This is a genomic window from Paenarthrobacter sp. YJN-D (assembly GCF_015040335.1).
Classification (GTDB): domain Bacteria; phylum Actinomycetota; class Actinomycetes; order Actinomycetales; family Micrococcaceae; genus Arthrobacter; species Arthrobacter nicotinovorans.
Genome location: NZ_CP053549.1, coordinates 2918171 through 2975564, shown reverse-complemented (window position 1 = coordinate 2975564; position 57394 = coordinate 2918171). Strand labels below are relative to the sequence as shown.

Here is a 57394-nt window from a genome sequence, read left to right as displayed (position 1 = left end):
ACTTAGCATCAGTTGTTTCTTGGCTGCACGCAGGAGCGACATAGCTTTCCTGACGCCAGCTTGTCGGTGTCGGGTGATGTCAGTTCCGGCGTTATATATGGAAGGGCTGAATCGAATCACCGAGAAGTCCGAATAGAGGGGTGAGTCTTGACCAACAAGGGTGCGGAGTACCACCCCGGTTTCATCTTTCCAGTCAGAGAAGTTTGTCGGGGTGCCGTCATTGGCTGCGGTGATCTGCTCGTCTAGGAGCTCTAACTTGCGAGATAATTCCATTAGAAGAGACTATCCAACCTCTTGGCTGCGTGGTGCCAGGAAGTTGGACGACCTTGTCAGCTGGGAGAGGCAAAGAACGGCGTATAAGATTGGAATCCGGCGATTATGGGCGTCGCACCTGCGCCGTCGATGACCAGTCTCGCTCCTCAGTCGTGCAGCTATCAAGGCAGGGAGCTACATCTACCTGGACGCACTGCGTGTTCCGTCCTGGGAAACCGCCCCCACTTGGCTGGATGCCAGCAGTTGAAGGGCTCCTTCGGCGGAAGAACCAGGATCAGTCGCATACATGAGAATCCGGTGCCCTGATTCGTCCGGAGGGGTAAGAACCTCGAAATTGAGCACCAGATCCCCAACGTCCGGGTGATGAAGATGTTTCAGCCCGGACATGCAGTTCTCGACCGGATGCCGGGCCCACAGGGCTGCGAATTCTTCGCTTTTCATGGTCAGCTCTCCAACCAGGGAGGCCAGTTCGGGATCGTCCGCGGATTGGCCGGCAACCAGGCGCAGCGACGAAACAGCCCGCTTGGCTTCCTCGCCCCAATGTGTGTACAGCTCACGGGTGTGGGGGTCGAGGAACAGCATCCGGGTCAGGTTCGGCCTTGTCGCCGGCGTTGAATGCGCAGAGAAGTCCAGATGGCCGGCAACAAGCCTGTGGCCAAGGGCATTCCATGCCAGCACTTCGCTCCGGCGGCCCAAGACAACAGCCGGCGTGGTCGGCATCGAATGAATCAGCCGCAAGGTGCCGGGCCTGGCTTTGTCCGGCTTCATGGTTGTTCGCCGTTTGGTGGTCGTTGCCCGGGCAAGGTTGAACAGGTGCGTGCGTTCATCGCTGTTCAGGTTCAGGGCCCGGGAGATTGATTCGATGACAGCCTCGGAGGCGTTGCTGCTCTGGCCCTGCTCAAGGCGCGTGTAGTACGTGCTGCTGACTCCGGCAAGCATCGCCAGTTCTTCCCGGCGGAGCCCCGGTACGCGGCGGATGCCGTAGTTGAGGAGGCCGACATCCTCCGGCTGCAGGGAAGCGCGCCGGATACGAAGGAACTCCCCAAGTTCGCTTTGACTGGTCATGAACCCATTCTGCCGGTCCTGCCTGAAACTGTCCTGTCCCTGCCAGGGGTAGGCAAGAGGGGGTGTGGTTGATGCGCTGGCATTCGGTGAAGGTGGAGATCCGAGACACTGCCGACGGACGCAGCAAGTACTCCACGGAAGGAAACACCCATGACCTCGCACCAGGACTTAGCCACAGGATCGGCTCCACCCCCATCAGAGGCCCGCCGGATTACCACGCCGTCTGCCCGGATGGCAGGCAGGCAACGACTCGCCCTCATCATCCTGCTCGCGGCCAGCTTCACCCTCGCCGTTGATTTCTCCATCCTCAACGTCGCCCTCCCCGCCATCGGTGCCGACGTCGGGTTCAGTTTGGAGAACCTCCAATGGATTGCGACGGCGTTCGCCTTGTGCGCCGCCGGACTGACCTTACTGTTCGGACGTGTTGCCGACATCGTTGGCCGCCGCACGATGTTCCTCATAGGGATGGCCCTGCTCGGTGCAGCCTCCCTGGCCGGTGGTATGGCAGTCGACCCAGCCGTACTGCTGATCGCCCGTGTGGGCCAAGGCACCGCCACAGCCATCGTCGTGCCCGCTGCCTGGTCACTATTGCTGGCTTCGTTCCCGGAAGGACCGCTCAGGGACAAAGCCCTGGGACTCAACGGTTCCCTTATGGCCGCTGGATTCACCACCGGCGCCATCCTGGGAGGCCTTCTGACAGACCTTCTCAGCTGGCGGTGGGCCTTCTTCCTGAACGTTCCCGTGGCCGTTGGAGTGCTTGCCATCGCTCCGATCGTCCTGGCCGAAAGCAAGCCCGCTGCCAAGCTGCGGTTGGACGTACCGGGGGCAATGACCGTAACTCTGGGCCTTCTGGCCTTGGTTTTCGGACTCACCAACGCTGCCGAGCATTCGTGGACCGATCCGCTGACCTTGGGTGCCCTGGGGGCCGCCGTCGTGTTCTTCCTTGCGTTCGCAGCCGTCGAGCGGCGTGCTGCGTCGCCGTTGGTGCCGCTGGAGATACTGAAGCGGTCGACCGTGGCCTGGGCGAACATCGCAGGCATTCTTGCGTTTGTCACGGAGACGTCCCTGGTTTTCCTCCTGACCCTGTATCTCCAGCAGGTCCTCGGCTACACACCTTTCGGTGCAGGTCTGGCCTTTGCAGTATTGGGTCTTGGTACTGTCCTGGGCGGCGTCCTCGGGCCGAAGATCATCGGCATGATCGGGACCAAGATGGCGATCGTTTATGGATTCCTCGTTCAGGCAACGGCCACTGGCCTGCTTGTGTTGCTCAGTGCAGACCCTGCTTCCATCGGCCTGCTGCTGACTGCAACGTTCATCGGGGGAGTCGCGAACCTTGTGGTCATTGTCGGGTTCATGGTCACGGCAACCTCGGGCCTGCCTGAATCCGAGCAGGGTTTGGCCACGGGACTGGCAACCATGAGCCAGCAGATCGGCATCACCCTGGGCATTCCGGTCATGAGCGCTGTCTTCACCGCGCATATTCTGGCCATCGGCCGCCAGGATGCCCTTTCGGTGCTCAGCGGCGTGACAGCCGCCGTCTGGGTCAATGCCGGGCTGTGCCTCCTGGCGGCACTTCTTGTGGCTGTGTTCCTGCGGAGACCGATGCCGGTCACCCCGCAGTCGCTACCGGCGGTCAGCTGACTGCCGGCGGCGCCTGACGTTTCGAATAACGAGCCATCCCAGAAAAACCGCCAACGCTGCGTACACGGCGTAGTTGAGGAACCGCGAGTACTGGTCGATCAGGTGGTACTGCTTGCCAAGCAGTGACCCCAGGCCGATCAGTACTGCGTTCCATAGTCCCGCGCCGGCGATCGTGAAGATGGAGAACGTCATGAGGTTCATCCGTTCGGCGCCTGCGGGCAAGGAAATGAGGCTCCGCACGCCGGGGAGTAGCCTGCCGAAGAAAATCGCGGACTTGCCGTGGCGTTCGAACCAGCCGGAGGCTTTCTCGAAGTCCTCCCTGTCCACCAGCGGAAGTTTCGAAAGCAGCGAGATGGACCTCTCCAAACCAACCTTGTATCCGAGCCAATACAGGAACAACGCCCCTGCGTATGCGCCAAGGGTGCTTGTGACGAAGACCAGAACAATGTTCATGCTTCCCTGCTGGGTCAGGAACCCCGCGAGGGGGAGTATCACCTCGCTGGGGATGGGAGGGAACACGGTCTCCAGGAACGTCATCAGGCCGACGCCCCATTCGCCCAGGGCATCAATCACCTGGGCGGCGACCCCCACAATGCCGGTCAAGTCTTCGGTGGAACCTTGGGCTCTCGGTACACTGATCAACTCTTTGCCCTTTCATGGACTTCGCCACAGTAAACGCTATTGCCACGAATGCTTTTGGGCAAAGTTGCCTGCTTGGACGCGCGGATGCCTCTCTGATCCCGGCAGGGTGTCGTGCCCTTTACGGGCCCCGGAGGATCGGCAAGGATGACGAGATTACCCAGCCGTGCCTGAAGTAGCATCGCAATGACCAAGTACCTGATCTCTTTTCCCAGTGCTGCCATGGACATCACTGAGGAAGAACTCCCTGCAGTGGCTGCAGCGGCCCACGCCGTAGTGCAGGAGGCCAAAGACGCAGGAGTGTGGGTGTTCGGCGGGGGTATCGATGAAAGCATCCCGCCGGTCATGGTCGACGGCGGCGGCTCGGTTCGGGAGGGAACGTACCCGCAAACGTCGCAGCTCGAAGGTGGCTATTCCATCCTGGAGTTGCCCTCCTACGAGGCCGCACTGGAATGGGCCGCAAGGATGGGGCGGCGTGCCGCTGTGCCCAGGAAGTCAGGGCTTTCCAGTACGATCCTGCCAGCTGATGCCCATTGTTTTGGACCCCCGTCACCTATATCGTTGACTATATCGTTCAGTATCGTTCGCGAATCTCAGAGGTGAGCTTGATGCACAATTCATTCCCTTCAAATGGCTTTATGGGCAACAACCTGGATGGCATGTGGCAGGCCGTGGAAGAGTTCCGGTCACGCTTCGAGAAGCGCTCCGGGGGCCGGGCCGGGCGCGGCGAACTAAGGACCGCGATTTTGGCCCTCCTGGCTGAGCGTCCCATGCACGGTTACCAGATCATCCGGGAAATCGAGGAACGCAGCGGCGGAAGCTGGAAGCCCAGCGCGGGTTCCGTATACCCAACGCTTCAGCTGCTCTCTGATGAGGGATTCGTCAGTTCCGAGGAATCCAGCGGGCGCAAGATCTACGCCCTGACCGAAGCAGGCAGGGAAGATGTAGCAAGCTCCGAGACGTCCGCACCCTGGGGCTCCGTGGGTGCTGCATCGGGTCCCGGGTTCGCTGCATTGCCCAAAGCCGGGGTCGAGCTCGCCCAGGCCGCAGCGCAAGTGGGCCGGACAGGCACGCCACAACAGGTTCGGGAAGCGGTGACGGTGCTCGAAGAGGCTCGCCGCCGTCTGTACTCGATCCTCGCCCAGGACTGAAGGGGTGACGTCGGTTCGACCGGATCAGGCAGAGCACGTCCCGGGCGCTGTGAGTGCACGTGCCCGTTACCGTCGCATCCTGCGGTTCGCTGCCTGGCATCTTGCGGTGACGTGGTGGTTCGAGCTTTTCCTGCCAAGGTTGGGCCTGCGCCGGCTGACTGAACGCAATCGTGCCCGGCGAATGACGCGTTTCGCTCAACGGTTCCACCAACTCGCGGTGGAACTTGGCGGCCTGATGATCAAAGTGGGACAGTTCATGTCCTCGAGGCTCGACGTCCTGCCGCCCGAGATCACCGCCGAGTTGGAGGGCCTGCAGGACGAAGTGCCGCCCGTCCCGTTCCAAGCCATCCGCCAACTCGCGGAGGCCGAACTCGGCGCACCCTTGGAGTCGGTGTTCGCCTCCGTTGAGGAGGTGCCCATCGCGGCGGCCTCACTCGGACAAGCCCACCGCGCCAAACTCTTGGCAGGCAACGCGGAGGACACTGGGCTGAGCAGCGTGGTTTTCAAAGTCCAGCGGCCCGGGATCCAGACCATCGTCGATATCGATCTTGCCGCACTGCGCAGGGTGGGAGGCTGGCTAAGCCGGATCCGCATTGTGTCCGACCGTGCCGATGTTCCCGCGTTGATCAAGGAATTTGCCCAGACCAGCCTTGAGGAGATCGACTACCTGAACGAGGCCGCGAATTCGGAGCGGTTCGCCGCTGACTTTGCCCATGACCCACGCGTGACGGTGCCGGGAGTGGTGTGGGAGCGGACCACCCGCCGTGTGCTCACCCTTGAAGACGTGACCGCCATCAAAATCACGGATACCGAGGCACTGCGGTTGGCGGGAATTGATCCCGCGACTGTCGCGCCCGTTTTCGCGTCAGTGATGTTTGACCAACTGTTCACCAATGGCTTCTTTCACGCCGACCCGCACCCCGGAAACATCTTCGTCACCCCGAACACCGGCACCTCGGAACATCCGTGGAAGTTGACGTTCATCGATTTCGGCATGATGGGCGAGGTTCCGGCGAAGACAAGGTCCGGCCTTCGGAAGCTCCTGATCGCAGCAGCCTCACGGGACGGCAAGGGGCTGGTGGCCGCCATCAGCGACGTCGGCGTGCTGATGCCCTCTGCGGATACGGTCGAATTGGAGCGGGCCATGACACAGCTCTTTGCCCGCTTTGGAGGCATGGGTTTCGCCGAACTGCGTGACGTGGATCCGCGGGAGTTCCGCGATTTCGGCGCAGAGTTCGGAAGCGTCATCCGTTCACTGCCGTTTCAGTTGCCGGAGAACTTCCTGCTTGTTATCCGGGCGATGTCCCTGACGTCCGGGGTTTGCAGTTCCTTGGATGCCCGATTCAATCTGTGGGATTCGGTCGAGCCCTACGCGGCACAGCTCCTTCGTGATGAACGCGGCAATTTGGTAAATGACATTGCCTCCCAGGCGATGGAGGCCGCGACGCTGGCCTTGCGCCTACCGAAACGCCTTGACAGCTTGATCACCCGGGTCGAAGACGGGTCGCTGCAGGTTTCGAACCGCAAGCTGGAACGCCAGCTGGCGCGGCTCATACGTTTGGCCCGTTACGGGGTGGCTGCTGTGCTCTTCGCTGCGTTGCTCATTGCCGGTTCCGTGGTCAGGGGAGGGGATGCGGTTCTTGGCGACGTGCTGATGTTTTCGTCAGTGATCCCGTTGCTGGGTGCGCTGCTGACGGGGCGCCGACACAGATCCTGAGGGCACGGCCAGTGCTGCGCCGCGCCGTAGAATTGCCCTGTGACTGAGACCCCTGCCCGTCGTCGTGAGGTATCCGGCGGCATGAACGGACCCATTCTGGTGGGCGTCATGCCTGGGCAGCATCCGTCGGTGGTGGAGCAGGCAGCCGTGGTTGCCGGCGGCACAGGCCTTCCGTTGGTGTTCGCCTACGCCGATGTCACCGTCTATCCCGTGGACGGAACCACAGGAGGACCGGCGGCACCCATTGATCCCGATGGCGTGGACGGCGATTCCCGCAACGCCATCGAAGCGCTGAAGAAGACCATCGCGGATCAACTGTCCGGACTTGATATCCAATGGTCGATCACGCCGCTGGCGGGGGAACCTGCGCGTGCCCTGGCCCGCGAGGCGGAGGCCATCGGAGCGTCGATGATTGTGGTGGGTACACGCGAACACCGCCTGACCGCGGCACTCAAGGACGCAACTGCCGGTTCCGTGGCCCGCCATCTGTCTCACCGGCAGAACCGCCCTGTGCTGGTGGTGCCTGTGAACCCGCGGGTCCCGGACGACGATGACGACGAGTAAAGCCACACGCCCGGTACATCTGCACTGGCGGTTCATGGGGATAGTGGCCGCCGGAGGGGTGCTGGGGGCAGTGACACGCTATGGCCTGGGAATGGTGATCCCCGCGCCCGGAGCGTGGCCCCTTCCCACCCTGATCATCAACCTTTCCGGGGCTTTGGCCCTTGGTGCCCTTCTGGAGGGGCTCTCCCGCAGGGGTCCCGACGTCGGAAACCGCCGGGTCTTGCGGCTTGCGCTGGGAACGGGGTTCTTGGGCGCCTACACCACCTACAGCACCCTGGCCGTGGACGCCGTGCATTTGCTGAACGCTGACGCAGTTCCCGCAGCTGCGGGCTACCTGACGGCAAGCCTGCTGGGCGGGGCCGCCGCTACGACTGCGGGCATATGGCTCGGCGCCTGGCATCACAGACTGACGGAGCGGGCCCGATCATGACGGTCCTTCTGCTTGGCTTGGCTGGAGGAGTGGGCGCGGTCGCCAGATTCATGGTCGATGGCCTCATTCGCGCAAGGCTGAAGACCGCCCTCCCTTGGGGCACCATCCTGATCAACGTTTCGGGCTCTTTAGTGCTCGGATTTTTAGCTGGGTTGATGATGCGCGGCGAGGCGTCCGACACCCTGTACCTTGTCCTGGGCACTGGTTTCCTGGGAGGCTATACGACATTCAGCACGGCAAGCCTGGAGACCATCAGGCTTATCCAGAGCGGCAGGGCAGGGCTGGCCCTGATCAACGGTGTGGGCTCCATGGCCGCCTGTGTCCTGGCTGCCGCGGCCGGTGTCGGACTCACTTTTCTCCTGCCCTAAGCCGTGTGTGTCCGCCCGTCTAGGACGCAGTCGCGCGGCTGTAGGATCTAGCCATGGCTAACAAGACTTTCAATGAACTGTTGTCCGCCCAGGTTGCCAATGAGTTTGCAGCCTCCCAGCAGTACATCGCTGTGGCTGTGTACTTCGACGGTGAGGATTTGCCACAGCTTGCCCGGCATTTCTACCGCCAGTCCCTGGAAGAACGCAACCACGCCATGATGATGGTCCAGTACATGCTGGACCGTAACGTCCACGTCGAGATTCCGGGCATTGCCCCCGTGCGGAACAACTTCACCAACGCCAAGGAACCCATCGCCCTTGCCCTGGAACAGGAGAGGGAAGTCACCCGCAACATTGAGGAGATGTTCCGTGCTGCCCGTGCCGAAGGCGACGCCCTGGGCGAGCAGTTCATGTTGTGGTTCCTCAAGGAGCAGGTTGAAGAGGTCGCATCGATGACCACGCTGCTCAACATCACAGAACGCGCCGAGAATCTCTTCGACATTGAGAACTACGTCGCCCGCGAAGCAGTGGGCGACGGCGGTCACGACGCCAGCGCGCCCTCCGCTGCCGGTGGCGCCCTTTAGGAACCGGCAACAGCCCGACGCAACGCGCATGACGGGGAAGGTCGCCGGAAGCTCAGCTTCCGGCGGCCTCTTCGCGTGCAGCGTCGTCGTCCGCGTGGGACCGTCCGAGCAAGGACAGGCGGCTCGCGATGCGGGCGAAGTCCATCGGAAGGCCGCTGCGGCCGGCCCTGACGTCCCAGTCCAGCGGGCCGGGGCCGATCAGGAACAACGTGATGTCCTGATCGTGCAGCACGTCCACCACGTTGCTGAACCTTTGCCAGGCCGGCGCGGATGCCGCATCGGCGGCCGCAGGTGAGGGGACGCCGTCGATCACCCAGGTGGTGAACGTTTCGGCCAGTGCCAGATAGTCGGACGTGGAGGTCAACCCGCCGCACAACTCCTCGAATCCAACCCATAGGAGGTCGGGATCGGAGTTCTTGACGACGATCGGCTGGGTGGTGGGGGTCAGCACCCGGCTCTGCGACGGTGACGGGATGAACAGGCCCAGCCGGCCCAGCTGGCGGGACGTACCGGGTGTCACGATGCGTCCTGCCCGGAAGGACTCCCTGCCTTGGGGCTCTGCGGACCCGGCTGCGGGGAAGCGTCGAAAATCTGAAGAACCATCGATTGTCACTATGTCCATCATCTCCTTGATGGCCTCAATGGTGGGCAGGAAATGGTCGTGCCAAAGAGGGTTGGGCAGCAACTCGTCCGGCGCGTAGTTGGACGTGACCGCCAAGGGGATGCGGCGCTGCGCGGCAGTTCGCAGCAGACGCGCAATGAACATGCCATCGCCGACGTCGTGGACGTGAAATTCGTCAAAGAAGAGCACCTCAATGCCGTCCAGCAGCGAGTCCACCGAATGCTGGATGGCCGTCGAGCTGCCGGCATGGGAACCGTGGGTTCCGGCGTGGAGGCTGCGGAAGAAGTCGTGGAAATGCACCCGCCGTTTGCGCACATCGAGCTGCCCAAAGAAGCTGTCCATCAGCCAGGTCTTTCCCCGTCCCACAGGTCCGTGCAGGTAAAGGCTCCGTGGCATCTTCCGCGAAAGAGTCCGACGCCGGACCGTCACCTCCGCGCCCATGGCCGCCAACCGCCCGGCTGCACGCTGCTGGCTGCCTTCGAGCGCAAAGCCGGACTGTCCGGCGTCGAGGTTTATTCCTTCGAGCAACCTCCGGGCGATGTCCCGGGTTGCTCGTGGAGTTGGCCTCAAGAGTGGCGTCACAGCCATCCTTTGCGCTTGAAGATGACGTACATGAGCAGTGCCACGCCCACCATGAGGCCGATCGCCATGGGGTAACCAAGGTCCCAGTGGAGCTCGGGCATGTGGTCGAAGTTCATTCCGTAGATTCCTGCCACGAACGATGGCGCGAAGAGGATGGCAGCCCAGGAGGAGATCTTCTTGACCTGCTCGTTCTGGGCCGCGCTGGCTTCGTTCTGCCGGTTTGCGGTCAGTGTGCCGTCCAGGGTCAACGCGTTCTGGAGGAGGTCCCGGAACGAGTTCACACGGGAAATGACGCGTTGCACGTGGTCTTCGACGTCCCGGAGGGAACGCTGCAACTCGATGTCCACGCCATATTTCTCAAAACCCTTCTCCAGAAGCGACATGATGTCCGGCAGGGGTTGGATCGCCCTCTGGAACTGGATCACTTCGCGGGCGAGTTCGTAGATCCTCCGGGAAACGGCGCTGTCACCGCTGAAGAGCTGGTCTTCGATTTCGTCGATGTCGTTCTCCAGGCCGGCAACCACGGGCGCATAATCATCCACCACCTGGTCCAGCAGCGCGTACAGCACCGCTTCCGGGCCGTGGCAGAGAAGATCCGGCCGTGCTTCCAGGCGGTGGCGGACACGGGCAACCCCGCCGGTTTCGGCATGGCGGATGGTCACCACAAAGTTGACGCCGGTAAAGATATGGAGTTCCCCGAACTCCACGGACTCGGAGTCATCCAGATACCTCGCCGGTCGGAGAACCGTGAAGAGGTTGCTGTCGTAGCGCTCAATCTTGGGCCGCTGGTGCGCCGAGACGGCATCCTCCACAGCCAGCCGGTGGAGGCCGAACTCCCGGGCCACCGCGGCCATTTCTTCCTGCGTGGGGCGGTAGAGGCCGATCCAGGCCATGCCGCCGTGCTTGGCCAATGTCTCAAAGGTTTGCTCGAGGCTGTGGGGGGTGGCAGTGCGGACGCCGTCCACGTACACGGCGTTGTCGATAATGGTCACAGGTTGAACGCTACTGCATGGCCCCGATGATCGCCCCGGCAACAGTCATGGCAAGAATGTCGTGGCCGGAATCGATCACGGTAACCGTCGAGGGGCGTCCCGCAAAGCCGTTGTGGATCACGTGGCCACCTGCACGGAAGACCACGGCGATGACCAGGGCGAAGACGGCACCTGCCCAGAAAGTGTTGATGTCAAGCGCGCTGAGCAGGATCGCCAGGAGGATGCTGGTCACGGCCGCTGCGAGCATCATGGGTACCCAGATCCCGGCTCCGCCGTCGATGTTCTTCAGATCGTCCTCGGTCTTGCCGATGGCCTGCATCCACCTGCGTCCAAGAACGGCCGGCATGTACCAGACAAAGCCGATCACCATGCTTGAAACGAAGGCCAGGAGAACGGCGAGCCAGTTGATCTGGGAGATATGTGAGAGCCAATCCATGCCTAAGATCCTAGTTCGTTCAGGCCTCCGCGCCCGGGCTCTGGTTCTCGTTCCTGCTGCGTGTTGGTACTGAGGCCATCCGGCCGATGAGCGGTTCCGTGCGGTAAGGGATGTGCGTGTGGAGCGCCAGCACCGTTTCCGTCCTGATCACTCCTTTCGTGCGGAGGACCGAGCGCAGCGCGGACTGCAGATTATGGGTGTCGGTTGCCACCACCCGGCACCACAAATCTCCCCGGCCGGAGATCTCGTGCACTTCGAGGACCTGGGGGATGAGGCGCAGGGCGCCGATGACGCCGTCGAGTTCGCGGTGGGTGACTTCGATCGTGACGAAAGCGACGACGTCGTATCCCACCTTCTCCAGGTCGACCTCCCGTCCCGCGGCCTGAAGGACGCCGGTGCGGAGCAGACGCTTAAGGCGGCTTTGGGCGGTGTTCCTCGCGATGCCCAGACCGTCGCTTAGTTCGGCGATCTGGATGCGCGGATCCTTGATCAGTTCCAGAAGGATCCGCAGGTCCATGGGGTCGAGGGTGTTCAAATGGTCACTCCAGATCACTCGGCTGCTAGGTCTTTGAGTATTTTGCTCAATCCTTGCATGTTTACAGCTCCCAAAGTTCAGTCCTCCTGCATTCTATTGCCATCAATACTTAGCCGGCCTGCGTTTCCCACAAGGAGGCCAAAACCGGCAACCGAGTCCGAAGGCATGGAAATGACTGTCTTGAGCGAACTCCGCATGCGTCCGGCCACCGCCGAGCGCTGGGGATGGGATGCCTCCACCACGGCCAGGCTGGTCCTGGCAGGGGTCGTGATCTTCACGTTGCTGGTTGGCGCGAACCTCGCCACACCCCTGTACCCCTTGCTCCAGGCCAGGATCGGTTTGTCATCGCTTGACGTGACCGTGGCCTTTTCCAGCTATGTGCTGGCGTTGGTGGCTGTCCTCATGGTGGCAGGGCACTGGTCGGATCACATCGGCCGACGGGCGGCACTGGTGCTCGCGGTCCTGGTGGGCCTGGCGGGCGGGGTGATCTTCGCCAACGCAGATTCCCTCCTTACCCTGTCTGTCGGCAGGGCGCTCCAGGGGGTCGCCGTCGGTCTCGCTACCGGAGCAAGTTCCGCGGCGCTGCGGGAGTTGCTGCCCCAACGCCCGGACTGGGCCTCTCGCTTCACGCTGCTTTCTTCGGCAGGTGGCGTGGCTGCAGGTCCTGCCATTGGCGGTCTTTTGTCGCTCCTCCCGGAGCCCACCCGCACGCCGTACTACGTCCACTCGGCCGTGCTGCTGGCCGCCCTCATTCCCCTGTGGCTGCTGAAAGCCAGGCCCGCGATCGCCCCCGCAGAAGGTCCAAAAGCCCATAGGGTGCTGGCACCCCGGAAACCCTCCATTTCACACGAGGCCAGGGGAGCTTTCTGGATGGCGGCCACCACTGGATTCCTGAGCTTTGCGGTCTTCGGTTTCTGCTTGTCGCTCGCCCCCGGATACTTCGCCACAGTGGTTCACGCAGACTCCCGGCCCTTGATCGGAGTGCTTGCCGGAGTCACCCTTGGCTCATCAGCACTCAGTCAATTGCTGGGTGTCCGTGGGCGTTTCGTTGTTCCCGCGGCGCTCGCAGTACTGGGTGTTTCCGTGGTCCTCGTGGGAGCTGCCGCCGCGTGGTCAAGTCCTTGGCTGCTGGTGGCAGCGAGCATCTCGGCCGGCATGGGCCAGGGAATTGCCTTCCGGCAGGTATTCAACGAGGTCGCCGGAAAGGTAGAGGCGGCCCGGCACGCACAAGTCATCAGCACGGTGTACGTCATTACCTACCTTGGAAGCGCTGTTCCGGTGATTGGGCTGGGACTTGCCGTGACGGCACTTGGCCTGCAGGCCGCCGTCGTGGGCTTCACCGCGCTATGTGGCCTGGCCGCGCTGACGCTGGCCGCCGTGTCCATGAAGAGTGCACTGCGGATCTGACGCTGCGGGGGCCGGTGTTGGCAGGGATCCGGTATTACTCGGGGAGTGGTCCCCGGTTGCCCGGGATGTGCTGGAACACCATGGTGGTTTCCGTGTGGCCGACCACGGGGTCGGTGGCGAGGTTGTCCAGGAGCCAGTTGCGGAGGTCGTCGGTATTTGCGACGGCGATGTGCAGCAGATAGTCCACCGAACCGGTGGTGTGGAACGTTGAGATGACGGCCGGGAGCTTGGGCACGCGCGCCGTGAAGCGGTCGATCTGGTCGCGGTCGTGGGCGCGGAGGCGGACAGCGATCAAAGCCTGTACCGAGCGGCCAATGGCCGGCAGGCTCAGCACCGCCTCGAAGCCTTCAATAATGCCGCGCTCGGACAGGGCCCTGGTACGCATCAGGGCCGTGGACGGTGCGATCCCAACGAGTTCTGCCAACTGCTTGTTGGAAATGCGGGCGTCATCTACCAAGGCAGCGAGGATCCGCTCATCGATCGCGTCCAACGGCTCTGCGCTGCCCGTGCTCGACCGAACATTCTTCGTGGGGTTGCTCACGGATCCTCCTGAAATTGCCTTCCACCCATCCTAAGCGGTGAATTCTTCAGGTGACTATCGTTGCGCGGGCTTGCTGCGGTCCCTCCGGCGGTCCAAGCGCTGGAGCGGCTCGCTGAGCAACATCAGGAGCAACGGAAGATTTCCCGCGGATGGAATCACAAGGGCCAGCACGAGGGCGGCGAGGAAAAGCCCGGCCACTATCGCCCCTGCCCGGATTCCGGAGCGTGCCTCCACGGCGTCCATTTCGTGAAGCTCGGGATGTGAACGGAGATAGATGCGTGCCAGGAGAAGCGTGAGGCTGGTGGCAAACAATGTACCGATGTACACCAGGGGTTGGGCCCAATCGGCGTCCATCTGGGTGGAGAGCGACGTGGACACGGGCATGACCACAATGAAGAACATCCAGGCTACCGTCAGCCACAACAAACCCGAATCGATCTGCCGGACCTTGCGGAACAGGCGGTGATGATGCGTCCAGAACACGGCAATGAGGATGAAGCTGAGGGCAAAGCCCAGCAAAGCGTATTGTTCCTCGACGAGCCATTCCGCCGTGGTTCCGTGATGATCGGCCAGTTCCCCCACGCTCTCCATGAGGGGAAGGATCAGCAGGGTCAAAGCAATCGCCACCACGGCATCGGTAAACGCCTGCAAACGTTCCGGCGACGACAGTACCCGTGTACTCGCGAGCTGTGTCATGCCTCCGATTGTAGGACCAACACGGCCCGAATCAGCGGGAAATCCGTGGTGAACGGTGCACTGCCAAGGTGACTGCCGCCGTCGTGCAGGAAAGGGCGATGACCCCCACCGCCAAAGCGGTCCAGCCGAAGTGCTGGAAGACCAGGCCTCCGGCCCATCCGATCACGCTGGAACCGAGGTAATAGGACAGGTTGTACAGGGACGCTGCCTGTGCCCGGCCGGTAGTGGCAATGGCGCCGGTCCAGCCGGAGCCCACGCTGTGGGCCGCGAAGAAACCGCCGGTGAAAACTACCAGCCCGGCAAGGATGGCCACAAGGTTATCCACCAGGGTCAATGCCAACCCGGCAGACAAAACGGCGATGCCCGCTACCAGGACGTTCCGCCGTCCGAACCTGGTGGTGAGCCCGGCCGCCCAGCGGGAACTTACCGTGCCCGACAAGTAGGCAAGAAATATGAGGCTGACCAGGGTTGCTGGCAGCCCAAAAGGCTCGGCATGCAACCGGAAACCCAGGTAGTTGTAGACCGCTACGAAGCCACCCATGAGGAGGAACGCCTGCAGGTACAAGGACAGGAGTTTTGGATTGCTTGAATGTCCGCCCAACGTACTGATGGCGCCACGGAACCCTGCGGCCGGGGCTGGCGTGAAGCGGCGCTGTTTGGGAACAAGCACCAGGAACAGGACGGCGGACACGGTGGCCAGCAGCGACACGGCAAGGGTCGCTGCACGCCAGCCCCACAGTTCGCCGGCGGGACCCGCCACGAGTCGGCCGGCAAGGCCGCCCAGGGTGGTACCGGCTACGTAGCTCCCGGCGGCCAGGGCGGTATGGATCTTGGTGACTTCCTCATTGAGGTACGCGATGGCGATTGCGGGTATACCGCCCAGGGCCATGCCTTCCAGCATCCGCAGACCCAGCAGCATGGGCACATTCGGGGCCAGCGGAACAAGCAGTCCCAGGATCGTAGCGGCAGCGATGCCGATGGCCATGGCACGGACCCTGCCGATCCTGTCGGCAACAAACGACCACGGAAGCACGGTGGCGGCGAGACCAACCGTGGCCAGCGAAATGCTGAGTGCGGCTTCTGCTGCAGTGATCCGGAGGTCCGCTGCCATGAGGGGCAGCACGGCCTGGGTGGAATACAGCTGTGCGAACGTCGCGACGCCGGCCAGGGCCAATGCCGCCAGAACACGGCTGTAGCCGCGGGACCCCTTGGCGTGCCCGTCCCAGCGTTCGGTTTCAGCCTCAATGCTCGTTCTGTTCACCGGCCCAGAGTAGGACGACCTCGACTACCCATTCCAATGCATGGGTTACGTATAATTGATGCAGATGTGCATGAGTCGTGTTGCTGAAAGGGAACGTCGTGGAACCGGATCACCAGCAGCTCGTCCAACTCCTCCCGCTCCTGCCGGTCCTGGCAGAACTGGGCCGCACCGAACATATGACGGAAACCGCGGAATTGCTCGGGGTACCGCAGTCCACGGTCAGCAGGGCCGTGGCTCGGGCCAGCGCGATCGTTGGGATGGACCTGTTGGTGCGGGACGGACGCGGTATACGTCTCACCTCCGCCGCGAAGGCCCTCCTCCCGTACATCGACGCTGCGCTGGAGGATTTCCAAGCAGGCCTGGACCGGGTACGCCACGAATCGGACGTCGTGCGGGGGAGGATCGGAGTCTCGTTCCAGCACACGTTCGGCGAAGCCACCCTCCCTCTCCTGATCAGTGCGTTCCGCGGCCGCCATCCCCACGCAGCGTTCGAACTCTGGCAGGGACCCCGCGACGATTGCCTGCAACAGTTGGCCAGTGGGGAGATGGACTTCGCCTTGACGGCGCCCATAGCGCCGGAGGGCCGGGGCATCCGCTCCCATCCGCTGTACCGGGAGCCGCTGAGGGCTGTGCTGCACTACCGGCACCCCTTGGCCGGGCGGCCCAGCGTCAAGCTCTCGGAGCTGCGGCACGACCCCTACGTGACGCTGCCGGCCGGAGTCGGCTTGCGGGCACTGGGGGAGGCACTGTTCCGTGAAGCAGGGTTCCGGCCACGCATTGCCTTTGAGGTCCAGGAGTCCACATCCGCCCGAGGGCTGGTCTCGGCAGGGTTGGGGTTCAGCATCCTCCCGCCCGCCGGGCCCGGCTCCGGCACCGGACAATATCTGCCCAAGACGGAACTCGGGCTCGTCGAGGTGCCCATTGAATCCGATCTGGCGTTCCGGCAGATTGGCATCGCCTGGCGGGAGCGGACTTTCGAGCCGGACGCGGTTCGGCTTTTTCGCGAACTGGTGGTGACCGAAGGCGGCGAACTGTTGGCCGAACTCGTTAGAGCCCGTTCAGGAACTCCCTGACAACATCCCTCGCTGATCCTGTCCGCGCCTGCTTCCAGCCCGTTCCTGCCCACAAGTTGAGGCGGTGCGGATCGCCCGCCGCGGACGCCGCAGCACGGACCGGGGCAGTGAGGTGGTGGATGGCCGGGTAGCCCTTGGGGGCGTCCTGATGATCCTGCACGAACTCGTTCACCAGTGAACGTGCCGGACGTCCCGTGAAAGCCTGGGTCATTGCGGTTTCAGTGAACTCAGGATTCTCCAACGCGTCCTTGTGCGATTGGCGCGCGCCGCTTTCGTCCGTGCGGAGCAGGGCGGTGCCAACCTGGGCGGCTGCTGCACCGGCAGCCAGGACCCCGCGGAGCGCATTGCCGTCCATGATCGCGCCGGCAGCTATCAGCGGAAGCCCGACGGCGGCCCGCACCCGGGCGACCAGGTCCGCCGTCGTACTGGCTGGCGATGTATCCGAAATGCCGGCCAGGAAGGCCGCAGTATGTGCCCCTGCGGAGGCGTGCTGGACGACCAGTGCGTCAGGGCCCTCCTCGGCAGCGGCGAGGGCTTCCTGAACACTGGTCACACTGGTGACAACGAGTGTTCCGGCCTTCTGCAGGGACCCGACCACTTCGCGCCCAGGGAGGCCGAAAGCGAAACTCACCACTTCCACCGGGTCCGTCACGAGGATGTCGATCTTCTCCTGCCAGGCGTCATCGTCATCGAGGCGAAGCGGGGGCAACGTGACACCGTAGCGCGCAGCCTCTGGTTCCAGCTCGGCGCGGTAGGCTTCCAGCCGTGCCCGCTCCTTGGGCCCCGGCGACAGTGCGTCCGGGTCCGGAACAAAGACGTTCATGCCGAACCTGATCCTCAGCGCCCTCGCAGCGGAGATCTCCGCAGCCATGGACCCGGGACTCTTGTACCCGGCAGCGAGGAAGCCCAGCCCGCCGGCCTCATGAACAGCGTGTACCAACTTCGTTGTTGATGTCCCTCCTGCCATCGGGGCCGCAATAAATGGTGTGCCAAACAGGAATTGAGGCATGGTCGGTTCCTCCTCAGGACGCTCCAAGCTAGTCTTTCACGGTGAACAATCATGACTCCGCACTGCATTCCCCTGCCCCCTCCGCGGCCGCGAGCGGCACCGTTATCGGGCTCGACATAGGCGGCACCAAGACCCGCGGTGTGAGGTTTCAGGACGACGAACCGGTCCGGGATGAAACGTCAGGCAGTGCCAACGTCCAGAATGTCAGCCGGGAGCAGGCTGCGGCGAACCTGGCCGAATTGTTCGGAAAAATCGGTGGTGGCCGGATCGACCAGGTATACGCAGGTGCCGGCGGAATCGATACGCAAGAAGATGCCCAGGCGCTCGCAGACCTGATCGCCCCCCACGCGCCGGGGGCGCGCATCACCGTGGTCCACGATTCGAGGCTGCTGCTGGCGGCCGGGGGAGCTGGCACCGGTGTGGCCGTCATTGCCGGGACCGGTTCGGCGGCGTGGGGGAAGAACGACGCCGGTGAGGAAGCCCGGGCGGGTGGCTGGGGCTACCTCCTGGGGGATGAAGGAAGCGGGTACTGGCTCGGAAGGGAAGCCGTCCGGCACAGTTTGCGGCGGATGAATCAGGGCTTGGAGCCTGACCGGCTGAGCCGCGCGCTCCTGGATTCCTGCGGAGTGGATGAGCCGGGGAAGCTCATAGCCCTTTTCCATTCACCTGACACCGGCCGCCGCTACTGGGCACAACAGGCCCGGCTTGTGGTGGAAGCCGCCGACGCCGGTGACGAGGCCAGCCAGGCAATGGTGGTGCAGGCCGGGCGTGACCTCGCCGACCTCGCCGGACAGGCCACCCGCCAGCTGGGCCTGAACGGTCCGGTAATCCTGGGCAGCGGACTGGGAATGAACGTTCCCCGTTTGCAGGAAGCGTTCACGGCGGCACTCGCCGAACAAGGCATCACGGATGTGCGGATCCTGCGGCAGGATCCCGTCTTTGGCGTTCCCCGTCTGATTGCCGAGCAGCGGGCATCAAGCCGGAAATAAGGCTCAGCCGCGCGTACGGGGACGCAGCTTGACCCCGGGAAGCGGGGGAGCCGGAATGCGGCCGGCTTCGGGACCGGCATCTGGTCCGTGGCCATGGACATGGCCGAAGCGCGAGGCCGCGGCAGCATCGGCGTCGAGCAATCCTTCGGCCTCCCATTCTTCGCGGGCCTGTTCTACTTCCTCGTGCGTCCGCCCAACGAAGTTCCACCACATGAGGAGGTCTTCACCGAAAGGCTCGCCGCCCAGGAGCATGAAGCGGGTGTCGGGTTGCGCTTCCACGGCGAGGCTGCTCCGGCCGGCGCCAAGATAGGCCAGGGGACCGGCCTGCACCTCCTGGCCGTCAATGACAAGGCGGCCGTCCAGGACCAGTACAGCGTGCTCGAAGTCGGGCCGCAACGGAAGTTCCAGCAGGCCCGATCCCACGATGTCGGCGCCAACGATGGGGCTGAACATGGTGGCAGGGGACCGCTGTCCGGCAAACTCGCCTACCATCACCGTGGCGGAGAAGCCGTCTCCCACGGCCACCGGCAGATCCCGGACTTGCTCGAACGACGGCGTGCGGTGGCGATGCTCATCCGGAAGGGCAACCCAGAGCTGAAGTCCCCGTGACACCGGCAATTCCTCGACGAGGGGGCTGGAATCGTCTTCGGTGGTGGCCGGAAGGACCGAGAACTCGGAATGCGAAATACCGTTGCCGGCGGTCATGATGTTCAGCTCGCCGGGCCGCACCACAACGTCGCTCCCGACGCTGTCGCGGTGCCGCACGGCACCTTCCAATGGCCAGGTGACTGTCTGCAGACCACAGTGGGGGTGGGGAAGGACGCTCATCGCCACCCGGTCCGGGCCGAAGCTGTCCAGGAAGCACCAGGCCCCTACGGTGGGCAGTCCACGCTGCGGCAGCGTCCTCATGACGTTCATCGCGCGGACGCCGCCCAGGGGGACTTCGCGTTCGGGCCACAGTTGAACGCATGGACCCTGCCCTTCGGGTGCGGCAGGGCAAACTTCCTGTGCAGGGGAAGTATCAAGATTGGTCACGTGTTCATCACCTGTGCATAAATGTTGGAAATTGAGCTAATCTATTCCGTGTGAACAACGCCCTTTTGAGCTACCACGACGCTGTCCTTTACCGTTCGGGTGAACCGTACCGCATCCTCGCTGGAGCCATCCACTACTTCCGGGTTCACCCCGATCTGTGGCGGGACCGCTTGCGTCGACTCAAGGCCATGGGGGCCAACACTGTTGACACCTACGTAGCCTGGAACTTCCATCAGCCGCAGCGTGATGCGGCACCGGACTTCACTGGCTGGCGGGATGTTGGCCACTTCATCGACCTCGCAGCAGAGGAAGGTCTGGACGTCATCGTCCGCCCGGGTCCCTACATTTGCGCAGAATGGGACAACGGAGGCTTCCCGTCATGGTTGACCGGCATCCCGGGCATCGGGCTGCGGTGCATGGACCCGGTATTCACCACCGCCATTGAGGAATGGTTCGACCACCTACTGCCGATCGTTGCTTCCCGGCAGGCCTCCTTGGGCGGGCCGGTGGTGGCCGTGCAGATCGAGAACGAGTACGGCAGCTACGGCGATGACCATGAATACATCCGCTGGAACCGCCGGGTCCTTGAAGAGCGCGGCATCACGGAGCTGCTGTTCACGGCCGACGGCGGCACGGACTACTTTCTGGACGGCGGCTCTGTCGCGGGAACGTGGGCTACAGCGACGCTGGGAAGCCGGGGAGATGAAGCCGTGGAGACATGGAAGCGACGTCGCCCAGGTGAACCGTTCTTCAATGTCGAGTTCTGGGGCGGCTGGTTTGACCATTGGGGCGAACACCACCACCGGCGCGATGCCGCCGATGCAGCGCATGAAGCCCGCAAGATGCTTGATCTTGGCGGCTCCGTTTGCGTCTATATGGCCCACGGCGGGACCAACTTCGGCCTCGGATCCGGAAGCAACCACGATGGCTCCCGCCTGCAGCCGACGGTTACGAGCTACGACTCCGACGCGCCCATCGCGGAGAACGGTGCCCTGACGCCTAAGTTCCATGCCTTCCGGGCAGAATTCTTCCGTGCGCAAGGCATTGAGGAGATGCCCGGGCTCCCCGCCGAATTGCTGGCGGACCCTCCGGTGGTCCCGGCGCAGTCGCTGCCATTGTCGGCCGGACCGGACGTGTTGGAGCTTGCACGCAGCTCCGGCAAGCCCGTCAGCAGTGTCAAGCCCCTCAGCTTCGAACAGTTGGGGCTCGACGCCGGTATGGTCCTGTACTCCGTCGACGCCATCTTGCCGGGCCGCGCCGACTCTCCCAGCGAGTGCCGGTTGAAGATCACTGGCCTGAACGACCGCGCCTACATCTGGGTGGACGGCGCGTTTGCCGGAGTGCTGGACGATACGAGCGGCGCAGAAGGCTTGCCCCTGACAGGGACTGGTGCCTCCGCCAAGCTAGACATTTTGGTGGAGAACCTGGGCCGCATCAACTACGGGCCCCTCACCGGGCAGGGCAAGGGAATCCTGGGCGGAGTCCTCATCAACCAGCGCTACACCTTCCACTGGACACAGGTACCGGTGGCACTCTCCGAGTGGGGCAGCCAGGAGTTGGAAGACCTCGCCGGGGCCGACTTTGACCTGCGGGAACCGGCTGATACTTACGTTGCCTTGCCCGATTCCGGGAAGGGCTTCGTCTGGCTCAATGGTTTCCTTCTCGGACGGTACTGGGAAAAAGGACCACAGGTCACCCTGTACGCGCCCGCACCGTTGCTGAACGTTGGCCTCAACCGCATCAAGGTTCTTGAACTCGGCAAGCCGGGGACCGTCGTCGAGCTTCGTGAGCAGCCGGACCTTGGTCCCGAAGAGCCCGGCCCCATCGCCGCCGCCGAACTGCCCTAGGGATCAGGCAAAGCGAATTATGCTGGCACGATGAGCCCGCAGTTCGACACCCGCCCCGCAGCCTACGCCGTCATCGTCAAGGAGGAACGGATCCTGCTGGCCTACTGGAAGCAGGATGACAAGGAGGGGTGGACCCTGCCCGGCGGAGGCTTGGATTTCGCCGAGCACCCCGTTGATGGGTGCCGGCGCGAAGTCCGGGAGGAAACCGGCTACGAGGCCAGGGTTGACCGGATGTTGGGGATCGACGTCGGACACTGGCCCGGGGAGACGCAGGCGGACGGCTCCGTTCGGGGCTTCGAGGCCCTGCGTATTGTCTACGAGGCAACCGTGGTGGGCGGAGAACTGACCTACGAGGTGGATGGCAGTACTACCCATGCCGCGTGGATTCCTTTGCATGACGTCGGGAAGCTGAACAGGGTTTCCCTGGTCGACACGGCACTGCGCCTCCACAGTGAGCGCCCGGCAGACGGAAAGCCCGGCACGGAGGGCTAGCCAAGCTGCCCAACGGTTGGCTAGGCTTGGCATCGTTGCCGGCCTTCCATGCCGGCCCTGATGCCCAAGGAGGTGGATTTTGATGATTGCCATAACTTCGCGCGCCCCGCACGCGGCGGCGCACCGTCATCACACCACTCATCCTGTCCCGGCATCTGCCCGCCAGTAGCAGGCAACCGGGCCTCAGCAGAGGCATCCCATTGAATACTTCCGCGAATAACTACGCGAATACTTACGCTTCTTCAAGCGACCCTTCATTGAGCAGCACCATGCCATTCCGCGGACCTGCGGAATACGGCTTTACAGCCAAGACAGCAGCGCTCTTCAGCGCCAATCTTCCGGCGGACAACCAGGACGCAGCCAGCCCCGGAAGGGTGGTCCGCCTGGACCGCAACCGCGTTCTCGTTGCCTCCGGTGAAGGCCTGCTGCATTTGCCCTATCCCACCCAAGGACTGGTGCCCGCCACGGGGGACTGGGTCTGGGTCGGCCGGAACAGTGCAGGCGAGCCGGCCGTCGTCGCCGTCCTTCCACGCTATTCCGCGCTGAGCCGCAAGCGGGCCTTCGAGGCTTCCTCGGAGGAACAAATCCTGGGCAGCAACATCGACATCGTCGCAGTGGTGGTCCCTGTGGACCGGCCCCTCACGCACAATCGCCTGGAGCGCACCCTTGTGGCTGCTTGGGACTCAGGGGCCACACCGCTGGTGGTCATTACCAAAGCCGACCTGGCGGACCTCGCGGATGACGTCGTGGGGGAGGTCATCGTGCAGGCTGCGGGCGTGGAGGTGGTCACCACCTCCGCCGAGCACGGCGATGGGCTCGACGAGCTCATGCAGCACATCCCCGACGGCGCCACCCTGGTTCTTCTGGGTCCCTCAGGAGCGGGGAAATCAACGCTCATCAACGCCCTGGCAGGCCGCGACGTCCAGCAGACCGGTGCCGTCCGCGCCGCCGACGGCAAGGGCAAACACACCACGACGGCCAGGGAACTGGTGCCCCTCAGCGGCGGAGCTGTCCTGATGGACACTCCCGGGGTGCGCGGATTCGGGCTCTTCGACGCGGAGGACGGGATGGAGGAGATGTTCGGTGACCTTGAAGAACTCTTCGCCCAGTGCCGTTTTGCCGACTGCGCCCACCAGGCGGAGCCGGGCTGCGCCGTGCAGCAAGCGCTCGCCGAGGAGGCCTTGGATCCCCGGCGATGGGCCAGCTATTTGAAACTGCAACGCGAGCTCGCTGCCCTGAACCGCAAACATGATGCCGCGGCCCGCCGCGCCTACCAGCGCGAATGGCACCAAAAGGTGATGTCGGCAGACAGGGGCCAACGCGCCGTCGAACGTTACAAACATGACCAGGCCCAGGAACGGTCCGGCAGGGGAGCCAAACGAAGGAAGCGGTAAACATTGCCGATTGATTACGGAAATCGTGCCGCCGCTGACATCGTCGGTGGTGCTGGCTACGCTGGGTGAAGATTGCTTTGCAGCCAAGTAATAAGAGTGCATATGATCATCAGGCTCTACCGATGTTCTCGACCACAGATAGGTAAGCCCGGGTATGGCCGAAGCCATGATTGAGTTCCAGAGCGTCACCAAGCGATACCAGGGCGGGCAACCGGCGGTGGACGATCTCACCATGTCCATCGACAAAGGTGCCATTACCGTGTTCGTGGGGCCCTCGGGCTGCGGCAAAACCACGTCCCTGCGAATGATCAACCGCATGGTGGAGCCCACCAGCGGGACCATCACCGTGGCCGGTGAGGATGTGTCCCATGTTCCGGCGGCAAAGCTGCGCCGCTCCATGGGTTACGTCATGCAGTCGTCGGGCCTCTTGCCGCACCGCTCCGTGCTGGACAACATCGCCACCGTCCCGCGGCTTAATGGCGTATCCAAGGCAGCGGCGCGGAAACGCGCGGCGGAACTGCTTGACGTCGTCGGCCTGGCATCGGTTCTCGGGAAGCGTTACCCGAGCCAACTCTCAGGTGGGCAGCAGCAGCGTGTCGGGGTTGCCCGGGCGCTCGCTGCTGATCCGCCCGTCCTGCTCATGGACGAACCGTTCAGCGCAGTGGATCCTGTGGTGCGCGACGAACTCCAGCAGGAGTTGCTGCGCCTGCAACGTGAACTTGCCAAGACCATCGTGTTCGTCACGCACGACATCGACGAAGCCACCGTGCTCGGCGACAAGGTTGCGGTGTTCGCCGTCGGTGGCAAGCTGGCCCAGTACGCCGCGCCGGAGGAAATCCTCAGGGCACCGGCAAACGACTTCGTTGCCTCCTTCGTGGGCCGCGACCGCGGTTTCCGGCACCTCGCCTTCAACGCCGCGGACGCCGTGACCCTGCACCCGGTGACCATGGTCAGCGCCAACGACGGCCACAGTGCCGGGCGTCGCTCGGGGGAATGGGCGCTCGTGGTCGACGAAGATACCCGTCCGCTGGGGTGGTCCTCGCCGCGTGACGGCGCCGGCCTCATCCCCGGCGGATCGCTCTTCCGCAAGGGGGACACGCTGCGTCGCGCCCTGGATGCGGCGTTGTCGTCACCGTCGGGTCTTGGCGTGGCGGTAGACGACGACGGCCGGGTTGCCGGAGTCCTGAAGGCGCCGGAGGTCCTGGCCTTGATCGAGGAAGTCCGGCACCACAGGGAGGACGCCACCTGATGGAGTGGTTCCTTGCCAACAGCGGCATGGTCCTGGGCCTGGCCGGCCAGCACCTGGTTCTCGCGATCATTCCGATGGTCCTTGGACTGCTGATTTCCATTCCCCTGGCCCAGCTGGCCCGGCGGAACAGCACACTCCGTTCGGTAGTGGCTACTGCTACGTCACTGCTTTACACCATTCCTTCGCTTGCCCTGTTCATCATCCTGCCCACCATTCTGGGGACCAGGATTCTGGACCCACTGAATGTGGTGGTGGCGCTGACCATCTACGCCGTGGCCTTGCTGGTCCGCGCAGCAATGGATGCGTTCGACTCGGTGGACGACGATCTCCGGAACGCCGCCGTTGCCATGGGCTTCAAACCCATGGCCCGTTTCTTCCAGGTAGACCTCCCGTTGTCCCTCCCGGTCATGTTCGCCGGTCTTCGCGTGGTGTCGGTCAGCAATATCTCCCTGGTCAGCGTTGCGGCATTGCTGGGCGTAGGGAACCTTGGATTCCTCTTCACCGACGGACTGCAGCGGACCTTCATCACTGAAGTGGTGGTGGGAATCCTTGCCATCCTGGTCCTGGCCTTGCTGATGGATGCTGTTCTTGTGGTGTTGGAACGACTCCTGACGCCTTGGACCCGTGCAGCCGGTGGCAAGTCTTCGGGAGCTGACGCCACCACCTTGATCACTGAACCCAAGTCCGGTCCTGGCCTGCCGCGTGCAAGCCTTCGGCCCGATACGGGGGCGTCCGGATGAATATTTTCGCTGAAACCATTGCCTGGCTGCTCGACCCCAAGCACTGGACCGGAACCGGCGGGATTCCCACCCGGCTCTTCGAACACCTGCAGTACAGCGCCCTGGTGTTGCTCATTGCGGCCGTGATCGCTATCCCGGTGGGCCTCTTCATCGGGCACACGGGACGTGGCCGGGTTGTGGCTGTCGCTGTGGCCGGCGCGCTCCGGGCGTTGCCTACCCTCGGATTGCTGGTCCTGTTCGCCTTACTCGCCGGCAGCGGCCTGATGCCGCCGGTCTGGGCGCTGGTGATCCTCACCGTGCCGCCACTCCTGGCAGGTACCTATGCCGGTATTTCCAGTGTTGACGCCAACGTCGTTGACGCTGCGAGGGCCGTGGGCATGACCGAACTGCAAATCCTGTTCCGAGTGGAATTGCCCAACGGACTGCAAGTGATGTTCGGCGGTATCCGCACCGCGGTGTTGCAGGTCATTGCCACTGTTTCCGTGGTTGCCTATCTGCCGCTGGGAGGGCTGGGCCGGTACCTGTTCGACGGCCTTGTCCTTCAGGACTTCCCCAGGATGCTGGGCGGCTCGTTGCTTATCGCCGGACTTGCGATCGCCGTGGACCTGATCCTCGCCGGTGTGCAACGGCTTGTCCTCTCACCGGGACTGACCCTCGACTCAAAAGCAAAAGGCAGCCACAAGGCGGCCGAAGATCTCACAGCCACGGCGCCAGCCGGGGCTGCCGTTCAAGGAGGTACACCATGAAGAACCCCGTCCCAATGACCCTTACACGCCGTGGTCTTGGCGGCCTCGCAGCCGGTGTGGGTGTGGCCCTCGCCTTGAGCGCCTGCGGTGGCAGCCCCTTGGCCACCCCTTCCTCGGCGGCGCCCAGTGGCTCTGCCGGAGGCTCCCTGGTAGTGGGCTCCGCTGACTTCCCCGAGAGCCAGGTCATTGCCGAGATCTATGTTGGCGCCCTCAACGCCGCAGGCCTCACGGCTACGTCCAAGCCGAACATCGGTTCGCGCGAGATCTACTTCAAGGCCGTGCAGGACGGGTCCATTGACCTCGTTCCTGACTACTCCGGGAACCTCCTTTCCTTCGTCGACACAGAGGCCGCGGAGGTCTCGGCCGATGATGTCTACAAGGCGCTCCCCGGCAAGCTTCCCGAGGGCCTGGGTGTCCTGGAGGCTTCCAAAGCCGAGGATAAGGACGCGATGGTAGTTACCAAGGCGACGGCCGAGAAGTACCAGCTGAAGTCCATCGAGGACCTGGCCAAGGTGTGCAAGGACTTCACCATGGCTGCCCCGGCCACGTTCGAGACCCGCTCGTACGGTTTCCCCGGTCTGAAGAAGAACTACAACTGCGAACTCAAGGGCCTGCAGCCGTTCAGTGACGGCGGCGGCAACCTGACCCTGCAGGCATTGCTGGAAGACAAGGTCCAGGTGGCCGACATCTACACCACCACGCCGTCCATCGTTGACAACGACCTCGTTGTTCTTGAAGATCCCAAGAACAACTTCAAGGCCCAGCAGGTCCTGCCGCTCTACAACAAGGCAAAGATGACGGACAAGGCCAAGGAAGCACTCAACAACGTCTCCAAAATCCTCACCACCGACGATCTGATCAACCTGAACAGGGCCGTCAGTGGCGACCAGAAGCAGGCACCCAAGGACGCCGCAGCCGCTTGGCTGAAGGACAAGGGCATCGTTAAGTAGCATCCGCATAAAACCGCGTACGACGGCGGTGACGGACCCGCGCGGCTCCGTCACCGCCGTCGTCGTATATGTGAGTTAAGTCTCAGCTGAACTGCATCACCCGTGTGGCATATTTGAGGAATGGCGAAATTCAAGCAGTCCACCAAGCTTCATAATGTCCTCTACGACATCCGTGGACCGATTCTTCAGGCCGCCCAGCAGATGGAGGCGGAGGGTCACAGAATCCTCAAACTGAACATCGGAAACCCGGCCCCGTTTGGTTTTGAAGCGCCTGACGCCATCTTGGTGGACATGATCCGCCACCTCCCGAACGCCCAGGGCTACAGCGATTCCCGCGGTATCTTCTCGGCCCGGACAGCGGTATCGCAGTACTACCAGACCCGTGGCATCCAAAACATCCACGTCGACGACATTTACCTGGGCAACGGAGTCAGCGAACTCATCACCATGTCCCTTATGGCTTTGCTCGAGGACGGCGACGAGGTTCTGATCCCCACCCCGGACTACCCGCTGTGGACGGCCTCGGTTGCACTGGCCGGTGGCCGCCCGGTGCACTATCTCTGCGATGAGGAGTCCGGCTGGCAGCCCGATCTTGACGATCTCGAATCGAAGATCACTCCACGGACCAAGGGCATCGTGGTGATCAACCCGAACAACCCCACGGGTGCCGTTTACCCGGAGGAGACGCTCAAGAAGATTGTGGCCGTGGCGGAGAAGCACGGCCTGGTGCTTTTCGCCGATGAGATCTACGAAAAGATCTTGTACGAAGACGCCGTGCATGTGAATTTGGCTGGACTGACCGGTGACGACGTCCTGTGCCTGACGTTCAGCGGCCTGTCAAAGGCTTACCGTGTGTGCGGTTACCGTGCCGGGTGGATGGCTATTTCCGGGCCGAAGAAGGACGCTGCGGATTACCTCGAAGGCATCAACCTCCTGGCCAACATGCGCCTGTGTGCCAACGTCCCGGCGCAGCACGCCATCCAGACTGCGCTGGGCGGCTACCAGAGCATCAACGACCTCATCCTGCCCGGCGGCAGGCTGCTGGAACAGCGCAACAAAGCCTACGACCTCCTCAATGCCATCCCGGGAGTCAGCACCCAGCAGGCCCGGGGTGCCTTGTACCTGTTCCCGAAACTGGATCCTGAGGTGTACCACATCAGGGACGACGAAAAGTTTGTCCTTGACCTCCTGAAGGAACAAAAGATCCTGGTTTCCCACGGGCGTGCCTTCAATTGGGTTCGTCCGGACCACTTCCGGATGGTGACCTTGCCCAACGTCAAGGACATCGAAGAAGCGATTGGCCGCATGGCGGACTTCCTGTCGAGGTACCCGGGCAACTAGCCTGAGGTGCATAGCCGCGCCATCGGGGCGCGGCCGGACAGAAGGGTACCGCCACATGGCTGCTGCAGTTGAGTTCGCCAAGAGTCCGGCCGAAGTTCTGAAGGTTGGCCCGGGCTTTTCGCTGGCTGGCGTTGACCCCCAATCCACTCCCGGCTACCCGGGGGCCAAGGCTGACGGCAAGGCGCTGCTTGCCGCCCAGGACGACCGGTTGGCCGGGCTGCAGGAGCAACTCTTCGCCGAGGGCAAGTTCGGCAGCTCCAAACGGCTCCTGCTGATCCTGCAGGCCATGGATACTGCGGGCAAGGGCGGGATTGTGAGCCATGTGGTGGGCGCCATGGACCCACAGGGCGTACACCTGGCCGCTTTCAAGGCACCCACGGAAGAGGAAAAGTCCCACGACTTCCTGTGGCGGATTGAGAAGCAGGCACCTGCTGCGGGCATGGTGGGCGTTTTCGACCGTTCGCATTACGAGGACGTCTTGATCCACCGCGTTCACGCCTGGGCGGATGGCGAGGAACTGGAGCGGCGGTATGCGGCAATCAACGATTTTGAGGCACGCCTTGCAGAGCAGGGCACCACTATCGTCAAGGTCATGCTGAACATCAGCAAGGACGAACAGAAAGAGCGTCTCATCGCCCGGCTTGACGATCCCGCCAAACACTGGAAGTACAGCCGGGGCGACCTCGCCGAGCGCGCCTACTGGGACGACTACATGGCGGCCTACGACATCGCTTTTGAGAAGACTTCAACGGAAGTTGCTCCCTGGCACGTCGTGCCGGCAAACAAGAAGTGGTACGCCAGGATCGCTGTTCAACAGCTGCTGCTGGACGCCCTCGGAGGCCTGGAACTGGACTGGCCCAAGGCCGACTTCGACGTCGCAGCCGAACGCGCTCTGGTGGCAGCCTCCTAGGGCTTCCGTTCCTGCTGGCGTCAGTCGGAGCCGGCGGCAGCTCCGGCGTCGTTCCCTGCGTCGCGGGCGGTAGCCAGGCGCTTGCGGGCGCCTTCCAGCCAGTCCTCGCAGCGTTTTGCAAGGGCCTCGCCGCGTTCCCAGAGGGCCAGGGACTCTTCGAGGCTGGCCCCTCCGGCCTCGAGCCGACTGACGACGGCGACCAGTTGCTCGCGGGCTTCTTCGTAGCTTAGTGAGTCCAGAGGATCGGTCCCGGGAGCTGATGGATTGTTGTCGGTCATGATGTCCTTTGCGTGGGTTTGCAGGGCTGTGGGGAAATCAGGGTTCCAGGATTTCCCCGTGGCCGGCGGAGACGGCCTTGAATCGTCCGTGGGCTACCCGAATGGCGAGTGCAGTCCCGTCCGGAGCTTCATCGGGAGTGCTGACCACATGGTGCCCTGCCTGGTCCTCCCCAACGAGCTGGACAACGGCGTAACCGCGGTCCAAGGTTTTCTGGGGTGACAGTGCCCGGACCTGGGCCCGCAGGTGATGCACTTGGTCCAGTGCCCTCACCACGGCCGTGCTGACCGCTGAATGTGTTCTGCGCTGGAGCCGATGGATATCCTCGGCGCGGGCGTCCACCATGGTTGCCGGGGAGGCAAGGACAGGGCGTGATTTCAGGGAATGAAGCCTGTCCATTTCGCGGTCCACCATGCGACTGATGCCGCGGCGCAGGTGCTCCCTCGCTTGCCGGACCATGGCCAGTTCTTCTGCGACGTCCGGAACGATCCTCTTGGCGGCATCCGTGGGCGTGGAAGCGCGGAGGTCCGCAACATCGTCGAGGATTGGCCTGTCGGCTTCATGGCCGATGGCACTGACCACCGGGGTGCTTGCCGCCGAGACCGCGCGAATAAGGTCCTCGTTGCTGAACGGCAGGAGGTCTTCCAATGCGCCGCCACCACGGGCCAGTACGATGACGTCCACCTGGGGATCGGCATCAAGTTTCTTCAAAGCGGTAATGATCTGGGAAACAGCGGTGTTGCCCTGGACGGCCACCTCCCTGACATCGAACTCCACTGCGGGCCACCGCAGGGCGGCATTACGCATGACATCTTTCTTGGCGTCCGAGTCCCTGCCGGTGATCAGGCCAATGCGGTGGGGGAGCAGCGGCAGCTTCTTCTTCCGGGAATCGGCAAACAGGCCTTCAGCTGCCAAGGCTTGGCGCAGCCTTTCAATTCTCGCAAGCAGGTCACCGAGGCCAACCGGTCTGATGTCCTTGACCGACATGTTCAGGCGCCCGGTTTTGACCCAGAAGTCCGCCTTCACCAGCGCCACCACCCGTGAACCGCGCTCCAACGGAATTTTTTGCCGGTCCAGCACGGTGGACCATACGGAGGCCGGCAGGGAAATCTCGGCGTCGACGTCGCGGAGAGTGAGGAAGGCGTTACCGCCCCTGCGGTTCATTTCAATGACCTGGCCCTCGATCCACGCCGCCGGTGCACGCTCAATGTGGGCTTTGAGTTTCCGGGACAGCAGTTGCAGAGGCCAGGGATTGTCCGGGCTGGTTTCGGCAGCGGTCCCGGGAAGGGTTGATTCCGGCGTCGCTTCAGCGGACATGGCTGATCCGTGCCTGTCCCGGTCGCTGTGGTTGTGGCTGCATTCTTGTCGTCCTCATTCAGGGGTGCGTCCTTGGATGCCGGCCGCCTTCCAACTCTATCCATAGCTTTACCGCCGGCTCCGACATTTTTCCTATCATGTGGACAGACCTAGGATGGTGGCACTGCCCCCAACCCCAAGGATGACCTTGCGTACTTTTGTCTCAGCAGTTGGAGTGGTCCTCGCCGTGCTCCTCACGGCCGTCGCCGTTCCCACCGCGTGGGTGGACCAGAACATCGTCAAGGAAGAAGGGTTTGTCCGTATCGCCGGATCCCTGGGAAATGACCCCGGATTCCAGGGCAGGCTGGCTGCGGCCGCTGTAGGGACCTTTGAGTCCTCAGTGGAACTCCCCGATCCCATTCAATCGCTGGCCGCCGATGCCCTGCGGAAAGCTGCCTCGGGCATGCAGTCGTGGAGCGACTATCCGAAGGCCTGGGAGGATACTGTCAGGAACAGCCACAAACTCAACTTCGGCACAGTGGACCAAGCCGAGGAAGCCCGTGGCAGTACCGCACTTGTCCTGGACATCGGTCCCATGGTCAGGCTTGTTCGCGACCACTTCGCCGAGGCCACCACTATTCGCATTGATGTTCCGGCCGAGAGCCTGGTATCGCTGGGGCAGCCTTCCCACCGACAACTCGTCGAGCGGGTCGCGACGTTCGCTCCCTTGTGGTGGGTGGCGGCCCTTGGCGCTGTAGTTTCGGCTCTTCTGGCGCTCGTTGCCTCTCGACGCCGTTCCCTGGTTCTGGTGTTCCTCGGACTTGGCGGGCTCGCCCTTGCAGCCCTTTGGACTGCCGGGGCTGATCTTGCCGGGGGAGTGGTGGGGAACCTCGACAGCGCCAACGGTGTGGCGGAGCTGTTCAAGGATGAGTTCCTCACTGCGGCCCGCGCCGGCTTCGGGCAGTGGGTTGTGATTGCAGCGGTCGTCTCCGGCGTTGTCCTTGTGGTGGGCGTCATAGCAGCTGTGGTCTCAGGGCGACAACGGTCACGTTCTGCCCTGAGCTAAAGGCCGGGCCGGTAGCATGGAGGCATGACCAGCACAGCAGTTTCCATCCCGATGCCAACGGTGCCCCGCAGACGGCGATCTCCGGAAGAGGTACAGGCAGCGGCTCCCGTTATGGGTCCCAAGAAGGTCCTGCTTGCAGCTCCGCGCGGCTACTGTGCCGGTGTCGACAGGGCTGTCATCGCTGTTGAGAAGGCCCTGGAGCACTACGGGCCGCCTGTCTATGTCCGGAAACAGATCGTCCACAATGTCCATGTGGTCAGCTCCCTGGAAGAACAGGGTGCCATTTTCGTGGAGGAAACCGACGAAGTTCCCGAGGGCGCCTTGGTGATCTTCTCGGCACACGGCGTTTCCCCCGCTGTTGTCCAGTCGGCTGAGGACCGTGGCCTGCGCACCATCGATGCCACCTGCCCCTTGGTCACCAAAGTCCATAAAGAGGCTGTGCGCTTCGCCAAGGAAGACTACGACATCCTGCTCATCGGCCACGAGGGCCACGAGGAAGTCGAAGGTACGGCCGGCGAAGCTCCCGAGCACATCCAGATCATCAACGGGCCCCACGAGGTAGACAAGGTCACCGTCCGTGACCCAGAGAAGACCATCTGGCTTTCGCAGACCACGCTGAGTGTGGACGAGACCATGGAAACGGTCCGTCTGCTGAAGGACCGCTTCCCGACGTTGCAGGATCCGCCCAGCGACGATATCTGCTACGCCACCACCAACCGCCAGGTAGCCATCAAGAAGATCGCTCCGCAGGCCGACCTGGTGATCGTTGTGGGTTCAGCAAACTCCTCCAACTCAGTACGCCTGGTTGAAGTTGCCCTCGAATACGGGGCCAAGAGTTCATATCGCGTCGACTTCGCGAACGAAGTGGACGAATCCTGGTTCGAAGGCGTGGCTACCGTAGGCGTGACCTCCGGGGCCTCCGTTCCTGAAGTCCTGGTGCAGGACGTCCTGCGACTGCTCGCGGACTATGGCTATGGCGAAGTCCAGGAAGTTGTCACGGCAGAGGAAGACCTCCTCTTCTCGCTGCCCAAGGAATTGCGTGCAACCTTGAAGAAGGCAGGCGACGTCACGCGTGCCCTGGGCGGGCGCGGAAACCGCCCCTCATCCTAGGTCTCAAACCCAGACACTGGGATCCGGACAATTGACCCGTTGCGGGCCGTCTACGGACGGCCCGCAACGGGTCTTTTCAGTCAGGCTGCTGAATCCCGATCTTCCCTGTTTTCAAGGAGTTCAGGTGCAGCCAGCGCCCTGGGGACGGCTTCCACCGACGGCGGGGCCGTAAGTCCGGCATCGTCCATGGTGTTGAGCTTGCGGGCCGTGGGGAGCACCCGCGCTTCCAAGGTGCCTACCATGGCGTTGTAGCGATCAACGGAGGTCTTGAGAGAGCTTCCCAGCTTGCTGACGTTCTCGCCCAGTGTGCCCATCCGTTCGTACAACTGCTTGGAGAGCTCAAACAGCTCGTGGGCGCTGTCCGTGAGGACATCCTGCCGCCAAGTAAAGGCCACTGATTTGAGGACTGCCAGCAGCGTGCCGGGGGAGGCAAGCACGACGTTCCGGGACAGAGCGTGCTCCAGCAAGGCCGGGTCGGCCTCTAGGGCGGATGCCAGGATCGACTCCGCCGGAAGGAAGCAGATCACCAGCTCGGGGGAGTTACCCGGAATGTCCCAGTACTTCTTGGTTGCCAGTGCATCGATGTGGGCCTTGAGCGCTTTGGCGTGCTGTGCAAGGAGTGTCTTCGAGTCCTGGTTGCTGGCAGGGGCTACCGATTCACCGAAGGCCCCGTCTCCATGCAACTGCTCCTGGGCAGCGAGGTAGGAGGCCAGGGGTACCTTGGCGTCCACCACAAGTTGCTTGCCGCCAGGCAGCTGAACCACGAGGTCCGGCCGCAACGTATTCTCGGTTCTGCCCGAATGCACCTGTTCGTGGAAGTCGACGTGCCGCAGCATCCCTGACGCCTCCACTACGCGCCGAAGTTGCACCTCGCCCCACTGGCCACGCGCGCTGTTGGAACGAAGGGCGGAAGCCAGCGCGTGGGTCGACCTGAGGAGTTGTTCATCGGAGAGGCGTGCGTCCTGCAGCTGTTGGGCAAGCTGTCCGTACTGCTCCACGCGGTCACGCTCCAGCAATGACACCTGCTGCTGTACCGCCGTAAGTTTCTCGGCTACGGGAGCCAATGCCCGCAGAACACTGCCGTCGGAGTTCCTGGCCGCGCTCAACTCGCGGTTCTGCGTAAACAAAAGCCGCCGCTCGGCGTCGGCCGCTGCCAACTGCGCCGTCGCCTCCGAAAGCCGCGACGAGACGGCGTCGAAGTCCTCTTCCAAGCCAGCGCCCCGGCGTCGGAAGGCAACGTAGCCGGCAGCGAGACCAACCGCAGCGCCAACCAGCAGCATCAGCAAGGCCAAAACCAATCCAAATCCATCCATAAGGCAACCCTGTCACAGGGGTGCGACAGTTTTAGCGAGGCGGACCGGCAGTACGCGTGCTGACCGTGCAGGGCAAGCGGGGACGGGCTTCCTACGGGTAGAATCAATGCTCGTGGCTCTTACTATTGGCATCGTCGGACTGCCCAACGTCGGCAAATCAACCCTTTTCAACGCACTGACCCGCAATCAGGTGCTCGCTGCGAACTACCCGTTCGCCACGATCGAGCCCAACGTAGGCGTCGTGAACCTGCCTGACCCCCGTCTGGCGAAGCTGGCCGAAATCTTCGGTTCGCAGAAATTGCTGCCCGCTCCCGTGTCTTTCGTGGACATCGCAGGCATCGTGAAGGGCGCGTCCGAAGGCGAAGGCCTGGGCAACAAATTCCTGGCCAACATCCGCGAGGCTGAAGCCATCGCGCAGGTCGTCCGCGTTTTTGACGACCCCGATGTCATCCACGTCGACGGCAAGGTCGACCCGCGCTCCGATATGGAGACCATCAACACCGAGCTGATCCTCGCTGACCTTCAGACCATCGAAAACGCCATTCCGCGCATCGAAAAAGAAGTCAAGATCAAGAAGCGCGATGCCGCAGAGCTGGCAGCCATCAAGGCCGCCCAGACGGTGCTGGAACGTGGCGACACCATCTTCTCCTCCATCAAGAGCGACAAGCTCGAAATGGGCCACCTCAAGGAGCTTGGTCTCCTGACCGCCAAGCCGTTCATCTACGTCTTCAACGCCGACGAAGGTATCCTTGGCGATCCCGCCAAGCAGGAAGAACTGCGCGCCATGGTTGCCCCGGCCGACGCCGTGTTCCTTGACGCGAAGCTCGAATCCGACCTCGTTGAACTGGACGAGGAAGAAGCCCGGGAGATGCTGGAAATGAACGGCCAGTCCGAATCCGGCCTTGACCAGCTGGCTCGCGTCGGTTTCCACACGCTCGGCCTGCAGACCTACCTCACCGCCGGTCCCAAGGAAACCCGTGCATGGACCATCCGCCAGGGCGACACCGCGCCCCAGGCAGCAGGTGTGATCCACTCAGACTTCCAGCGCGGCTTCATCAAGGCCGAGGTGGTCTCCTTCGATGACCTCATCGAGGCGGGCTCCATGGCCGAAGCAAAGTCCCGTGGCAAGGTCCGCATCGAAGGCAAAGAGTATGTGATGGCCGACGGCGACGTGGTGGAGTTCCGCTTCAACGTCTAGATTTTAATTGATGGAAATATGCCGCCCCCCGTGAATCGGAGGGCGGCATATTTTTCGTGGTGTCTGCCGGAGCGGTCCGCCGGTTATGACGACCCCATGAATTATGTCTGGCTATGGCACCATGAGCAGTAGAGAAAACAATAGGGGGAAATTGTTATGACCGAACCACATCAACCGACTGCCGCTCCGGACGGGCCGCCGCCGAATACAGTCCCGCACAATGCGGCACCGGACAGCCATTCAGCCATCGGCGCAGAAACCGGCACCAAAAATATTGGCCCTACCAACGCCGGCCTCAAAACTGGGCCGGTGTCCAGCGTCGTCAGTTCTTTTGACGCAAAGTCGCTGATTCCGGGGGCCCTGGTGGGGGCCATTTCCTATGCAGCCGTTCTCATCACCGCATTTCTCTTCCTGATTCTGGCTCTTATAGGTGTGGCCATCAGCAACGGCGGCAACACCGATCTCCCGTCCAATTCGATGGTTTCCGGCGGCAATAGCAGCAGCATGCCGTCCCCGTGGTCCCTGATGGGTCAGTTGGCCGTTCAATTGGTAGTCATGAGCCAGCTTGGGGCGCTCGGCACGAGCATCGACGCAACATTTCCGTTAGTCGGAAGCGTCCAGGGTTCGGCATCATTCTTTGCCGTTCCACTGTTGTTGACTGCCATCTCAGTTGCAGTCCTGTTCCTTGCCGCACGGATTGCCGCAAAGCGGTCCGAAGCCCACACCACAGCCGGAATCTGGATCGAGGCAGCAACAGCCGGCCTCGTCTTCACCCTCTTGGTCAACGCCTTCGGTGCGATATTTGCCGTGAACCTGCCCATTCCCAATGTGAAGGTCAGCTCGATCGGGGCCGTGACCTTTGGCTCTGTGATTTTTGCGCTGATCCTCGGAACCCTCGCCGCATATTTGGGGCGGATGTCGGGTAAACCGCGCGTCCCGGCCCTTAGTGGGCCGGGTGCCGCAATCGGTCGGGCCTTCGAAGCTGTGGCCGTTCATTATGGTGTATTTCTTGCCATTGCGATTCCCGTCCTGGTAATTGCCATCGGCATTAAGTCCGGATGGCAGGCCTCGCTCTCTTCACCTTTGTGGGCGCCCACGGCAGGCTTTTTCATGTTCGGATTGGGCCACCTGAGTGCCGTAAGCCGCACCTGGAATTCCGGTTCCAGCTTGTCTTCGTCGTCTAATTCATCAGGCTCGGATATCAGCTTTGGATTCGGCAATGCGCTCACCCAATTCGGCGTGCCGGGCTGGGCCGGGTGGCTGATGCTTCTCCTGGCATTGGTCTCCGTCGTGGTGGCTTCTGTTTTCTGGTACCTGCGCCGGGGGCCGGTGGTCAGCAACAAGATCACCGACTGGGTCCTGCTTCCCGCTGCTTTTCTGGTGGCCGGGACGTTGATGACGTGGCTCAGTGGCGTAACAGGAACGTTCGACGCCGGGTCACTGGCTTCGGGGGCCGTCAGTATGACGCTGGCGTGGTGGACGCCGTTCATCTTGCTGCTTTGGGGCGGCGCAACGGAAGTTTCAGCCCGTTTCCTGGCGCCACAGTTAAGCAGGTATGTGCCCTTGTCCCTGGCCGGCAGGATCGCTCCCGCCAAGCCTGTCGTTGCTGAACAGGCTGCCACCGCACCTGGTGACGGTCAATCCGTGCCGGCTCCCGCTGCGGCTCACCCGGCCCTGGCACCCAGAGAGCCCATGACTGCCCAAGCGAAGCGCAAGCTTGGTCTGATCCTGGGAGCAGCCGGTCTGGTCGTCGTACTGGTCGTCGGGGCATTCATCGCCGTCGATGTGATCAAGGGCAACAACGGACCAGACAAAGCCGTCGCCGGCTACCTCCAGGCGCTACAGAATGGCGAGGCGTCCAAGGCGATGGCCATCGCCGATCCCGGCGTCGCCACTGACCAGCGAATTCTGCTGACCGATGAGGTCTATTCCAAGGCGGGCAAGCGCATCGACAGGTTTGAGATCGTGTCTACGAATGTCTCAAACGACACAGCCACCGTGGTTGCCGCCATGTACCAGGACGGCCGGAAACAGCAAACGACCTACCGTTTGCATAAGTCCAACCCGGAGTTCTTGGATGATCACTGGGTCATGGACTCCGCGTCTCCCCGGACTTTGCGCATTTCGTCCGACACCCCGGTGAAAACCCTCCTGATCAATGGACAGTCAGTTGATGTCAACCTCTCTGACAGCCGCTCCGTGACGTATCCCGCCTTGCCTGGCGAGTACACGGTAGAGTTGCCGTCCTCGGAGAAGTATCTGTCAGCTCCTAAGCTGACCACGATGGTGACCATCGGCACCGTGTCGACTTCTTCAACGGCCAGCCTGAAGGTGGAAGCTTCAGAAGCATTGAAGTCAGAGGCAATGGCCCAAATCGATGCCTACCTGGCTGAATGTGTGAAGTCCACCGAGGCCCGGCCGGCCAACTGCCCCTTGAACAGCTACAGTTCCTCGCGCTACACAAAGAACTTCCGCTGGGCACTCACCACCAAGCCCACGTTCGTTGTCAGCAAGGGCTACGGCGAAACCCCGTGGCGTGTACGCACGTCGAATCCGGGGAAAGCGACCGTCACTTATGAGAAGGACAACTCATATGGTTTCGGGACGCCGGATTGGAAGACCACAACGGACACCACCTCAGTATCACTGAGCGCCAACATCAGCCTGGATGGCGGCAAGGTAAAGGTGTCGTTCAACGACTACTAGGATCCATAAATTGAGGCCCTTCCCGGTTCGCCGGGAGGGGCCTCAACAGTATGAAGAACTTTAAGGTTCAAGGAAAGCCAACGGGAACAGCTGGCACGGAGCTGCCGTTGCCATTGACCCAGCCCATCCATCGGGCGAAAGATGAAGCCGAGACGGGGTTGTTTCTGCGCCTGAAAAACGTCCTGTCCTGCTGTCAGACAGCGAATGCTACCACCGGGTAGTGTTTGACTTGAAATTCCCGCCGTTTTAGGCATGTGGAGGTTGCGGAACGGTTACAGTTTGGCCAGCATGTTCCAACATTCGGACGCAATGTGGGTAGGCTTACACTCACATGTAGGCAACGTCACAGTAGGAATCTGTGCCTTGCCTTGGGGGAACCTACCAAAATTCCCCTGATCAACTTCCCGACTCATAGGAGGCGGAATGCGTTTCTCGCGCACTTCCAAAGCTCTAGGCGTAGCGGCGGTCATCGCCCTCGCAATGACCGGTTGCGGCGGCGGCGGCAACAACGACTCCGGCGCATCCGGCGGTAACCCCAACAAGGTCATCATCGCTGACGGTTCAGAACCGCAGCGGCCGCTGATGCCGGCAGATATCAACGAGGTCGGCGGCGGAAAGATCGCAACGCTGATCTTCTCCGGGCTCGTTAGCTACGACCCCTCCGGCAAGCCGGTCAATGAACTGGCCGAGTCCATTGAGGCACCTGACGCGCAGAACTTCACCATCAAGATCAAGAAGGATCAGAAGTTCACCAACGGCGACGCCATCACGGCCAAGACGTTTGTTGACTCCTGGAACTATGGTGCAGCAGCGAAGAACGCTCAGCTGAGCGCAACCTTCTTCGAAAGCATCAAGGGCTACGACGAAACCAGTGCCAAGGGTTCCACCGTCGACACCATGTCCGGCTTGAAAGTTGTGGATGACACCACCTTCACGGTCGAACTCAAGCAGCCTGAGTCGGACTGGCCGTTGCGACTCGGCTACACCGCCTTCATGCCGGTCCCTGCCGCAGCACTCGCGGACCCGAAGACGTACGGCGAGAAGCCGGTAGGCAACGGTCCGTACAAGATGGCTGAGAACGGTTGGCAGCACAACGTGCAGATCCAGCTCGTTCCGAACGCCGACTACAACGGTCCCCGTAAGGCCAAGAACGGTGGCGTGACGTTCAAGATCTTCCAGAACGATGACGCCGCCTACCAGGATCTCCTGGGCAACAACCTGGACATCCTCCAGACGATCCCCACGAGCGCCCTCGCGAACTTCAAGACCGACCTCGGCGATCGCTTCATCGAGAAGCCGTATGCCGGTAACCAGACCATCGCCATTCCCGAGTACCTCCCCGAGTGGAGCGGAGAAGCGGGCAAGCTGCGCCGCCAGGCAATCTCCATGGCCATGAACCGCGAAGAGATCACCAAGGTAATCTTCAGCGGTGGCCGTCAGCCTGCCAAGGACTTCACGGCACCGGTTCTGGACGGCTACAGCGACAGCATCCCGGGCTCCGACAACCTCAAGTTCGATGCTGCCAAGGCCAAGGATCTGTGGGCCAAGGCCGACGCCATTCAGAAGTGGGACCCGAACACGGTCTTCACCATTGCGTACAACGCTGACAAGGGCGGCCACAAGGCTTGGGTTGAGGCCGTTACCAACCAGCTGAAGAACAACCTTGGTATCAAGGCTGAGGGTCTTCCGTTCGCTACCTTCAAGGAAGCCCGCGACCTTGCAACGTCCGGTAAGTTGACCGGTTCGATCCGTGCAGGTTGGCAGGCAGACTACCCGTCGCTGTACAACTTCCTGGGACCGATCTACAAGACCGGCGCAGGCTCGAACGATGCCCGCTACGAGAACCCCGCCTTTGACAAGGCCATCTCTGACGGACTCTCGGCCCCCTCGGTTGCAGAAGGCAACAAGGCCATGAACAAGGCCCAGGAGATCCTTCTGCAGGACCTCCCGGCTATCCCGCTGTGGTACCAGGTATCGCAGGGTGGCTGGAGCACCGGCGTCTCGAATGTTGACTACGGATGGGACGGCGTCCCGCTGTACTACAACATCACTGGCAAGTAAATAACGATCGGCGGCGGGGGCGCTCTAGAGGCGCTACCGCCGCCGTATCGCGTTGCAAATCAATGACGCCCAACTCCGGTTGGGCGTCCTTGTGCAGGCATACTTGGACCGTCGGCCCTGAACTCCTGCACATCGAACGAAAAGGTTCTTCGATGAACAACTCCGCTGCACCCCTGGACCGGGTGCCTGCTGTTCGGGGTGTATTGCGCTAATGGCCACATACATCCTGAAAAGATTCCTCCAGCTGATTCCTGTCTTCCTGGGGGCCACCCTCCTTGTGTATTTCCTGGTCTTCAGCCTCCCGGGCGACCCCATTGCGGCACTTTTTGGGGACAAGCCTGTCAATGAAGCCGTCGCGGCAAAGCTCAGGGCGCAATACAACCTGGACCAGCCGTTTATCGTTCAATACTTGCTCTACCTAAAGAGCATTTTTACGTTTGATCTGGGCCAGGACTTCTCCGGGCGTCCCATCGCTGCCGTCCTTGGCGAAGTGTTCCCGGTTACGGCCCGCCTGGCTGTCATGGCACTGATCTTTGAAGGTGTTTTTGGCATTGCGTTTGGTCTCATCGCAGGTCTGCGCAAGGGCAAGCTTTTTGACGGCACTGTCCTGATCGCTTCGTTGATCGTCATCGGTATCCCGATTTTCGTGCTCGGTTTCCTTTTGCAGTTCTTTATCGGCGTCCAGCTGGGGTGGGCTAAACCTACCGTGAGTTCGGCTGCGACCATACCGGACCTTATTCTTCCGGCGATCGTCCTGGGGCTGGCCTCTTTCGCCTACGTTTTGAGACTGACCAGAACCAGTGTTATCGAGAACATGAACGCCGACTACGTTCGGACGGCCACTGCCAAGGGGCTTTCCCGTTTCCGTGTGGTCAACGTGCACATTCTGCGCAACTCGCTGATCCCCGTTGTCACGTTCCTGGGTGCTGACCTTGGCGCCCTCATGGGTGGCGCGATCGTCACCGAAGGTATCTTCAACGTACCTGGCGTAGGCAACAGGTTGTACCGGGCAGTCCTGTCCGGCGAAGGACCTACCGTGGTATCGATCGTCACAGTTCTGGTGCTTGTCTACTGTGTCTCGAACCTGATTGTTGACCTTTTGTACGCCTGGCTTGACCCGAGGATCCGCTATGACGCCTGATAACAACCTGACGGGGCAGGACACAGCCCCGCGTCACATCGAGCACTTCGTTGCGGACCTCGAAGAGACGCCACTGCAAGCCACTGACAAGGTAAAAGAAGACCAAGCCCCTTCCAGTCTTTGGGGAGAGGCCTGGAAGAATCTGCGTAAGCAGCCTCTGTTCATCATTTCGGCCTTCATGATCCTGGTCGTAGTCGTCGTCTCTCTGTTCCCGGGCCTTTTCTCACCGATCGATCCCTCTGGCGAAGCTTGCCAGTTGGCCAACTCGAACGGCGGACCTGTCAGCGGCCACCCGCTCGGCTTTAACAAACAGGGCTGCGACGTCTACGCACGCGTCATCTTCGGAACGCGCTCGTCTGTGACAGTTGGCCTCTTCACCACGCTTGGAGTTGTCATTTTCGGCGGCACAGTGGGTGCCCTCGCCGGTTACTACGGTGGCTGGGCTGACGCACTCCTGGCTCGGCTCACTGATATCTTCTTTGCTCTGCCCCTCATCCTTGGCGCAATCGTCATGATGCAGCTTCCCGTCTTCCGGGCCAACCGCACGGTGTGGACGCTCATCCTGATTCTGATTACTTTCGGATGGCCGCAGATTGCCCGAATCACCAGAGGCGCCGTCATTGAGGTGCGGAATGCGGACTTCGTCATGGCTGCAAGGTCATTGGGTGTTTCGCGCTTCCGCTCCTTGCTTCGCCACGTGCTGCCCAACTCTCTGGCTCCGATCATTGTTGTTGCCACCATCTCGCTGGGCACATTTATCGTGGCGGAATCCACCCTGTCGTTCCTCGGCATCGGATTACCACCAAGCGTGATGTCTTGGGGCAACGACATCCAGGCAGCGCAGGCATCGTTGCGATCCAATCCCATGCCTTTGCTCTACCCGGCTATCGCCCTTTCCATCACCGTTCTGAGTTTCATCATGTTGGGTGACGCCCTTCGTGATGCTCTGGACCCGAAAGCGCGTAAACGATGAAAGGCCAAGCCATGAACCCTTCCGTTCACATCAAAGAAGAATCCGCTGGCCTCGAACGTCCGTTGCTGGAGATCAGGGACCTGGCAATCAACTTCGCGACAAGCAACGGCGAGGTTAACGCCGTCAGGAACGCGCACTTCACTGTCATGCCGGGTGAGACCGTGGCGATTGTGGGCGAGTCCGGATCCGGAAAGTCCACCTCCGCCCTGGCAGCCATTGGTTTGCTTCCGGGCAATGGGCGGGTGGCTGCCGGAGAGATCCTTTTTGACGGCGAAGACATTGCCCATGCGAGCGAAAAGCGGATGATTGAGCTTCGTGGCAACTCCATTGGAATGGTGCCGCAGGACCCGATGTCCAACCTCAACCCGGTGTGGAAGATCGGTTTCCAGGTCAAGGAAACGCTGAAAGCCAACGGCCTTCCGTCCGGGCCGGAGGATGTCGCCAAGGTCTTGTCCGAAGCTGGTCTTCCCGATGCGGCGCGTCGTGCCAAGCAATATCCGCATGAGTTTTCGGGCGGAATGCGCCAGCGCGCGCTTATTGCCATTGGCCTTTCCTGCCAGCCGCGTTTGCTGATCGCGGATGAGCCCACGTCGGCACTCGACGTGACCGTCCAGCGACAGATTCTGGACCACTTGGACAAGATGACGTCCGAATTGGGGACCGCTGTACTCCTCATCACCCACGACCTCGGGCTGGCTGCCGAGCGGGCGGACAAGGTGGTGGTGATGTACAAGGGACAGGTTGTGGAATCCGGTCCGTCCCTCGAGTTGCTGCGTAACCCGAAGCACCCGTACACCAAGCGCTTGGTCTCCTCGGCCCCGTCCTTGGCCTCCCGGCGTATTCAGGTTGCCAAGGAACAGGGCGTTGAGTCCGACGAACTGTTGGCGCCCAGCGAACCTGTGGTCGTTGAATCCGCGCTGCCTGAAGAGGTCCTGAAGGTTGAAGACCTGACCAAGGTTTTCAAACTTCGTGGCGGCATCGGCAAGACCACGGACTTCAAGGCTGTGGACGCAGTGTCATTCTCCGTTCGTCGAGGGACTACCACAGCCATTGTGGGCGAGTCCGGCTCCGGTAAGTCGACTGTGGCGCAGATGGTGCTTAACCTGTTGGAACCCACCTCGGGGAAGATCATTTTCGACGGCGTTGACACATCAACGTTGAACAGCAAGGACTTGTTTAAGTTCCGCCGCAGGGTGCAGCCGATCTTCCAGGACCCTTACGGTTCCTTGGATCCGATGTACAACATCTTCCGAACCATCGAAGAGCCGCTGCGTACTCACAAAATCGGCACCAAGGCCAGCCGCGAAAAGAAGGTTCGTGAGCTGTTGGATCAGGTGGCGCTTCCGCAGTCGACCATGCGCAGATACCCGAACGAGCTCTCCGGCGGCCAGCGTCAGCGTATCGCCATCGCGCGTGCACTGGCATTGGACCCGGAAGTCATTATCTGTGACGAGGCCGTTTCCGCTTTGGACGTCCTGGTGCAGGCCCAGGTGCTTAACCTGTTGGCCGACCTGCAGGACAACCTCGGGCTGACCTACCTGTTCATCACCCACGACCTCGCTGTGGTCCGTCAGATCGCAGACCACGTTTGCGTCATGGAAAAGGGCAAGCTCGTGGAAACGGGAAGCACGGACGAGGTTTTCGACAATCCCCGCGAGGCCTACACGCAGGCCCTCCTGGATGCGATCCCCGGTGGTTCGCTGTTGCTGCCGCCCGCGGTGGCCTGACCGGCGTCGTAATCCCGCTGCCGTACAGCAGAAGAGCCGGTGGTTCCCTGGAAAGGGAACCACCGGCTCTTGCCGTTTAGTACGGTCGCCTACTTTGCCGGCTGCGGGTTGTCCGGGCGGGCAGCGAGGCCCAGGGCCGTTAGCTCGCGCGCCAGGGCGACACCAAGCTTCGCGTGTCCGGTCGCCCTCAAATGAACGCCGTCCTGAAGGTCACTGATGGCGTCGTATCGGGTGAGCCAATCGCCGGCACTGACGAACGGAATACCGTGCTTGGCGGCGATCCGGCCCAGGAGGGCGTCCACTTCCGTACGTCGTCCGCCTCCGTTGCTGACGCCGCGGGCCAGGGTGCCGATCATGGCCAGGCGGGAGCCCGGGTAGCGGGTCTTCAAGGCGGCCAGCAGCCGCTCGGCGTTGCCGGTGATCTGAGCATCCGTGGCGCGCTGCGTGGCGTCGTTTCCGCCGCCCTCCACCACGATCAACGGTGGCTCGCCATAGGGGAGAACCCAGTCGCCGCGTTGCAGGGCGTCAATGTAGTTGCCGGTCTTGCCGTTGGTGGCGACGTATCCGGTACCGCCCATGCCCACCACATGCAGTTTGTAGCCGAGGGCTGCGATGCCTTGCTGCGGCCAGGAACCCGCCGGCATGGCTTGGGAATCACCGATCAATACGGCGGTGTGGCGGACATCGGCCAGCACCAGTTCGTTGCGGTTGTTCGTCGGATTCTTGTACAGGGAACCTGCCGGGAGATTCAGGGCGCTGGGTTGCGGGGCAACCCTGAGTGGTTTGTCAGCGGCGGCCGTCTGGGCGGGCGCGGGCGCAGCGGATCGTGAGGGGGCACTGGTTGGCACTGGGCTTGGTCCGCAACCGACCGTAAGGACGCCAACGGCGATCAAAGGTGCGATCATGCGAAACACGGCCGAAGATTGGCGCATTGATTGGTCTCCGTGGGGCACTGGTTCTGCTGCAATCATGGGGCACGGGAGCGGGAAAATCCAGCATCTTGACTTGTGTTTACGAACACGTGACCTGCTGTGACTGACGCCACAATTCGTGGCCCGATGGCTTGCTTTTTAGGCTCAGAAATGCATCTGCGTTTAGACTGGATGCAGGTGCCCTGTGTCCCGGGGTCTTTTCGCTGTGTGTTCCGATCAAGTCGATCAGGTATGCGCGCGGATACAAACAGCTGACTTCACCACTGAATCGAGTCATTAACGCATGTCTGAAACCATCACCAACACTGCGTCGCGGAGCGATCTGCGCAACGTCGCGATCGTCGCACACGTTGACCACGGTAAGACCACCCTGGTCGACGCCATGCTCAAGCAGACCAACTCCTTCGCTTCCCACGGTGAGGTTGAGGACCGCGTCATGGACTCCGGTGACCTGGAGCGCGAAAAGGGCATCACCATCCTCGCCAAGAACACCACGGTTGCCTACAACGGCCCGTCGTCCAACGGCGAGACCATCACCATCAACGTCATCGACACCCCTGGCCACGCCGACTTCGGTGGCGAGGTGGAGCGCGGTCTGTCCATGGTCGACGGCGTTGTCCTGCTGGTTGACTCTTCCGAGGGTCCCCTCCCGCAGACCCGCTTCGTGCTCCGCAAGGCCCTTGCTGCGCACTTGCCGGTCATCCTCCTGGTCAACAAGACCGACCGCCCTGATGCCCGTATCGACGAGGTTGTCCACGAGTCCATGGACCTGCTCCTGGGCCTCGCTTCCGACCTCGCGGACGAAGTTCCGGACCTGGACCTGGACAAGGTACTCGAGGTTCCGGTTGTCTACGCCGCCGCCAAGGTCGGCCGCGCATCCCTGGACCAGCCGGCCAACGGCTCGGCCCCGGACAACGAGGACCTTGAGCCCCTCTTCAAGACCATCATCGAGCACATCCCGGCTCCGACGTACAACCCGGACGGCGTGCTGCAGGCTCACGTGACCAACCTGGACGCATCGCCGTTCCTTGGCCGTCTCGCCCTGCTCCGCATCTACAACGGCACGCTCCGCAAGGGCCAGACCGTTGCCTGGGCACGCGCCAACGGCGAACTCAAGAACGTCAAGATCACCGAACTGCTGGCCACCAAGGCCCTGACCCGTGTTCCTGCCGAAGAAGCCGGTCCCGGTGAAATCGTTGCAGTTGCCGGCATCGAGGACATCACCATTGGTGAAACCCTCACGGACGCCGAGAACCCGCAGCCGTTGCCGCTGATCACCGTGGATGATCCCGCGATCTCCATGACCATCGGTATCAACACCTCGCCGCTGGCCGGCAAGGTCAAGGGCGCCAAGGTCACCGCCCGCCAGGTGAAGGACCGCCTGGACAAGGAACTCATCGGTAACGTCTCCATCAAGGTTCTGCCCACCGAGCGTCCTGACGCCTGGGAAGTCCAGGGCCGTGGCGAGCTCGCCCTCGCCATCCTGGTGGAGCAGATGCGTCGCGAAGGCTTCGAGCTGACCGTTGGCAAGCCGCAGGTTGTTACCAAGACCATCGACGGCAAGATCCACGAGCCGATGGAGCACATGACCATCGACGTCCCCGAAGAGTACCTCGGCGCCGTAACGCAGCTCATGGCAGCCCGCAAGGGCCGCATGACCAATATGGCCAACCACGGCACCGGCTGGTGCCGCATGGAATTCATCGTTCCGGCCCGAGGCCTGATCGGCTTCCGCACGAAGTTCCTCACGGACACCCGTGGCGCCGGTATCGCAGCTTCCATCTCCGAGGGCTACGAGCCGTGGGCCGGCCCCATCGAATACCGCACCAACGGTTCGATGATCGCCGACCGCGCCGGTGTTGTGACCCCGTTCGCGATGATCAACCTGCAGGAACGCGGCTCCTTCTTCGTCAAGCCCACGTCCGAGGTTTACGAGGGCATGATCGTTGGCGAGAACTCCCGCGCCGACGACATGGACGTCAACATCACCAAGGAAAAGAAGCTCACCAACATGCGTGCAGCTTCCTCCGACACCTTCGAGAACCTGACGCCGCCGCGCGATCTGACCCTCGAAGAGTCCCTCGAATTCGCCCGCGAAGACGAGTGTGTCGAGGTAACCCCGGATGCAATCCGTATCCGCAAGGTCATCCTGGACTCCAACGAGCGCGCAAAGGCCAACCGCGCCCGCGCCAAGTCCTAGCATCCGCTGGTTCTGAACCGGTCAAGGACAGCTGCATGAAGAAGGGAGTCGCCGGTACGGTCCGTGGCATAGCCGCGGCCGTACCGGCGGCTCTTTTCGTTGCTGCGGCAGGAACGGCACTGCACCGCCAGGCCATCCAGTGGGCCGGCGTCGGGATCCCTTGGGGCGTAGCCGCCGCGTTGCTGCTTCTCGCCTCGGTTCAGCTGTGGCTCGCCGCCTGGTCACGCTCGGTCGTCCCGACGGCGGTGGCAGGCGTGGTGGGTTATGCCGCCGTCGGCGTTTTGTCGTCGGCGGGGCCGTCCAAGCAGTTGGTGCTGGGCGACGCCGTCGGAAACGTCTGGGTTTTTGGGATCGGCGCTGTGACACTGGTCATGCTCGTGGCGGCCAGCCGCCTTCGAACTAGGACGCCTGTCGCCGCGGCGGTGGCGGCGGAACCTCTTTCGCCGCGATGACCAACGCCAAGGGAATTTCGACGTCGGCGGTGCGGGTCCGTACCGTGCAAACGGTGTCGTTGCTGCCCAGCAAGTAGCCCAGGGCGTCGGTGAGGCCTTCCTCGATCTTGTACCGCACCACCACCCGGATGCCCGGCGTTGCGTTGAGCAGGAACTGGCGGGGAGGCAAGTGTGGCGGATTCACCGTTTCATACTAAGACGCGGGCTAGGTTGGCGTGATCGCACTGTTGGATAATAGGCTCAGAAGTTGAGTGCCCGGCATCATGCCGGCAGTATTACCCGGCCATCGCCGGGACAAACCGTGGAGAGGTCTGGGACGTGACGTACGTAATCGCGCAGCCGTGTGTGGATGTCAAGGACAAGGCATGTATTGAAGAATGCCCTGTCGACTGCATTTACGAAGGTGAGCGTTCCCTCTACATCCACCCCGACGAGTGCGTCGACTGTGGTGCCTGCGAACCCGTATGCCCGGTAGAGGCCATCTACTACGAGGATGACACCCCGGAAGAGTGGGCCGACTACTACAAGGCCAACGTCGAGTTCTTTGATGACCTCGGTTCTCCGGGTGGGGCTGCCAAGATCGGCAACACGGGCAAGGACCACCCGTTCATCGCTGCCCTGCCCCCGCAGAACCAAGACCACTAAGGGCGGTAGCTAGGTTGATCTCAGCGGCACCGGCTTTCGGCCTGAACCTGCCTGACTACCCTTGGGAAGCCATGGCGCCGTATGTCGCCAAGGCTGCCAAACACCCGGGCGGCGCAGTGAACCTTTCCATCGGAACCCCGGTGGATCCCACCCCTGGACTGATCCGGGACGCGTTGGCCAACGCAGCGGACGCCCACGGCTATCCGACGGTGCACGGCACCGAGGCACTGCGCCAGGCTGTCGTCGACTGGTTCGCCGCCAGGCGCGGGGTGCCCGGGCTGGACCCGAAGGACGTCATGCCTACGGTGGGCTCCAAGGAACTGGTGGCCTGGCTGCCGTTCCTGTTGGGATTGAGCGCCGGTGACGTGGTCGTCCGGCCCACGGTCGCCTACCCGACCTATGACATTGGCGCCTCACTGGCAGGTGCCACGGCCGTTGCTGCCGATGACCTGGATGAGCTGGATCCGGCAACCCGTGCAAAGGTCCGGTTGGTCTGGATCAACTCTCCGGGCAACCCCACAGGAAGTGTCCGGGATGTCGAGTCGCTTCGTCGGATCGTAGCCCAGGCCCGCGAAATGGGCGCAGTGGTGGCCTCGGACGAGTGCTACGCAGAACTGGGATGGGGCGAATGGGATGCCCAGCGCGGGGGAGAGGCTGTCCCCAGCATCCTGGATCCCAGGGTCACAGACGGCTCCACCGATGGCCTGCTGTGCGTCTACTCGTTGAGTAAGCAATCCAACCTTGCCGGTTACCGGGCAGCCTTCGTCGCCGGTGATTCCGCGATCATCGCCAACCTGGTCAACAGCCGCAAGCATGCCGGCATGATCGTGCCGTTCCCCGTCCAGGAGGCCATGCGCGTGGCGTTGGGCGATGCCGGCCATGTCCTCGCCCAGAAAGATCTGTACAGGGGGAGGCGCGAGAGGATCGTGCCCGCCCTGGAGAAATTCGGGCTGCAGATCCACCAGTCCAAGGCCGGGCTTTACCTGTGGTCCACAGCCGGCGAGGCCACCTGGGACACGGTGGCGAGGTTCGCGGAACTGGGCATTGTGGTGGGGCCGGGAGTTTTCTACGGAGACGCCGGTAACGGTTTCGTCCGCGTCGCTCTGACCGGCAGTGACGAGCGGATCGATGCCGCCGTTGAGAGGCTTGTCGCCAACGCATAACAATGCTGTGACTTGCGCCACTTATAGCGCCATTCCGCCAGTAACCGGAGGCTGCGGATTAGTTCCGCGGGGTTACTGGCGGTAGCTTTTTAACTGACTATCAATGGTGGCCTTCTCTAAGAATGCACTCCGGCCGTTGGAGCCCTGCGACAGCGGGGCCGAAGGCGGCGGCACCAGAAGGTGGTTGGACAAGCGTTCGATAGAGGCCCAAAGGCCTCATGAAGGGGACTCCATGACTGAGACCACCAGCGCGACACTGCGCCATGCCGGCGGCGAACTCGAACTGCCGCGCATCAAGGTTGTAGAAGGAAACGAAGGCTACGACGTTTCCAAGCTGCTGAAGCAGACGGGCGCCGTTGCCTATGACCCCGGCTTCATGAACACAGCGGCCACCACCTCGGCCATCACATACATCGACGGCGACGCAGGCATCCTGCGGTACCGCGGTTACCCCATTGAGCAGCTCGCGCAGCACTCGAGCTTCCTCGAAGTTTCCTACCTGCTGATCTACGGCAACCTTCCCACCCCCACGGAGTTGGAAGAGTTCGATCAGCGCATCCGTCGCCACACGCTCCTGCACGAGGAACTCAAGGGCTTCTTTGGCGGGTTCCCGCGCGACGCCCACCCCATGCCGGTGCTTTCCTCGGCTGTTTCGGCGCTGTCCACGTTCTACCAGGACTCGCTGGACCCCTTCAACGCGGAGCACGTGGAAGTTTCCACCATCCGCCTCATGGCCAAGCTGCCCGTCATCGCCGCTTACGCACACAAGAAGTCCATCGGCCAGCCCATGCTGTACCCGGACAACTCCATGAACCTCGTGGAGAACTTCCTGCGCCTGAGCTTCGGCCTCCCGGCTGAGCAGTACGAAATGGACCCGGTTGTCGTCAAGGCGCTGGACCTCCTGCTCATTCTGCACGCAGACCACGAGCAGAACTGTTCAACCTCCACCGTCCGCCTGGTGGGTTCGTCCAACGCGAACCTCTTTGCTTCGGTGTCCGCCGGCATCAACGCCCTCTTCGGACCCGCCCACGGTGGCGCCAACGAGGCCGTCCTGAAGATGCTCCGCCAGATCCAAGCCGACGGCATCAAGCCCGAGGACTACATGGAGAAGGTCAAGAACAAGGAAGACGGCGTCCGCCTCATGGGCTTCGGACACCGTGTCTACAAGAACTACGATCCCCGCGCCAAGATCATCAAGGCAACGGCACACGAAGTCCTGGGCAAGCTCGGCGGCAACGACGAACTGCTTGATATCGCCATGCGCCTCGAAGAGAAGGCCCTGGCCGACGATTACTTCATCCAGCGCAAGCTGTACCCGAACGTCGACTTCTACACCGGCCTGATCTACAAGGCCATGGGTTTCCCGGAGAAGATGTTCACCGTTCTGTTCGCCATTGGACGCCTCCCGGGCTGGATTGCCCAGTGGCGCGAAATGATCAACGACCCCCAGACCAAGATCGGCCGCCCGCGGCAGCTCTACACAGGGGAGCCGGAGCGCAACTACCCGGCCAACTAGGTTCAGGCCAATAACGACGGCGGCCGTCCCACCTCACGCGAGGTGGGACGGCCGCCGTCGTTGTTTCCGCCCCTAAAAGCAACGCGGGGTCACTTATGGCCCATGTTGGGGCCTCCAGGGGGCCATAAGTGACCCCGCGTTGCTTCAGGAAGCGTTGTAGCCGAAGGGGTTGTTCTTCTGCCAGCGCCAGTGGTCTTCACACATCTGGTCCACGGTCTTGGTGGTGGACCATCCGAGGTCCGCCAGCGCAGAGGATGCGTCGGCCCAGAAGGCGGGGAGGTCGCCTGCACGGCGGCCGGTGATCTCATAGGGGATCGGCTGGCCCACGGCCTTCTCGAAGGACCGCAGGACCTCCAGGACGGAAGACCCACGGCCGGAGCCGAGGTTCCAGCGCCGGACGCCGGCACGGTCGGCAATGTAGTTCAGGGCTGCTACGTGGCCCTCTGCCAGGTCCACCACGTGGATGTAGTCGCGCTGGGCCGTGCCGTCCGGGGTATCGTAGTCGCCGCCGAACACCATCAGCTTCTCTCGGCGTCCAACCGCTACCTGGGCGATGAAGGGGACAAGATTGTTCGGAATGCCCTGCGGGTCTTCCCCGATGCGGCCGGACGGGTGGGCGCCCACTGGATTGAAATAGCGCAGCAGTGCGATATGCCAGCGGTCGTCCGCGTTGCCGAGGTCCGAGAGGATGTCCTCGATTTGTTCCTTGGTGCGGCCGTACGGGTTGTTGGCGCCGATTTCCATCTTTTCGATGTAGGGGATCGGGTTGTGCTCGCCGTAGACGGTGGCCGACGAGCTGAAGACGATGGAGCGCACATTGTGCTTGTCCATGGCGCGGAGCAGGTTGAGGGTGCCAACGATGTTGTTGTAGTAGTAGGCCAGCGGCTCCTGGACGGATTCTCCTACAGCCTTCAGACCCGCGAAGTGGATCACGGCATCGATCTGGTGCTGGTCGAACACGGCCTCGACGGCGGGCTCATCCACCAGGTCAACCTTGTGGAAGGCCGCGTTCTTGCCGGTGAGCTCGGACACCCGACGCAGGGATTCCTCGCTGGAGTTCACCAGATTATCCAGCACGACGACGTCATGGCCGGCTTCCTGAAGGGACAAGACGGTGTGGGACCCGATGTAACCGGTGCCACCCGTGACAAGAATTTTCATGGTCCCTACGCTATCGGAAATCGGAGCCACGCCGCTTCGTATTGAGCGGTGTTGAAGCACGTTCGTGCTAAAAACGACTGGTGCCCAAAATTGTTGATGCCGAAGCCCGGCGCCAGGAAGTTGTCCAAGCTGTATTCCGGATCATTGCCAGCGATGGCTTGGAACGGGCATCCCTCCGGGAAGTAGCCGACGAGGCCGGACTGGCCGTGGGCTCGGTACGTCATTACTTTGCCAGCAGCGACGAACTACTGGTCTTCTCCTTTGGGGTCGTCATTGACCGCATCGCCGGGCGCCTCGAGACGGCGCTGTCCGACGTTGAACTGGAAGTCGCCGGCAGTCCGGGACACCACGCAGCCGTCCTGAATCTCCTCGGCCAGTTCCTGCCTTTGGATGAGGAACTCGCCGTAGACGCCTGTGTCTGGATGGCCTTCAGGCATGCCGCCCGTATCAAGCCCGTCCTCGCCCCGGAAGCTGAGCGGAGCCACCGGACCGTGGCAGCCGCCATTGGGCGGCTGATCCTGCTTCTGAACCCCGGCCAGGCCGATGCCAGGCAAACCCTGGTGACGGAAGCAGAGCGCCTTTTGGCCACCTTGGACGGGCTCTGTATGCACGCCTTGCTTCAGCCTGAGTGGATGACGGCCGAGGTATGCAGTGATGTCCTGGCATCGCACTTGAAGACGTTGGCGGAGCCAGCGGAGTCCTAGTGCCGGTACGCCAAAGCCCTGCTATCGGCATGGGACAGGGCAGCCCATCAGGAATAGACTGGGTGATGTCGGTATCCTGCTGATGGAGGTCTTGGGATGCACGTATCAGACGGCCAAGGGTGGCGCATCACCATGGACACGTCCGGACCGATGCTCATCGCCCTGTATTTGCGCGATGTTGCCGGCCTGGACGGCGCGGGAAAGCCGAGCCTCTCCCACGCGGACCCCAAAGTCCGACACGCAGACCACAGCCATCTCACCTCCGACGTGGGCGGCATCAACGCCCTCAAAACCGAATGGGAAGCCTGGTGGGAAAGCCTGGTGAAGTCCTACCCCAAGCCGGTGTCCGAACTCGAGCCTCCAAGTTTCAAGGCTTTCGGTAACTCGCCGGCGCTCCAGAGAGTCCTCCAAGCCCATTTCGGCTCGGCCTTGGGATGGGCCACGGACAGGATTGACGAATACGCCCGGCTTGAAGCCGAACGAGCGGCAAGCGGCCTGAACCAGGTCCTCAGCGAAATGGTGGAAGACCGGCTGTTGGAGGTGGGCCGCAGCTCCCGGGATTTCGACCTCACCATCATCGAATTGCCGCTTAACGAGCCCCGGGCGTGGTACCTGGAGCCTGACACGATGATCATGAGCCACCGGCTCATGTCCCAGCCGGATGCCTTCCGAAGCTACGTCCAGCCCGTGGTTGAGATGCTCGCCTGATGGAGTTTTTGTACAGCTAATGCCCTTAAGGAGCGCTCTTAAGGGCATTGGCTGTACAAAAACTCACGTGGTGGGAGCTGACACTGTGATGGTGACAGCATCCGAAGATGCAGCGCCAGCTTGCCAACCATCGCGTTTTTCGCGGTTCCAGGTCTGGCCTGCGACATCCACCTGCGTGATGGACAACGCCTTTGCATTCGCAACGGCCCAGTGGGCTACAGCCCAGGCTTGGGTGCCCGTCAGCTCCAGTTGTATCGTGCGGCCCTGGACGGTGGCCGCCTGGGTGCCGAACGCCGTCGTGAGTTCATCCACGACGACGGCAGGGTCGCCGGCCGCTTCCGGCATGCGCAGTTCGCAGTTCAGTGACGACGCCGAATGTCCGGTCAGCGCGGATGCGAAGGCCCGGCCCATGGGCTCATGCTGGGCGTAGGCGCGGGGAAAGGCCGAGCGTTGGACTGCCTGGGCAGCCTGGGTGATTTCCATGGTCTCGTAGCCGGGCACCTTGACCAGGCCGTCGTAGAACGCATTGCTCGCGTAGACCGGATCCATGATCTGCGCCTCGGTCCCCCAACCCTGTGAGGGCCTCTGCTGGAACAGGCCGCGGGAATCAGGGCCGGCGTCGTCACCGTAATTGATGTTGCGCAGCCTGGATTCCTGCATGGCAGTGGCCAAGGCAATGCTCGCGGCCCTGGGCGGCAGGCCACGTTTGACCGAGATGGCAGTGATGAGCGAAGCATTCGCAGCCTGGTCCGTGGCGAGCTCGTGGCTTTCGGAGCCGACGACGGCGGTGCAGCGCTCCGTGACCAGGGTCTCGGAGCGCTGCAGTACAGCGACGATCGCGTAGATGGCGCCTGCCACCAGGGCCAGAGCCAGCACCGCTACGATGGCGCGGCGGAACCGGCGCACGGATATCCTCCTGCTAGTTGGCGTGAAGCGCTTCGTTCAGCTCCACCGTCTGACCCTTGCGGGGGAGGACTTCCACACCGCCAGTGGTGGAGTTGCGACGGAACAGCAAGTTGGGGACGCCGGAGAGTTCCACAGCCTTGATGATCTGGCTGGTGTCTTCGCCGTTTTCGTCTTTGGGGCCCGGGACGCGGACGCGGGTGCCCGCGGTGACGTACAGGCCGGCTTCAACCACGGAGTCATCTCCGATGCTGATGCCCACGCCGGAGTTGGCACCAAGGAGAACACGCTCACCCAAGGCGATCTTTTCCTTGCCGCCACCGGAGAGGGTGCCCATGATGGATGCGCCGCCACCGACGTCTGTACCGTCACCGGCCACGACGCCTGCGGAGATGCGGCCTTCCACCATGGAGGTGCCCAGGGTTCCGGCGTTGAAGTTCACGAAGCCTTCGTGCATCACCGTGGTGCCCTCGGCAAGGTGGGCACCCAAGCGGACGCGGTCGGCGTCGGCGATCCGCACCCCGGTGGGGACGACGTAGTCAACCATGCGGGGGAACTTGTCCACGCCGTAGACCACGACGTTGCCGCGCTTGCGCAGGCGGGCGCGGGTCAGCTCGAAACCGTCAACGGCGGCCGGACCGAAGTTGGTCCAGACCACGTTGGGGAGCTTTCCGAAGATGCCGTCCAGGTTGATGCTGTTCGGCTTGACCAGGCGGTGCGAGAGGAGGTGCAGCCGGAGGTAGGCGTCGGCCGTGTCCGCGGGGGCGGCGTCGAGGTCGATCTGTGCGAAGACCACTTTCTGCTCGGTGCCGCGGTCGGCGTCCTTGCCCTCTTCTGCCAGTGCTGTGAGTGCGGGGTCGGCGTTGTCGACGTCACGCAGGGTCTCTGCGGCAACGCCCAGTGACGGTGCCGGGAACCAGACGTCCAGAACGGTTGCTTCCCCTGATGCCGAAGTGGCTATGGTGGCGAGGCCGAATCCGTAAGCTGATCGATCGTTGGTGGGCGCGTTTGCGGGCGCAGCGGAGGAAGCAGTTTCAGTCATGGGCCAAGTCTATCCAGCAGGCGGAGGTCGGCTGAAACGCGTCTCATGCCGGTGAAGTCGCATTTGTTGGCATTAAGCTGGACGGGTGACCCTGAACCCTGCTCCCGCCCTTCTTGACCTGCGCCAGGATGTTGCCCTGCTGACGGCCGCGATCATCGACTTCAACTCCGTCTCCGGCAACGAGACCGAACTGGCCGATGCCGTGGAGGCTGCCCTTCGCGCCATCCCTGCCTACACGGTGGTCCGCGATGGCGATGCCATTATTGCCCGGACCGAACTCGGGCGAGCTGAACGGGTGATCCTTGCCGGCCACCTGGACACTGTTCCCCTGCCCACCGTCGAGGGATCGCTCGGCACTGTACCGGCAACCTGGGAATCGGGCACGCCGGGGGAGGGTGTCCTGTACGGCCGCGGCACCACTGACATGAAGGGCGGCGTCGCAGTTCAACTCGCCCTTGCGGCAACACTGTTCGACGACGGAGCGCAGCCGGACAAGGACGTCACCTTCGTCTTCTACGACCACGAGGAAGTGGAAGCGGTCAAGAGCGGCCTTGGCAGGTTGGTCCGCAACCACGGAGACCTGCTGAAGGGTGACTTCGCCATCCTTTTGGAGCCAACCCACGGCACGGTGGAAGGCGGCTGCAATGGAACCAGCCGTTTCGAGGCCACCACGCTCGGTGAGACGGCCCATTCCGCACGGGCCTGGATGGGAGTCAACGCCATCCACGCTGCAGCCCCGATTCTTGAACGCCTGGCTGCCTACGAGCCCAGAACCATCAACGTGGACGGCCTGGACTACCGTGAGAGCCTCAACGCGGTGAAGATCAACGGTGGAACCGCCGGCAACGTGATCCCGGACCGTTGCGTGGTGGAAATCAATTACCGCTTCGCCCCGGACAAGACCCCGGATGAGGCCGAGGCCCATGTCCGCGATCTCCTGGAAGGCTTCGACGTCGTCCGCACGGACGCCGCTGCCGGCGCGCGACCGGGACTGAACCACCCAGCGGCTGCTTCCTTTGTTGCCGCAGTGGGCGCCGAGCCGAAACCCAAATACGGATGGACCGACGTCGCGCGGTTCAGCGAGCTGGGAATCCCGGCGGTGAATTTCGGCCCCGGCGATCCGCTGCTGGCGCACAAGGACAACGAACACGTCGACGCCGACGCCATCCGTGAGTGCCTCCGTGCACTGAGGACGTGGTTGGCGCCGTCGGCATAACCTGCCCATGACGCGAAGGAGGCCCGCAGCCAGTTTGGCTGCGGGCCTTCTTCGCAGGGGAGTGCAAGACTTCCCAGCTGCCGCCGTGGGACCTCGTTGCATTGGCGTTCAAGACACCGCTTGCGCCGATGAATGGTGCAGGGACATATTGCGGTCAGATCAATATCTACGTGTCCAGTGGGCTCGGTCCTGAAAGCATAAGCTCGAGGCCGTGCGTAACTATCTGATATCCGATTCATCAGCGTGAAAAACCCGGGATGCCGATTCTGGAAAGAATCGGCATCCCGGGTTTTTCGTTCTTGAGAGAGTTCGAGGTGCGTGAGACTACTTCTTGTCCGTGCCCGCTGCGTTGACTTGGAGATCCACCGTCTTGATGGCGGAGGCCATGCCGCCGGCTGCCTTCCTGGATCCGCGGCGTTCGATCCAAATGGCCAAGCGCGAAACGGAGAGGTTTATCAGGATGTAGATGGCTGCTCCGACAAAGAAGGCGGAGAACAGGAGGCTGGGCTCGAGGTCCGAAATGAGCTTCACCTTACGCAGGAGTTCCTCGTAGGCCACGATGTACCCGAGGGAAGTGTCCTTAAGGAGAACTACCAGCTGTGCCAC

General features: G+C 62.4%; 56 protein-coding genes and 1 pseudogene (2 of these 57 cut by a window edge). 36 read left to right on the top strand and 21 right to left on the bottom strand.

From position 1 onward, the window contains the following. On the bottom strand, positions 1-273 hold the beginning of the coding sequence (locus tag HMI60_RS13775; protein ID WP_193589817.1) for a TIR domain-containing protein. The gene continues 531 nt to the left of window position 1, outside the view; only the first 273 of its 804 coding nucleotides appear in the window; its start codon is at positions 271-273; its stop codon lies off the left edge, out of view. A gap of 180 nt (positions 274-453) precedes the next feature. Further along, a complete protein-coding gene (locus tag HMI60_RS13770; protein WP_193589816.1) occupies positions 454-1338 on the bottom strand; it encodes a helix-turn-helix transcriptional regulator in 885 nt (294 codons plus the stop codon). A 231-nt stretch (positions 1339-1569) separates the two neighbouring features. Here HMI60_RS13770 and HMI60_RS13765 point away from each other — a divergent pair, with 231 nt between their 5' ends. Beyond that, positions 1570-2979 (top strand): MFS transporter, encoded by a 1410-nt coding sequence (locus HMI60_RS13765; protein WP_193591186.1) that lies wholly within the window; start codon positions 1570-1572, stop codon positions 2977-2979. On the opposite strand, the gene HMI60_RS13760 is transcribed toward HMI60_RS13765, so the two are convergent. Further along, positions 2962-3621, bottom strand: a complete 660-nt coding sequence (locus tag HMI60_RS13760; RefSeq protein WP_064721623.1) for a DedA family protein — start codon at positions 3619-3621, stop codon at positions 2962-2964. The genes HMI60_RS13765 and HMI60_RS13760 overlap by 18 nt on opposite strands. 183 nt (positions 3622-3804) lie before the next feature. On the opposite strand from HMI60_RS13760, the pseudogene HMI60_RS13755 reads away from it, so the two are divergent. From HMI60_RS13755 to HMI60_RS13725, 7 genes and pseudogenes are all read left to right on the top strand, one after another. After that, positions 3805-4145 (top strand): annotated as a pseudogene (locus HMI60_RS13755) (YciI family protein). Between the two features lie 111 nt (positions 4146-4256). After that, a complete protein-coding gene (locus tag HMI60_RS13750; protein ID WP_018776595.1) occupies positions 4257-4769 on the top strand; it encodes a PadR family transcriptional regulator in 513 nt (170 codons plus the stop codon). Positions 4770-4773: 4 nt separating this feature from the next. Next, complete coding sequence (locus HMI60_RS13745; RefSeq protein WP_055971760.1) at positions 4774-6486, top strand: AarF/ABC1/UbiB kinase family protein; 1713 nt, start codon at positions 4774-4776, stop codon at positions 6484-6486. A 39-nt stretch (positions 6487-6525) separates the two neighbouring features. Beyond that, positions 6526-7050 (top strand): universal stress protein, encoded by a 525-nt coding sequence (locus HMI60_RS13740; protein ID WP_193589815.1) that lies wholly within the window; start codon positions 6526-6528, stop codon positions 7048-7050. Then, positions 7037-7480: a CrcB family protein gene (locus HMI60_RS13735; RefSeq protein WP_055971768.1), complete on the top strand. Its 444-nt coding sequence runs from the start codon at positions 7037-7039 to the stop codon at positions 7478-7480. The genes HMI60_RS13740 and HMI60_RS13735 overlap by 14 nt, the downstream gene beginning before the upstream one ends. Then, a complete protein-coding gene (gene crcB / locus HMI60_RS13730) occupies positions 7477-7848 on the top strand; it encodes a fluoride efflux transporter CrcB (RefSeq protein WP_193589814.1) in 372 nt (123 codons plus the stop codon). The genes HMI60_RS13735 and crcB overlap by 4 nt, the downstream gene beginning before the upstream one ends. A gap of 53 nt (positions 7849-7901) precedes the next feature. After that, entirely contained in the window at positions 7902-8432 is a 531-nt protein-coding gene (locus HMI60_RS13725) for a ferritin (RefSeq protein ID WP_018776590.1), read from the top strand. A 52-nt stretch (positions 8433-8484) separates the two neighbouring features. Here the strand turns inward: HMI60_RS13725 and zapE are convergent, their stop codons facing one another. The 4 genes from zapE to HMI60_RS13705 are packed head-to-tail and all read right to left on the bottom strand — an operon-like array spanning position 8485 to position 11599. Beyond that, entirely contained in the window at positions 8485-9642 is a 1158-nt protein-coding gene (gene zapE, locus HMI60_RS13720) for a cell division protein ZapE (protein ID WP_227453535.1), read from the bottom strand. Continuing rightward, positions 9633-10628 carry a magnesium/cobalt transporter CorA gene (gene corA, locus HMI60_RS13715; protein WP_018776588.1) on the bottom strand — a complete coding sequence of 332 codons (996 nt, stop codon included), beginning with the start codon at positions 10626-10628 and terminating at the stop codon, positions 9633-9635. The genes zapE and corA overlap by 10 nt, the downstream gene beginning before the upstream one ends. Before the next feature lie 10 nt (positions 10629-10638). Continuing rightward, a complete protein-coding gene (locus HMI60_RS13710) occupies positions 10639-11064 on the bottom strand; it encodes a DUF1761 domain-containing protein (protein WP_193589813.1) in 426 nt (141 codons plus the stop codon). A 19-nt stretch (positions 11065-11083) separates the two neighbouring features. Then, on the bottom strand, positions 11084-11599 hold the full coding sequence (locus HMI60_RS13705) for an Lrp/AsnC family transcriptional regulator (RefSeq protein WP_026266981.1): 516 nt from the start codon (positions 11597-11599) through the stop codon (positions 11084-11086). Positions 11600-11770: 171 nt separating this feature from the next. On the opposite strand from HMI60_RS13705, the gene HMI60_RS13700 reads away from it, so the two are divergent. After that, positions 11771-13006, top strand: a complete 1236-nt coding sequence (locus HMI60_RS13700) for an MFS transporter (protein WP_179128293.1) — start codon at positions 11771-11773, stop codon at positions 13004-13006. A 34-nt stretch (positions 13007-13040) separates the two neighbouring features. Here the strand turns inward: HMI60_RS13700 and HMI60_RS13695 are convergent, their stop codons facing one another. Genes HMI60_RS13695 through HMI60_RS13685 form a run of 3 tightly spaced genes read right to left on the bottom strand, consistent with a single transcriptional unit; the run spans position 13041 to position 15504 of the window. Next, on the bottom strand, positions 13041-13547 hold the full coding sequence (locus tag HMI60_RS13695) for an Lrp/AsnC family transcriptional regulator (protein WP_011775479.1): 507 nt from the start codon (positions 13545-13547) through the stop codon (positions 13041-13043). Between the two features lie 54 nt (positions 13548-13601). Then, a complete protein-coding gene (locus HMI60_RS13690) occupies positions 13602-14243 on the bottom strand; it encodes a TMEM175 family protein (RefSeq protein ID WP_055971780.1) in 642 nt (213 codons plus the stop codon). A 31-nt stretch (positions 14244-14274) separates the two neighbouring features. Beyond that, positions 14275-15504, bottom strand: coding sequence for an MFS transporter (locus HMI60_RS13685; RefSeq protein WP_193589812.1), 1230 nt, complete (start codon positions 15502-15504; stop codon positions 14275-14277). A 98-nt stretch (positions 15505-15602) separates the two neighbouring features. On the opposite strand from HMI60_RS13685, the gene HMI60_RS13680 reads away from it, so the two are divergent. Next, positions 15603-16577 (top strand): LysR family transcriptional regulator, encoded by a 975-nt coding sequence (locus tag HMI60_RS13680; RefSeq protein ID WP_026266979.1) that lies wholly within the window; start codon positions 15603-15605, stop codon positions 16575-16577. Here HMI60_RS13680 and HMI60_RS13675 read toward each other — a convergent pair. Next, positions 16552-17586 (bottom strand): nitronate monooxygenase, encoded by a 1035-nt coding sequence (locus HMI60_RS13675; protein ID WP_193589811.1) that lies wholly within the window; start codon positions 17584-17586, stop codon positions 16552-16554. The genes HMI60_RS13680 and HMI60_RS13675 overlap by 26 nt on opposite strands. Before the next feature lie 41 nt (positions 17587-17627). Between HMI60_RS13675 and HMI60_RS13670 the strand changes: the two genes are divergently transcribed. Further along, the gene (locus HMI60_RS13670) at positions 17628-18575 is read left to right on the top strand and encodes an N-acetylglucosamine kinase (protein ID WP_039242281.1); all 948 of its coding nucleotides are present in this window, start codon (positions 17628-17630) and stop codon (positions 18573-18575) included. A gap of 3 nt (positions 18576-18578) precedes the next feature. On the opposite strand, the gene HMI60_RS13665 is transcribed toward HMI60_RS13670, so the two are convergent. Then, the gene (locus HMI60_RS13665) at positions 18579-19610 is read right to left on the bottom strand and encodes a pirin family protein (protein WP_193589810.1); all 1032 of its coding nucleotides are present in this window, start codon (positions 19608-19610) and stop codon (positions 18579-18581) included. Positions 19611-19660: 50 nt separating this feature from the next. On the opposite strand from HMI60_RS13665, the gene HMI60_RS13660 reads away from it, so the two are divergent. The 9 genes from HMI60_RS13660 to HMI60_RS13620 all read left to right on the top strand — a co-directional run bounded on the left by HMI60_RS13660 (position 19661) and on the right by HMI60_RS13620 (position 29279). After that, on the top strand, positions 19661-21457 hold the full coding sequence (locus HMI60_RS13660; RefSeq protein ID WP_193589809.1) for a beta-galactosidase family protein: 1797 nt from the start codon (positions 19661-19663) through the stop codon (positions 21455-21457). Between the two features lie 30 nt (positions 21458-21487). Further along, the gene (locus HMI60_RS13655; RefSeq protein ID WP_018776577.1) at positions 21488-21949 is read left to right on the top strand and encodes an NUDIX hydrolase; all 462 of its coding nucleotides are present in this window, start codon (positions 21488-21490) and stop codon (positions 21947-21949) included. Between the two features lie 269 nt (positions 21950-22218). Continuing rightward, complete coding sequence (gene rsgA, locus HMI60_RS13650) at positions 22219-23343, top strand: ribosome small subunit-dependent GTPase A (protein WP_193591184.1); 1125 nt, start codon at positions 22219-22221, stop codon at positions 23341-23343. A 154-nt stretch (positions 23344-23497) separates the two neighbouring features. Continuing rightward, the gene (locus HMI60_RS13645) at positions 23498-24592 is read left to right on the top strand and encodes an ABC transporter ATP-binding protein (RefSeq protein ID WP_305082340.1); all 1095 of its coding nucleotides are present in this window, start codon (positions 23498-23500) and stop codon (positions 24590-24592) included. Further along, complete coding sequence (locus HMI60_RS13640; RefSeq protein WP_018776574.1) at positions 24592-25332, top strand: ABC transporter permease; 741 nt, start codon at positions 24592-24594, stop codon at positions 25330-25332. Before HMI60_RS13645 ends, HMI60_RS13640 begins: the two co-directional genes overlap by 1 nt. Beyond that, on the top strand, positions 25329-26078 hold the full coding sequence (locus tag HMI60_RS13635; RefSeq protein ID WP_039242274.1) for an ABC transporter permease: 750 nt from the start codon (positions 25329-25331) through the stop codon (positions 26076-26078). Before HMI60_RS13640 ends, HMI60_RS13635 begins: the two co-directional genes overlap by 4 nt. Next, positions 26075-27028 (top strand): ABC transporter substrate-binding protein, encoded by a 954-nt coding sequence (locus HMI60_RS13630; RefSeq protein ID WP_018776572.1) that lies wholly within the window; start codon positions 26075-26077, stop codon positions 27026-27028. The genes HMI60_RS13635 and HMI60_RS13630 overlap by 4 nt, the downstream gene beginning before the upstream one ends. A gap of 120 nt (positions 27029-27148) precedes the next feature. Continuing rightward, a complete protein-coding gene (locus HMI60_RS13625; protein ID WP_018776571.1) occupies positions 27149-28369 on the top strand; it encodes a pyridoxal phosphate-dependent aminotransferase in 1221 nt (406 codons plus the stop codon). 55 nt (positions 28370-28424) lie between these two features. Then, entirely contained in the window at positions 28425-29279 is an 855-nt protein-coding gene (locus tag HMI60_RS13620) for a polyphosphate kinase 2 family protein (RefSeq protein ID WP_039242273.1), read from the top strand. A gap of 20 nt (positions 29280-29299) precedes the next feature. On the opposite strand, the gene HMI60_RS13615 is transcribed toward HMI60_RS13620, so the two are convergent. Together HMI60_RS13615 and xseA are read right to left on the bottom strand one after the other, a co-directional pair. Then, positions 29300-29557, bottom strand: a complete 258-nt coding sequence (locus HMI60_RS13615; RefSeq protein ID WP_039242271.1) for an exodeoxyribonuclease VII small subunit — start codon at positions 29555-29557, stop codon at positions 29300-29302. Between the two features lie 37 nt (positions 29558-29594). Beyond that, entirely contained in the window at positions 29595-30872 is a 1278-nt protein-coding gene (gene xseA / locus HMI60_RS13610) for an exodeoxyribonuclease VII large subunit (RefSeq protein ID WP_193589808.1), read from the bottom strand. A gap of 181 nt (positions 30873-31053) precedes the next feature. Here xseA and HMI60_RS13605 point away from each other — a divergent pair, with 181 nt between their 5' ends. Both HMI60_RS13605 and HMI60_RS13600 read left to right on the top strand, forming a co-directional pair. Continuing rightward, positions 31054-31917 (top strand): hypothetical protein, encoded by an 864-nt coding sequence (locus HMI60_RS13605; protein WP_193589807.1) that lies wholly within the window; start codon positions 31054-31056, stop codon positions 31915-31917. A gap of 24 nt (positions 31918-31941) precedes the next feature. After that, positions 31942-33027, top strand: a complete 1086-nt coding sequence (locus tag HMI60_RS13600; RefSeq protein WP_079580651.1) for a 4-hydroxy-3-methylbut-2-enyl diphosphate reductase — start codon at positions 31942-31944, stop codon at positions 33025-33027. A gap of 80 nt (positions 33028-33107) precedes the next feature. Here the strand turns inward: HMI60_RS13600 and HMI60_RS13595 are convergent, their stop codons facing one another. Further along, on the bottom strand, positions 33108-34340 hold the full coding sequence (locus HMI60_RS13595) for a DNA recombination protein RmuC (RefSeq protein WP_193589806.1): 1233 nt from the start codon (positions 34338-34340) through the stop codon (positions 33108-33110). A gap of 112 nt (positions 34341-34452) precedes the next feature. Here HMI60_RS13595 and ychF point away from each other — a divergent pair, with 112 nt between their 5' ends. The 6 genes from ychF to HMI60_RS13565 all read left to right on the top strand — a co-directional run bounded on the left by ychF (position 34453) and on the right by HMI60_RS13565 (position 44146). Further along, positions 34453-35538 carry a redox-regulated ATPase YchF gene (ychF, locus tag HMI60_RS13590; protein WP_026266974.1) on the top strand — a complete coding sequence of 362 codons (1086 nt, stop codon included), beginning with the start codon at positions 34453-34455 and terminating at the stop codon, positions 35536-35538. Between the two features lie 309 nt (positions 35539-35847). Further along, positions 35848-38244, top strand: a complete 2397-nt coding sequence (locus HMI60_RS13585) for a hypothetical protein (protein WP_193589805.1) — start codon at positions 35848-35850, stop codon at positions 38242-38244. Between the two features lie 423 nt (positions 38245-38667). Next, positions 38668-40305 (top strand): ABC transporter substrate-binding protein, encoded by a 1638-nt coding sequence (locus tag HMI60_RS13580; RefSeq protein WP_018776562.1) that lies wholly within the window; start codon positions 38668-38670, stop codon positions 40303-40305. A gap of 211 nt (positions 40306-40516) precedes the next feature. After that, positions 40517-41446, top strand: coding sequence for an ABC transporter permease (locus HMI60_RS13575; RefSeq protein WP_018776561.1), 930 nt, complete (start codon positions 40517-40519; stop codon positions 41444-41446). Beyond that, positions 41436-42419, top strand: coding sequence for an ABC transporter permease (locus tag HMI60_RS13570; protein WP_018776560.1), 984 nt, complete (start codon positions 41436-41438; stop codon positions 42417-42419). Before HMI60_RS13575 ends, HMI60_RS13570 begins: the two co-directional genes overlap by 11 nt. 11 nt (positions 42420-42430) lie before the next feature. Then, on the top strand, positions 42431-44146 hold the full coding sequence (locus tag HMI60_RS13565) for an ABC transporter ATP-binding protein (protein ID WP_227453534.1): 1716 nt from the start codon (positions 42431-42433) through the stop codon (positions 44144-44146). 89 nt (positions 44147-44235) lie between these two features. Here the strand turns inward: HMI60_RS13565 and HMI60_RS13560 are convergent, their stop codons facing one another. After that, entirely contained in the window at positions 44236-45051 is an 816-nt protein-coding gene (locus HMI60_RS13560) for an SGNH/GDSL hydrolase family protein (RefSeq protein WP_227453728.1), read from the bottom strand. Between the two features lie 310 nt (positions 45052-45361). Here HMI60_RS13560 and typA point away from each other — a divergent pair, with 310 nt between their 5' ends. Next, a complete protein-coding gene (gene typA / locus HMI60_RS13555; protein WP_018776557.1) occupies positions 45362-47278 on the top strand; it encodes a translational GTPase TypA in 1917 nt (638 codons plus the stop codon). A gap of 35 nt (positions 47279-47313) precedes the next feature. After that, positions 47314-47730 (top strand): hypothetical protein, encoded by a 417-nt coding sequence (locus tag HMI60_RS13550; protein ID WP_018776556.1) that lies wholly within the window; start codon positions 47314-47316, stop codon positions 47728-47730. Here the strand turns inward: HMI60_RS13550 and HMI60_RS13545 are convergent. Then, positions 47678-47914 carry a hypothetical protein gene (locus HMI60_RS13545; protein WP_082499713.1) on the bottom strand — a complete coding sequence of 79 codons (237 nt, stop codon included), beginning with the start codon at positions 47912-47914 and terminating at the stop codon, positions 47678-47680. The two genes, HMI60_RS13550 and HMI60_RS13545, sit on opposite strands and share 53 nt — an antisense overlap. 134 nt (positions 47915-48048) lie before the next feature. On the opposite strand from HMI60_RS13545, the gene fdxA reads away from it, so the two are divergent. The 3 genes from fdxA to HMI60_RS13530 all read left to right on the top strand — a co-directional run bounded on the left by fdxA (position 48049) and on the right by HMI60_RS13530 (position 51054). Then, positions 48049-48375 carry a ferredoxin gene (fdxA, locus tag HMI60_RS13540; RefSeq protein WP_018776555.1) on the top strand — a complete coding sequence of 109 codons (327 nt, stop codon included), beginning with the start codon at positions 48049-48051 and terminating at the stop codon, positions 48373-48375. Positions 48376-48389: 14 nt separating this feature from the next. Further along, positions 48390-49538 carry a succinyldiaminopimelate transaminase gene (gene dapC, locus HMI60_RS13535; protein WP_193589803.1) on the top strand — a complete coding sequence of 383 codons (1149 nt, stop codon included), beginning with the start codon at positions 48390-48392 and terminating at the stop codon, positions 49536-49538. A 232-nt stretch (positions 49539-49770) separates the two neighbouring features. Further along, positions 49771-51054, top strand: a complete 1284-nt coding sequence (locus HMI60_RS13530) for a citrate synthase (RefSeq protein ID WP_018776553.1) — start codon at positions 49771-49773, stop codon at positions 51052-51054. Between the two features lie 144 nt (positions 51055-51198). Here HMI60_RS13530 and galE read toward each other — a convergent pair whose 3' ends face one another. Beyond that, positions 51199-52215, bottom strand: coding sequence for a UDP-glucose 4-epimerase GalE (galE, locus tag HMI60_RS13525; RefSeq protein WP_039242247.1), 1017 nt, complete (start codon positions 52213-52215; stop codon positions 51199-51201). Between the two features lie 80 nt (positions 52216-52295). Between galE and HMI60_RS13520 the strand changes: the two genes are divergently transcribed. Then, entirely contained in the window at positions 52296-52919 is a 624-nt protein-coding gene (locus HMI60_RS13520; protein WP_039242245.1) for a TetR/AcrR family transcriptional regulator, read from the top strand. 96 nt (positions 52920-53015) lie between these two features. Continuing rightward, positions 53016-53627, top strand: a complete 612-nt coding sequence (locus HMI60_RS13515) for a hypothetical protein (RefSeq protein WP_018776550.1) — start codon at positions 53016-53018, stop codon at positions 53625-53627. Between the two features lie 63 nt (positions 53628-53690). Here the strand turns inward: HMI60_RS13515 and HMI60_RS13510 are convergent, their stop codons facing one another. Together HMI60_RS13510 and dapD are read right to left on the bottom strand one after the other, a co-directional pair. Next, positions 53691-54533 carry a hypothetical protein gene (locus tag HMI60_RS13510; RefSeq protein WP_064721640.1) on the bottom strand — a complete coding sequence of 281 codons (843 nt, stop codon included), beginning with the start codon at positions 54531-54533 and terminating at the stop codon, positions 53691-53693. A gap of 13 nt (positions 54534-54546) precedes the next feature. Next, the gene (gene dapD, locus HMI60_RS13505; RefSeq protein WP_064721641.1) at positions 54547-55572 is read right to left on the bottom strand and encodes a 2,3,4,5-tetrahydropyridine-2,6-dicarboxylate N-succinyltransferase; all 1026 of its coding nucleotides are present in this window, start codon (positions 55570-55572) and stop codon (positions 54547-54549) included. An 85-nt stretch (positions 55573-55657) separates the two neighbouring features. Here dapD and dapE point away from each other — a divergent pair, with 85 nt between their 5' ends. Continuing rightward, a complete protein-coding gene (gene dapE, locus HMI60_RS13500; protein WP_193589802.1) occupies positions 55658-56788 on the top strand; it encodes a succinyl-diaminopimelate desuccinylase in 1131 nt (376 codons plus the stop codon). Between the two features lie 324 nt (positions 56789-57112). On the opposite strand, the gene HMI60_RS13495 is transcribed toward dapE, so the two are convergent. Further along, positions 57113-57394 carry the final stretch of an amino acid ABC transporter permease gene (locus HMI60_RS13495; RefSeq protein ID WP_018776546.1) on the bottom strand. Its footprint extends 582 nt past the window's final position, so the window shows 282 of its 864 coding nt (coding positions 583-864); its start codon lies beyond the right edge, outside the window; its stop codon occupies positions 57113-57115.

Bases quoted from the DNA above. Each gene is read 5' to 3' on its own strand.
- HMI60_RS13770 (WP_193589816.1), bottom strand. From the start codon at position 1,338: ATGACCAGTCAAAGCGAACTTGGGGAGTTCCTTCGTATCCGGCGCGCT.
- HMI60_RS13765 (WP_193591186.1), top strand. From the start codon at position 1,570: ATGGCAGGCAGGCAACGACTCGCCCTCATCATCCTGCTCGCGGCCAGC.
- HMI60_RS13750 (WP_018776595.1), top strand. From the start codon at position 4,257: ATGGGCAACAACCTGGATGGCATGTGGCAGGCCGTGGAAGAGTTCCGG.
- HMI60_RS13735 (WP_055971768.1), top strand. From the start codon at position 7,037: ATGACGACGAGTAAAGCCACACGCCCGGTACATCTGCACTGGCGGTTC.
- crcB (WP_193589814.1), top strand. From the start codon at position 7,477: ATGACGGTCCTTCTGCTTGGCTTGGCTGGAGGAGTGGGCGCGGTCGCC.
- HMI60_RS13725 (WP_018776590.1), top strand. From the start codon at position 7,902: ATGGCTAACAAGACTTTCAATGAACTGTTGTCCGCCCAGGTTGCCAAT.
- zapE (WP_227453535.1), bottom strand. From the start codon at position 9,642: ATGGCTGTGACGCCACTCTTGAGGCCAACTCCACGAGCAACCCGGGAC.
- HMI60_RS13710 (WP_193589813.1), bottom strand. From the start codon at position 11,064: ATGGATTGGCTCTCACATATCTCCCAGATCAACTGGCTCGCCGTTCTC.
- HMI60_RS13700 (WP_179128293.1), top strand. From the start codon at position 11,771: ATGACTGTCTTGAGCGAACTCCGCATGCGTCCGGCCACCGCCGAGCGC.
- HMI60_RS13690 (WP_055971780.1), bottom strand. From the start codon at position 14,243: ATGACACAGCTCGCGAGTACACGGGTACTGTCGTCGCCGGAACGTTTG.
- HMI60_RS13675 (WP_193589811.1), bottom strand. From the start codon at position 17,586: ATGCCTCAATTCCTGTTTGGCACACCATTTATTGCGGCCCCGATGGCA.
- HMI60_RS13655 (WP_018776577.1), top strand. From the start codon at position 21,488: ATGAGCCCGCAGTTCGACACCCGCCCCGCAGCCTACGCCGTCATCGTC.
- rsgA (WP_193591184.1), top strand. From the start codon at position 22,219: ATGCCATTCCGCGGACCTGCGGAATACGGCTTTACAGCCAAGACAGCA.
- HMI60_RS13645 (WP_305082340.1), top strand. From the start codon at position 23,498: ATGGCCGAAGCCATGATTGAGTTCCAGAGCGTCACCAAGCGATACCAG.
- HMI60_RS13640 (WP_018776574.1), top strand. From the start codon at position 24,592: ATGGAGTGGTTCCTTGCCAACAGCGGCATGGTCCTGGGCCTGGCCGGC.
- HMI60_RS13635 (WP_039242274.1), top strand. From the start codon at position 25,329: ATGAATATTTTCGCTGAAACCATTGCCTGGCTGCTCGACCCCAAGCAC.
- HMI60_RS13630 (WP_018776572.1), top strand. From the start codon at position 26,075: ATGAAGAACCCCGTCCCAATGACCCTTACACGCCGTGGTCTTGGCGGC.
- HMI60_RS13625 (WP_018776571.1), top strand. From the start codon at position 27,149: ATGGCGAAATTCAAGCAGTCCACCAAGCTTCATAATGTCCTCTACGAC.
- HMI60_RS13620 (WP_039242273.1), top strand. From the start codon at position 28,425: ATGGCTGCTGCAGTTGAGTTCGCCAAGAGTCCGGCCGAAGTTCTGAAG.
- HMI60_RS13615 (WP_039242271.1), bottom strand. From the start codon at position 29,557: ATGACCGACAACAATCCATCAGCTCCCGGGACCGATCCTCTGGACTCA.
- xseA (WP_193589808.1), bottom strand. From the start codon at position 30,872: ATGTCCGCTGAAGCGACGCCGGAATCAACCCTTCCCGGGACCGCTGCC.
- HMI60_RS13605 (WP_193589807.1), top strand. From the start codon at position 31,054: ATGACCTTGCGTACTTTTGTCTCAGCAGTTGGAGTGGTCCTCGCCGTG.
- HMI60_RS13600 (WP_079580651.1), top strand. From the start codon at position 31,942: ATGACCAGCACAGCAGTTTCCATCCCGATGCCAACGGTGCCCCGCAGA.
- HMI60_RS13595 (WP_193589806.1), bottom strand. From the start codon at position 34,340: ATGGATGGATTTGGATTGGTTTTGGCCTTGCTGATGCTGCTGGTTGGC.
- HMI60_RS13580 (WP_018776562.1), top strand. From the start codon at position 38,668: ATGCGTTTCTCGCGCACTTCCAAAGCTCTAGGCGTAGCGGCGGTCATC.
- HMI60_RS13575 (WP_018776561.1), top strand. From the start codon at position 40,517: ATGGCCACATACATCCTGAAAAGATTCCTCCAGCTGATTCCTGTCTTC.
- HMI60_RS13570 (WP_018776560.1), top strand. From the start codon at position 41,436: ATGACGCCTGATAACAACCTGACGGGGCAGGACACAGCCCCGCGTCAC.
- HMI60_RS13565 (WP_227453534.1), top strand. From the start codon at position 42,431: ATGAACCCTTCCGTTCACATCAAAGAAGAATCCGCTGGCCTCGAACGT.
- HMI60_RS13560 (WP_227453728.1), bottom strand. From the start codon at position 45,051: ATGATCGCACCTTTGATCGCCGTTGGCGTCCTTACGGTCGGTTGCGGA.
- typA (WP_018776557.1), top strand. From the start codon at position 45,362: ATGTCTGAAACCATCACCAACACTGCGTCGCGGAGCGATCTGCGCAAC.
- HMI60_RS13550 (WP_018776556.1), top strand. From the start codon at position 47,314: ATGAAGAAGGGAGTCGCCGGTACGGTCCGTGGCATAGCCGCGGCCGTA.
- HMI60_RS13530 (WP_018776553.1), top strand. From the start codon at position 49,771: ATGACTGAGACCACCAGCGCGACACTGCGCCATGCCGGCGGCGAACTC.
- galE (WP_039242247.1), bottom strand. From the start codon at position 52,215: ATGAAAATTCTTGTCACGGGTGGCACCGGTTACATCGGGTCCCACACC.
- HMI60_RS13515 (WP_018776550.1), top strand. From the start codon at position 53,016: ATGCACGTATCAGACGGCCAAGGGTGGCGCATCACCATGGACACGTCC.
- dapD (WP_064721641.1), bottom strand. From the start codon at position 55,572: ATGACTGAAACTGCTTCCTCCGCTGCGCCCGCAAACGCGCCCACCAAC.